Source organism: Colwellia psychrerythraea (assembly GCF_000764185.1).
Lineage (GTDB): Bacteria > Pseudomonadota > Gammaproteobacteria > Enterobacterales > Alteromonadaceae > Colwellia > Colwellia psychrerythraea_B.
In genome coordinates this window covers 173,015-214,865 of record NZ_JQEC01000044.1, presented here as the reverse complement: position 1 = coordinate 214,865, position 41,851 = coordinate 173,015, and the positions used below count along the sequence as shown (strand labels likewise).

Here is a 41,851-nt window from a genome sequence, read left to right as displayed (position 1 = left end):
CAGGGTTTTGCTCAGTTCAATTCGACTTTAAAATTTTGATGGTTAAGCCAGTTATACTTTCTTGATGGTAAGTATTACTGGTTTTTTTATGTCTGTAATATTAATAAGATTATTAATTAATAAAAACTATTAAAATAATGTTGACTATCTTAATGAGAATGATTATCGTTTAGTTGTTGCTTAGGCAGTGAATGCTCTCTCACTAAATAAGTAACAGTAAAGCATGGAACTTAATGGTTATGCTCCAGGACACATAACCATTAAGTGACCACTTTAGGATTTTACAGAGTTTTGCTCAGTTCAATTCGACTTTAAAATTTTGATGGTTAAGCCAGTTATACTTTCTTGATGGCAAGTATCACTGGCTTTTTTATGCCTGCAATATTCATTATATTATTGATTAAGAAAATTTTAAAATAGTGTTGACTACCTCAATGAGAATGATTATCATTTGTTTTGTTGCTTAGGCAGTGAATGCTCTCTCACTAAATAAGCAGCAGCAAAGCACGGAACTTAGTGGTTATGCTCCAGGACACATAACCATTAAGTGACCACTTTAGGATTTTACAGGGCTTTGCCTTAGTTCAATTCGACTTTAAAATTTTTGATGGTTTAGCCAGTTATACTTTCTTGATGGCAAGTATCACTGGCTTTTTTATGCCTGCAATATTCATTATATTATTGATTAAGAAAATTTTAAAATAGTGTTGACTATCTTAATGGGAATGATTATCATTTACCTTGTTGCTTAGGCAGTGAATGCTCTCTCACTAAATAAGCAGCAGCAAAGCACGGAACTTAGTGGTTATGCTCCAGGACACATAACCACTAAGTGACCACTTTGAAATCCTACAGAGTTCACTCGACATTTAAAATTTTTGATGGTTTAGCCAGTAATATTTTCTTGATGGAAATGTATTACTGGTTTTTTTATGTCTATATTCCTATGCTTTGAAGCTAAATTTTAAAGCGACCAACGACCTCAGACATGCTATTGCTACTTACTTCCAATTGCTGGCTAGTTTCGCTAAGTTGCTGGGTTGTTGCAAGTGATTCATCGGTCATTCCCGCTAAATCATTAATACGTAAATTAACCTCATCAGCAGCCTGGCTTTGTTGCTCGGTAGCTCTGGCTATTTGGGTATTCATATCAGAAATTACTTCCATCAATCGATCAATTTCAGAAAGTGAATCATCAGCTTTTGCGGTTTGCTCTACTGTTTTCAGGGAGATGTCTTGGCTGACTTTCACCGCGGCAACGGCTTCTTTGGCGCCAGTTTGCAGTTTTTGAATCATCTGCTGAATTTCATTGGTGCTTTGTTCAGTGCGATTAGCTAGGGTGCGTACTTCATCAGCTACAACAGCAAAACCTCGGCCTTGCTCACCAGCGCGTGCAGCCTCTATCGCAGCGTTTAGCGCTAATAAATTGGTTTGCTCAGCTATACCTCTAATAACATCAAGCACAGAGCCAATATTGTCACTTTCAGAAGCAAGGCTGGCGACTACTTGGCTAACATCATCAATATTGCTCGATAGTGATTGCATTTGTTTGATGGTGCTCGAGATAATTTCTTTGCCATCTGAAGTGTTATTCCTAGCGTCATTTGCGGCTTGTTCGGCAGAGTTAGCATTATCACTCACTTCTTTAATTTGTGAGGTCATTTCTTCCATGGCCGTGGCAACTTGTGCAGTAATATCATTTTGGTTTTGGATGAGAGATTGTGTGGTATCACTCGCACCAGAAACGGCTTCAGCATGATCTAAAACTTGGGTGGTATTATCGGCAACATCTTGTAATAACTGGCGCATTTTACCGGTAAACTCATTGAAGTAATTAGATAGTCGAGAAATTTCATCTTGACCACTAGCATCTAAAGAATTGGTAAGATCACCATCACCTTGGGCGATATCTTTCATTAGCTCTGCTGCGGAGCGGGTAGGCACTAAAATACTTTTACCAATGACATAACTTAAGCCAATGATAAAAATAGCAATAACTAGGCTATCAATAATAACCCTATTACGCTGCGTAGCAAAAACAGCATCAATATCATCTAAGTAAGTGCCTGAGCCTATAATCCATTGCCAAGCAGTAAAACCCTTAACAAAGCCTATTTTATTTACGGGGTCCTCAAAACCAGGTTTTGCCCACTTATAATAAACAAAGCCTTCGCCTTTTGACTTGACAATATTGACCATATCAACAAATAAGGCTTTACCATCAGGGTCTTTAACACCCGCTACACTTTTCCCATTGAGTTTAGGCTTGATGGGATGCATTATCATATTAGGAAAAAAATCATTAACCCAAAAGTAATTATTAGTATCGTAGCGCATGTTAGCAATAATGCTCAATGCTTGTGTTTGTGCCTCGCTTTCATTAAGTTTTCCACTTTGATATAACGCATGATGGTGCTCAATAATGCCATAAGCACTGTCTACTAATTCTTTATTGGTTTGCTTTTTCTGTTCTATTAAAGAGTGATATTCTTCAAACAAACTTACCGCATCTAGTAATGATAGGGCAATAACAATCAATCCCACTAACATGGCTAATCTTTGCTGTATGGTGAATTTTCTCAAAAAATTCATAAATATCTCTTTAAATTAGCAAGCTGTACACCTCAGTTTAGTTCAATTTTTATCATACTTAGGTAAAGTAAAATAAAAAAATACCGCTGAAAAAGTGGCAATTTGTAGACTTTAAAGTGGCTTGTAAAGCTATGGCATGATGGTGTGGGGGATTGATATTTTGAAGGTTTTTCCTTTTTCTTGCTCTGTGATTAGCTCTATAGTGCCTTTTAATTTTTGAGTCACTAAGTTAAAGACAATATGTGCTCCTAAACCTGAGCCTCCTTGACCTCTTTTAGTGGTGTAAAAGGGTTCAAATAACTGGGATTTTGTCTCTTCATTTAACTTACAGCCATTATCACCATAATATAACTCAATACTTTGTGCCGATCGCTTAACGTCAATGGTTATCTCACCACTACCATCGCTAACGTCAGCAAAAGCATGTGTTAGGCTATTGATAATTAAGTTGTTAGTGATTTGTACTATGGCGCCCGGGTAGGAGGTAATTAAAACTTCTTTAGCACAATTGAGTTTTATATTTATTTGGGCTTGTTTAGCTTTAGGTTGTAGTGACCGGATAACATCTTCTAAATAATCTCGCACATTTAAAGTGCGAGCATCATCAACTACGCTATCAACGGCAATCAACTTAAAACCTTCAATTAAATCAACAGCTCGGCTAATATTTCTTAACGAGAGTTCAAAACCTTGCTCAAGTTCGTCGGTAAATTTAGATAATTGTTTTGAACTCAGTGTTTGATCATCCATGGCGGTAATTATATTGTGACACCTTTCTTTCATAAAGCTAATTGAAGTGAGCACAATACCAATAGGTGTATTCACTTCGTGGGCAACTCCTGCAACTAGTCCTCCTAGAGAGGCCATTTTTTCATTTTCGAGCAGTTGAACTTGAGTGAGTTTTAATTCTTCTAAAGTCTGATTGAGCTCACTATTACTTTGACTTAATGCTTGGGTTCTTTCTTTTACTCTTAGCTCTAGATCTTCGTTCAATGAATTTGCGACTTGCTCTGCTTTTAAACGTTGTTTTATCTCAATTTCTAATTTGGCTATAGTATCGAGCTGCTGTTTCGCATGGCTCTCTAACAATTCACGCTTTTGCTGGTGAAAATTAACTTGTTCAAAAAGCTCTTTCGGAGATAGTTGTAATTGTGCAAAAAACTGGGAAAAATAACTGGCTAATTGCTGCTCTTCATTGGTATTGATTAAACTAACGTTATTGAAAGCTTTGTACGCTGAAGCCATACCAATAGCTCCCGCTAAACTGTTAAGAGCCGAGTTTTTTAATGATGATAATTCAACAATATTGATATTTTCTTGGTCGAGTATTTCCGATTTTACTAACGATTGTTGTAATTTTGACTCAGCTAAATCTTCAGGAAGATATTGTAGAAAAACGTGTTTAATTAAACTTTTCTTACCGAGCAGACTAATATTGGCTGTTGTGCCTTCAGCAAAATTATCTTTAAAATAGATGTTTTTAATATCAACAAATTGATGTGATATTTTTTGTTCTTCCTCGGACATTTTAGTAAATAAAGAAACACCAACATAACAAAGTATATTAGCGAGTAAGCTCCACATTAGCCCATTGGTTAATGGGCTAATTCCCTGAATGGCAAAGAGTTGCTCGGGGTTAAACCAATAAAAGAAACCATTGTCTTGCGATAATATTGACCAGTCTAACCAGCCAGAGCGAATTAAAGACGGTAATAAAGAACAATAAAACCATAAACAAGCACCTAGGGTAAGTCCGCTAAAGGCACCGGCTAAATTACCCTTACGCCAAATTAGGCCACCAATTAATATCGGCGCAAATTGTGCGGTGGCAACAAAACTTATACTGCCTATATTCACTATCAGCTGCGAGTCACCAATCGCGCGGTAATAGAATAAACTTAAAAAGAGCACCATCAACACCATCAACCAACGCAAAGGTAAAATCTGACGTTTTAGGGCGGATAGTTTAGGCGTTTGCATGATAACCGGCATTAAAATATGGTTGGTTAACATGGTTGAAAGGGTCATCGCACTAATCATTATCATGCCGGTCGCTGCGGCAAAACCGCCAAGAAAGGTAATGAGTGCAATAAAGGGGGCATGATTTGCTAACGGTTGAGTTAATAATAATATACCAGACGATTCAAGCGCTCCTGGCGTCATCAAACCAGCAAGTGCTACGGGAAAAGTGAAGATATTGATGAGTAATAAATACAGCGGAAAAAGCCATTTAGCTCTATCTAAAAATTTGGCATCGCTACATTCGACAATACCGACATGAAATTGTCTTGGCAGGGTAATAATGCCCAAAGCGCCAATTAACATGAAACTAAACCATTGTTGAGTCGAAATAGTTAGCACATTAGGGTTAAATTCTGCCTGATGAGCAACTTGTTCAAATATGCTAAACACTCCGGGATTGATGATATAACAAATCCACAAAGTGCCAATAAGCATAGCTAATAATTTTAGAATACTCTCTCCGGCCAGAGCCACCATCATACCCGGATGTTTTTCTGTTGGATCTATATGGCGGACACCAAAAATTATCGTGAAAAATGCCATCATCAAAACAATAAATACATCTAAGTAATCAATAAATGCTAGCGATTGTTCTGAGTTCGCTGTCAGTATTAGAAAGCTATCAATAACCGATTTTAGTTGGATGGTTAAATAGGGGGTGATACCGACTAAACAAAGTAAGCTAATTAATGCCGCTAACCTTTGTGATCTTTGATAACGAACCGAGATGAAATCGGCAATACTGGTTGAGTGAAACTCATTTTTTAATAACACCATTTTTTTTAATAGTGGCGTCATAAAAATGAAGGTAAGGGTAGTGCCCAGATACAAGGCAATAGGAAAAATCCCTTGTTTAGTCGATACGGCAATATTGCCAAAAAATGTCCACGAAGTACAAAAAACGGCCAAGCTTAAGGCATAGGTATTGGCGGAATTCCGTATTTTTTTGGCACTTTTACTTTCTGACTGCCCCCACTGAGCCAATAGAAATAGTGAGATCATATAAAGCGCGAGTAAGAACATTATTAGGCTAAATGAAATCACTTTGCGTTATTCCTTTGGCGCTAAATCAGTATGGCGGGCTGTGGTGTTTTTATCTTCGGCGGGTTGTAATGCCGCTAACAAAATAATAAGGGACCAGCTAATAAAAATATATAACCAGTTGGCGAATAAAGACACTTCATCGGCGAGCAGTAAGGGTACAATAAATGCAATAAAAGTCAGTACTGCGAGAAAGCCGCGTCTTGCGATATTATCAGACATCTTGTCAACCTTAGCAGGAACGTATTACTTCATTATAGAGGTAAAAATATTTATTAATCAATGCCTATTTTTCAATCAATAAGTTAATGTTTTGTCATAAAAAAAAGGGAAGCAAATGCTTCCCTATAAAATAACCTCAACGAGGTTAACTAACGCAAGATGTTATAAAAACTACAAGACAAATTTGGTTGAGAATTGAACATAATCTGAATCAGCATTTGATTCAGCCATCTCAAAGTTACCTACTTCTAAACCAAAAGATAATTGTTTAGTTACGTTTTTAAAGATATTCACACCCCAATGAGAGCGATCTGTATCTCGAAGATCAGTTGTAGTATTGCCATAAAATGCTGAACTACGCATATCATTAGTCCAGAAATGACGATAAGCAACCATGATAGAGGTGGTATCTTCTGCTTCCCAACTACCCGCACTATTTGGAGCTACGTCTGTAGAAGCGGTAACGCCCACGTAACGGCCGACATTACCACCGTGTACTTGAAAGCGAAAATCATCTTTACCAAAGGTATTTATACGACCGGCAATACCAAAACCTACAGCAGATTCAGAGCCATCAAGGGTCTGTAATTGACGAGCTAAACCAGAAACAGATACATTACCCCAGTCGCCTTTAAAGGTATATTTACCAATAAAATCAGGAATTGAATCATCGCCATGAACACCTTTGTATGTTTCCGGGTTTTCAATCGAAAGTTGTAAACCGCCATTGGTATATCGAACCTGACCTTGACGAATAAAGGCAGAGGCCACTAACGGACCACCAAAGTCAGCGGCTTCAGCCAATGAACTGGTGTTTTGGAAGGTAGTCCAAGTTTGACCAACTAAGACATTCTTATATTTAACAAAGGCATGACGTAAACGTGGCTTAGAAGAGTTGGATATTAGCTCGTTACCGCCACCCGCCACGGCATCACCATAAAAATCTATTTCAATAAAACCAGAAACATCACCATGCACATATTTAGTGTTAAAACGAGTTTCATTGACAGCAATACCAAAGTTAGATTGGCTTTCTGGTAATACGGTACCGCCGCCGTACCAGTAATCATTTGCAGCAATATTGCCACTTGTATAGCGAGCATCAACTTTAACGTAACCACCAAAAGTTAGGCTGTCACCATCATCTAATTTAATCGTATAACCGGCATTAGCGGCACTCGTCACAGCCAATAAACTGGTTGCCAGTACTACTTTTTTAACTGTAAATAATGAATTCTTAAACATGGTATTCCCCATTTTTTATTACTTATTATAGTGAGACTTATTTTTAGAGTGACTTAGTGTAATTTGTTTCAAGTGCTAATATTTTATGAGGTTTTAGTTGCCCCTTATTATTTTAAATCACTGTTACTTTTTGTTATTGAATAATAATTTAGTGGGTAAAGTGAACAAAAGGAATTAGACCTAAGTCTACATTGGTAGAAAATTTACTTAGACTTTAGTCGATTTTGACTAAATAAATTCCATCCTTTGAAATACCACTTTCCAGAAAATAGCTTTGAGAAACAGTTAACATATTGAATATAGTCTAAATTAATTATATTTCCTGCAACGAGGCCTATTTTTGGCATATAGCTGTTGTTATTTAGCTTTGAAGTAAGTTCTAAAGTCACGTCAGTGCTTTCTTTGAACATATATTGTTGCTGAAATACCATTGATAACATCAGTAGTGTTTAATAATTCGGGGCGAAAAAAAACCTAGGGAAAGCCGATGGTAATCGCTTAATCCTAGGAATTATTTTACTTTTTAAGTAACTGTATTTGAGGAAAGTTAAAAAGCAACCTGCATAGCTAAACGGTAGCTTCTGCCATCACCGACAGTAACATTAGAGGTGCCGCCACCCGCAAGGTAGTCGGTATCAAATAAGTTTTGCACATTAAAACGTAAATTAATATCTGTATTACTTACGTTGATTTTATACGTGGCGCCAACATCAATACGGGTATAAGCATCTTTAACTATGGTGTTTGCGTTATCCGCAAAACGCTCCCCTTCATAAAAGGCACCAGCGTTAATAGCAAGGTTTTCAGTTAGTTCATAACGTGACCAAATTGACGCGGACCACTCTGGCGCATCAACAGGTGTTTTACCGGTGTACTGTTCATCATTTTCATAAACAGCATCTAGGTTCATTACTGAGGTCATAACAAAAAGTTTATCAGTTACCGCACCTTGAGCGGCCATTTCAAAACCCTTATGGCGTTGTTCACCTACCTGAGAAGTGCGGTAGCTATCATCTTCATAATACTCGGTCACCAATACGCCAGACTTAGTTATGTCGAATATTGCAGAAGTCAGTAATAAACGGTCATCCAATAACTGCCACTTAGCACCAAGCTCATATTGTTTTGAGGTCATGGCATCTATTTCCATGCCGTAGTTTAAATCTTCATCATCATTGATGGTTTCACTGCTTTGTGGTTCAAAACCTTCGCTATAACTTGCATAAAAAGTGGTGCGATCACTTGGGTGATATAACAGCCCGCCTTTAGGCAATAGTGACTCATTGTCAGCGCCGGTTTTACTTTGTTTATCGTAACGACCACCTATCATTATTTGCCACTCTTGGTTAATGGTGATCAAGTCTTGAATATAGATACCATAGTAGTCATATTCACTGGTATAAAGACTGTCATCATCAGCATAACTAATGTCAGGGCGAGGCGGCTCTGCTTGACCAGCAGAATACTCAAATGATTCGCCATTTACTTTCAATTGACCGTAATAATAATCAAGATAATTGGCACCAATGAGCAAGTTATGATCTACACCAACAAGTTGAAATTCACCCGTAAAATCAATAAAGGCCGTTTTAAACTGCCAATCATCAAAGCGATCATAAGGTTTTGAAGTGTATGAATCACCCTCAGTGAAATCACTCGACTTTTTTGGTGAGGATTCAAAACGTTGACGTTCAAAAGTTTGTTCGTTATACCCAAACTTTACCTGCCAGGAGTCATTAATAATATAATTCGCATCAACACCATAATTTTCTACGGTAATGTCAGTAAAAGCCCATGACATATCGCGAATTGTTTTATCATCACCAATAATATTGCCTTCATCATCAAGCCAAGCACCAGTGTCTAAACCCGCTTTATCATTGGTTCTGTCATAGTGAACTCTTACTAATAAATCGTCATTAATATCGTAATCAACCACTAATGCACCTAGGAAACGTTCACGTTCTCTTTGTTCACCGTCTTGATATTCACGTTGGTAAGTAACATCTTGTTTAACTAAATTAGCTCTATAACGCAGTGATTCGTCTGTCGTAATTGCGCCGCCAGCATCAAGTGTTAATCGAGATGAACCTTCTTGGTCAAAATCCATACCTAGGTTAAATATACTGTTAGCCGTTGGTTTTTTAGTAACCATATTTACTAAACCACCAGGGCCAGACTGACCATATAAAATACTTGATGGCCCTTTAATTACTTCAATACTTTCTAAGGTTTCAATTGGTTGTTGATAATGAGACCAATGCTGATGGCCATCGCGTAAGTAACCATTTGAAGAGCTCAACTCAAAACCACGTAAATTAAATACTTCGCGGTTACGTTGCTTTGAACCTGCGGTTAAACTTGCATCATTAGCGAGTACTTCACCTAAGGTAGTGGCTAATTGCTCGTTAATAATGGTATCTGGAATAACAGTGACCGATTGTGCAGTTTCTAATAATGAAATATTCCCACGCATGGCACCATTAGCATTATCAACTTTATAACCATTAAAATAGCTACCTTTAACTTGAATCACTTCAATGTCTTTAAGTGACTTTGTCTCTGCCGAATTGTTTGTTGAACTTTCTGCAGTATTGGTAGTGTCAGCGGCAAAAGCTGCTGGTGAGGAAAGTACCGCAGTTACGGCTAAAAACAGGGGAGAAAACTTCATAAATAACTCAAACCTTAATTAATATAAGAGTAAAACAAATGTACAATAAATAATTGTGCGAATTCTAATGATAACTATTATCATTTGCAATCTTTGTTTTGTTATTATTTGACTTATTTGTCAGGAAATTGATTTAGCGCATGTTTTTTATTCAAATTGTTTTTAGGGCAATAAAAAAGGCCAGCTAAGCTGACCTTTATGTAGTGAAAGTGTAACAAAATCCAAGACGTTTATTTCTTATCAGCGGCTTTTTGTGCTGTTAAGTTAGCTGCATGAGGTAAGTCATGTGCTGGCATTGGTTTGTTGTCATGTTTTAAGTAGTTATCCATCCAGCGCATTAAACGTAAGCTGTAATCGTACTTCGCTGCTGCACGTTTATTACCGTGGCCTTCACCTGGGTAATATACTAAACGAACCGTTTTGCCATGAACCTTCATATAACGGTACATCTCCATAGATTGTGCTGGATGTACACGAGGGTCGGCTTTACCGTGCATAATAAGTAATGGTGTTTCAGATTGCTCAACCCAATAAATAGGGCTGCGCTCTAAATACCATTGCCATTTGTCCCAAGGATATGAACGAGCATGAACTAAGTTCATTTCGTTAGATATATCGGTAGTACCAAACTTAGATAATTGGTTAGAAATACCAACAAACATTACGCTAGCAGCAAAATGTTTAGTTAGCTTAGTTGCACCCCAAGCTGAAGCATAACCACCGTATGAACCACCAGTGATACCAACTTTTTTCTCGTTGACTAAACCAATATTCACTAAGTGATTTTTAAGGTCTACTAAATCATCAAACTCTTTACCTGCGTAATCGTTTTGACCTAATTTAGAGTAATCTACGCCTTTACCTGTGCTACCACGGTAGTTAGGGTGAAATACAGCATAACCCTGTGCTGCCGCTAATTGGCCCGGACGAGAGTAAGCTGTTATCCAGCCATCTTTATCATGACTTTCTGGACCGCCGTGCACTGACATAATTAATGGGTAACGTTGGCCTTTTTTGTAATCAAGCGGATAAACTAAAATACCACCAATTTCAACGCCGTCACGGGCTTTAATGGTAAGGCTTTCTTGTTTAGCTAACGCAACATCATTTAACCAAGTATTGGAGTCAGTTAAGCGAGTTTGTTTCTTACCGCGAAGCATAAATACTTCGTTAGGGTACTGAGCACTGTTAGCTTTAACGACAACAGTTTTGTCTGAATCTGAAATACTTAAGTTACCAGCGATGAATTTACCACCCGCAACAACAGTTGTGTACTTATTAGAACCAGGTTTGATTTTAGCAACAACCGATTGAGTACCAATATTGGCGATGAAAAATAACTCATCACGCTTATTAGACCATTCAAAATCGCTAACGTGTCCCTTAAAGTTTGGTAACCAGTTAGCTACTTTTCCTGAACTCACATTGGCAATAAATAAACGACCACTTGCGGGATCATGTTTGTCTTGAGCGCCAATTATCGCTACATATTTACCATCGTAAGAAAATTCAGCGCCGTTTAATTTACCTTCTGTAGCGAAAGATGTTTTAACTGACTTTTTAGCTATATCGACAATGTGCCACTGTGACTTCATGTATTTGTCATCAATTAAGGCAGTCGGTTGAGTTTTAACTAATAAGTCTTTACCTGTAGGGGAAAAATGTACATCAGATACATACCCTTTGATGTTCCATGCTTCAGGTGTGATTGCTTTATCAGACTGAGTAAGGTCAGTTACGTATAAAAGCTGATTAGTAAGTTGCTCTTCAAAAACTTCCGCTTTAAAACCTAAACCGGTTAGTGTTTTTACTGATTTGTCTTTGGCTTTTTTAGCTAAGATAGCAATTTTTTTGTTATCACTGCTTAATGCGTAGTTACTAATGCTAGTATTTTTCAATACTACGGTTTTTTGAGCTTGGCCGCCGTTTGCTGGAATTTGATAAAGGTTAGTGAATTTGTCATCGTTCATTTTTGCTAAGAAATAGACTAATGAACCATCAGCAGACCATTGGATGTTTCTAACATTCACTTTACCGGTGATAAAAGGGCGTTCTTCGCCTTTATCATTTACTAGATAAAGCTCACCCCAGTTTTTTCCATCTTTTTCAACATAGATCTCACGAGGCACTGAACGAGTGTAAGCAATATATTCACCACTTGGGCTGACTTGTGCTTGGCTAACCGATTGCAGTGTTGCAAGGTTTTCAGCGGTAATAATTTTGCTTGTTTGCCCAGCAGTTGCTACTGAGCAAGTAAGCAAGCCAAAGCTGATCGCTAAGGCTTGTTTTAACGAGTTTATTTTTAGTTTCATTTCTAGTCCTAGAGGTCTATTTGAAAGATTTTAACACCTTGAGTTTATGTTTTTTTGAGCGTGAAACCAATGAAAATTGTATAAAATTCGATGAAAAGACTAAGAATCGAGATTAAATAGATATTGCCTATATATCTTTTGTCAATTTTATCAATTAGCATTAATTATGACGAAAAATAACATAACAATTTGTAGGCGTCAGGCTAGATGACAATTATAAGAATAAAAATTATGACAACTGACACAGCACCGAACATGAAAAAAGCCTACACTTTTCATTAAGTGCAGGCTTTTTTGTTATCTCAAGTATTTGAGGCGCCAACTAGATTCAGGTTATTTAAATCTAGTTTCTAGGTAATCAAATACAGCGCGAATACCAAATGATTCACCACCTAATGGACGACCTGATAAATGACGCACATTGAAGGCCATTACATCAAAATGCACCCAATCAGTTTTTTCAACAAAACGTTGTAAGTATAATGCGGCAGTAATAGCACCGCCAAAAGGTTGTGTTGGGCAGTTAGTCATATCAGCTATAGTGCTGTTGAATAAGTCATCATAAGGTTTATGTAACGGCATACGCCACACCGGGTCGCTATTTTTCAGGCCGGCTGCGGTAATATCGGCAGCAACTTGATCATTAGTTGAAAAGAAGCCGGCTAATTCGGTTCCTAAAGCAACACGCATAGCACCAGTTAAAGTAGCAAAGTCTATAATTAATTCAGGCTCGTCATTTTCTGCTTCAGCTAAAGCATCACATAAAACTAGGCGACCTTCGGCATCAGTATTATGGATTTCTACGGTAAGACCTTTACGAGTAGTAACCACATCACCTGGGCGAAGTGCATTGCTTGATACTGCATTTTCTACCGCTGGAATTAATACACGTAAGTTAATAGGTAAGTTAAACGCCATGATTAATTGTGCTAACCCTAATACATGTGCAGCACCGCCCATATCTTTTTTCATATTACGCATGCCAGCAGCAGGTTTCATATCTAAGCCGCCACTATCAAAACAAACACCTTTACCGACTAATGTTACTTGTGGATTTTTGCTGTCACCCCAAGTTAAATCAACTAAACGAGGTGTGTGAATACTGGCGCGACCAACGGCATGAATAGTAGGGTAATTTTGAACAAGAAGATCATCACCAATGATTTGTTTAACTTCACCGCCAAATTGTTCAGCTAACGATAACGATGCTTGGGCTATATCTTCCGGCATCATATCGGCAGCAGGTGTATTGATTAAATCACGAGTAAGGGCGGTTGCTTGGGCAAATTTTATTGCATTGGCAACAATCTTAATATTACCTTTCACATTGTTAATCGCTAAAGTAGCTAATGCTTTTTCAGACTTGTCACTGATGTATCTATCAAATTGGTAAGCACCTACTAACCAACCAAAGCTAATTGCTTCAACGTGCTCAGATTCTGCCTGTAATAAATATTGACCTTGTGGTAACTGTTTGATTAGGTCGCCACAAGCGAAATAATCACTGGCATCTGCAACTACAAATAAAACTTGGCTGAGTTCACCTTGGTTGTTAGGGATAAGAGACAAACCGCGGCCTTTAAACTGGGTGTTTGATAACCATGTTTGGCTGTGTTTTTCTTGGCTTTCAAACCATTCTGGATAGGCAGATTTTTCAATAATGATTAATGGTGTACCGCTATTTTCTGCGTTCAATAAATTATTCATGAGCTTCCTTTCGAGGGAGTTAAACGAGCATGTCATGATTGTAACCTAAGCAGAGTAAAGCGGAAGTATTACCGGACAAAAGAGTAGACGAATTGATATAAAAAGATGTAAAAATGATATTTCTGGAGAAATATTACTAAGGGTATTACAGTAATACGTCTTTAAGTGTGGTCTTGCCATCTTTATTGGTTTTACTCATTTGTGCCATAAATAATTCAGCGGTGGCAATAGCATCGTTTAGTGCATTGTGGGCATGGTGTTCAGGCAATTTAAATTTATGACGTAAGTTAACCAGTCGTAACTCTGATGGATCATAGGCAACATCGCGTTTGTCTAGGCGCCGCTTAGCCAGTGCAAGGGTATCTATCATAGGAAAAGTAGGTGTCATGCCATATAGCTCATAACAAGCTTCAGTCAAAAATTGCCTTTCAATACGGGCAAAGTGTACCAGCATAACTTTTCCCGCTAAGGCCTTTAGTAGTGTTTCAACAACGGTTACTAGCGCTTGTCCTTGTTCCTTTTGACTATCAGTAATGTGATGAATAATCACATTACTTTCTTCAAGTTGTGCTTTGGTTTTGATAATTTGATGGTAGCTTGTTTTGAGTGACATCTGCTGTTGTTTAAGGGTGATAAAACCAACACTGAGTAATTTATCTTGTTTGGCATCCAGACCGGTGGTTTCGAAATCTACCGCCAAGATTTCAACTCTATCAATAGGAGTATCTATATCTGGTAAAGGCACGGATAAAAAATCTCGCAGTGCACCAGCGGGAGCTTTTTCTAACAGCTTTTTCCGCTTAGCCTCATAACCAAGCAGCCAACCGAATAGTGATGAATTTGTTAACTTTGTAGTCGGCATCAGTAGCTCGACTGCTTAACATCTTGTAAACTTTTTATTACCTTAAAAGCATCTTTAAGGTGCTCTCGTTCTAACTTAGATATTTCTTTAGGTGACAAGTAGTTATCAGGACTCTCACCGCGCATTAATTCTTTTGCTTGATGCTCAACTCTGAGCATGCCTAAAAATTCATAAGCATCAATTAAATTTTCAGCCGATTCTCTGGTGATTGATGGTGTACCGGCAGCTTGTTGAATACGCTCTATGGTATTCACTGCACTGATACCTTCTGATAACGCATATATTCTAGCTAAATCGACCACAGGCGCGATGCCATTATGTTTTAAATCAAGTGTTGCTCGATGTTTACCATTTTGTTTTAAAACAAAATCTCTGAAAAAACCCAGTGGTGGCCGTAAATTTAAGGCATTTTTCGATAAATGCGCGATAAACAGCGTACTGTTTTGAGTTTTTATCAGTAGTTGTTTTCTGACTTGGTTAAGCAAAGAAACATCGCCATAAATGGTCTCTAAATCGAAGAATACGCTACTGTTTAGTAAAGCTTTCGGGTTAGGTGTCTCGACCCAATCACTAAAATATCTATGCCACATTTTTTGCGGTTGTCGCCATTTTGGGTTGGTGGCCATAATATCGCCCGGGCAGTAGATAAAACCACACTCGGCTAAACCGTCACAAACATAGGTGGCGAGACCTTCGAACCAAGCATCATCATAAGGATTCATCGAATCACAGATAATAATGGCATTGTCTTGATCTGAGTGAGCAAGCTGCTCTTGCCGAGCTTGTGAACCTGCAGCAAGCCAGGCATAGGGTACCGGAGCTTGACCAAATTTATCTTCAGCCATTTCAACTAAACGCTTAGTAAAAGCCATGGTAATGGCGCTGATACTTTTACCAACATGATCGGCACTACTACCTAACTTTGCTAATCTAATTTGTAATTTAGGTAATAGCTGACTGATTTCTTTTAGCTCGCTGAGGGTGTTCGCTTTGTGGATAATGCTCGATAAGTTAATGGCATTATGACCTTCGTTATTAATCAAATCCGTGACGGTAACCATACCAACAAGGTTGTTCTGCTTGGTGACAGGTAGATGATGAATATGTTTGGCAGCCATCATCATTAACGCGTCATAAGCATTACTTTTTACGTCGATAGTGCACATGTCGCTCGTCATGATTTTACTAATAGCTTCACTAGTAGCTAGTCCTGCAGCGACACAACGGCGACGAATATCTTTATCAGTTACAATGCCAATTGGATTTTCATTTTCAATAACCACTAAGCAAGAGTAGCCTTGTTCATTCATTTGCATTGCTGCTTGCTGAATCGTTTGGTCGGCGTTAATTGAGGCGACAGGACTTTGATAGAAGTCACTAACAGAGGTATTCATTAAGGTAGAAGATAAAATAGCCTCTTCATTAACCTGACTCATTTTACTTTTCAATCGTTGAGCCGAATTTTGGCTGAAATAGTCGCTGATGCTAGGGAAACGTTCACCTATGTCTTGTAAAACACTGGCCTCAACACTGTAAACTAAACAGTCTTCATCTGAATGTACTTTAAGCTGATCTTCACTCCCAGCTTGGCTGTTACTGAGTGGACTGGTATCGCTATGATAAAAAGCATCACACAAGTCTCCTTCACCCAAACGACTGACTAATTCACCGTCGGCAGATCGGCAGCTAATAGCGCCTTTTCGTAATATATATAATCTTGGCTCGTTAATACCTTTTGGCGGAAAATAGTCACCTTTTCTCACATAATTGATCGTTAGTTCCCGCACAAGGTGGGCAAGCACTTGCTTGGGCAAGCTATCAAAAGGAGGGATGCTGTGAATAAAAGTGCTAATTTCTGACAGTTCAGTAGCCATATTTTCTCCACCATTTGGGAAGTCGAAATCTAATATCCAGTGATGATGTTAATTTAGAGATTTGTTGCCTTATAGACAAGTATTTTCATGCAAACCTAGACTAAAGTTGAGTGCTTCAAGACACTTTATAAAAGCCAAGCGTAGATCTTGAACTCATCTAATTCAATTTCATTGGTAATAACTACTGATATGCGCAGAGTGAAGGTACAACACGAACATTAGACTAATTACTCAGTTTTAATCATGCTTTCAGGCTTTTTCCACAATCTAGACTAAAGGCTAATACCCCGCTAAAAAAAAGATTGTTAGGGTAATTGACAGTAAAAGTTGCATATGGATTTTTGCCACTGCTTTCTAATTACCGGTAATATTGTTCGGTCAATGTTGATAGAAATCTATATATATACTTTTGCTAATTGATACATAAAATTATTACTAACTTTCTTTAAGTAAAAGCGTAAAGCGAAAAAAAAAAATTAAATCGCTAAAAAACGCTACGTCGCTAGGAGACTATTGTGGAAGAAAATAAAAAAGCATACTGGCAGGAAAATCTGCGCTTGATCTTTATCTGCCTTGCAATCTGGTTTGCGGTTTCATTTGGTTTAGGTTTACTTCTGGTAGAGCCGCTAAATGAATTTCGTCTGGGTGGGTACAAACTTGGTTTTTGGTTTGCACAGCAAGGTTCAATTTATTCATTTTTAGGTTTGATTTTTTGGTATGGCGCCAAAATGAACAAGCTTGATAAAAAATATCACGCGGAGGGCTAAGAGATGGATGAGTTAAAACTATATACTTACATCGCAGTATTTGGCACGTTTGCTTTATATTTTGCTATTGCTTGGTGGGCTCGTGCGGGTTCTACCAGTGATTTTTACGTAGCGGGTGGCGGCATTACCCCATTACAAAACGGTATGGCGATTGGCGCTGATTGGATGAGTGCAGCGTCATTTATTTCAATGGCAGGTATGATTGCCTTCATGGGTTACGGCGGTTCAGTCTTCTTAATGGGTTGGACAGGTGGTTATGTATTATTGGCTATGTTATTAGCGCCATACATGCGTAAACACGGTAAGTTCACTGTACCTGAGTTCATCTTCGACCGTTATTATTCAAAAACTGCACGTATTGTTGCGGTAATTTGTTTAATCATTGCTTCGTTAACTTACATCATCGGTCAAATGAAAGGTGTGGGTGTAGCTTTCTCTCGCTTCTTAGAAGTTGATTACGGTTTAGGCTTAGGCATCGGCATGTTCGTTGTTTGGGTATACGCTGTACTAGGTGGCATGAAAGGTATTACTTACACGCAAATCGCTCAGTATGTGGTAATGATTTTTGCTTACACTATTCCAGCGGTATTTATCTCATTACAACTTACCGGTAACCCAATTCCACAGCTAGGTTTAGGTAGTACGTTAGCAGATGGTAGCGGTGTGTACTTACTTGATAAATTAGATATGGTTGTTACTGACTTGGGCTTTAAAGAATACACTACAGCGAATTTAGGTGGTGGTTTAAATATGTTCGCCTATACCATGTCTCTAATGATTGGTACTGCGGGTCTTCCTCATGTAATTATGCGCTTCTTCACTGTACCTTCAGTACAAGCAGCACGACAATCAGCAGGTTATGCTTTAGTCTTTATTGGTCTTCTTTACACAGTTGCTCCGGCAGTTGGTGCAATGGCTCGCTTGAACCTAATGAATACTATTGAACCGACAGCAGGTCAAAACCTTGAGTATGCTGAACGTCCACAATGGTTCAAAGACTGGGAACAAACTGGCTTATTGAAGTATGAAGATAAAAATGGCGACGGAAAAATTCAGTACACTGCTGATAAAGCAACGAATGAAATGATTAAAGTTGACCGTGACATTATGGTACTAGCTAACCCTGCAATTGCTAACTTACCAAACTGGGTAATAGCGTTAGTAGCTGCTGGTGGCCTAGCCGCTGCACTATCAACAGCAGCCGGTTTGTTATTGGCGATATCATCCTCAATCTCTCATGATTTAATGAAAGGGGTATTAACACCAGACTTGTCAGAGAAAAATGAGTTGTTAGCTGGTCGAGTGGTGATGACGATTGCAATACTGATATCCGGTTATCTTGGTTTAAATCCGCCTGGTTTTGCCGCGGGTACTGTAGCACTGGCCTTTGGTCTAGCTGCATCAAGTATCTTCCCTGCATTAATGATGGGTATCTTCTCTAAGAAAATGAGTGGTAAAGCCGCGGTTACAGGTATGATTGCAGGTATTGGTGTAACTATGCTTTATGTATTCCAACATAAAGGCATTATGTTTATCCCTGGTACTTCTTTCCTAGGCGGCATGGGTAAAGATTGGTTCTTCGGTATCTCTCCTAACGCATTTGGTTCAGTAGGCGCCTTAGTTAACTTTGCAGTCGCTTTCGCTATGCTTAAGGTGACTGGTCCAGCACCAGCTCATATCCAAGAAATGGTACAAAACATGCGCATTCCTGGAAATGTGAGTGCAGCACACGATCACTAGAACATTAAGTGATTAGGCGTGGCTTAGGTCACGTCAAAATAAACTAAAAGGCTAGACGACTGTTGCTCCCAAAGTCGCTAGCCTTTCTTTCTCTACGGCTATTTGATTTAATGTTTTTTTAAAGAAAAACTATAAGAAGAACTCTATGAATAAACACACTAAACTTGCTTTTATGGTTGCTCCTTTTCTCGCTATTTTGGGTTTTATTGGCGCCGATTTTTATGAAGAAGCACAAGCAGATGATAATAAAATCATTCAATTAGCGCCGGAAGGACACTGTGATATTGTTAATCAAAATTGTGTGCTGAGTTCAGGCGAATTTAAAGTAAACATTGCTGATAACGCCGGTGTTACGGAGGTTAATTCAACTTTTCCGTTAGATAGTGCAACCCTATTTCTGGTCGATAAAAGCGATAATATGACGCCTTATCCACTAGGCATGCAAAAAAATCCTTATTATTGGCGCAGTAATACTCCAATAGGTGAGCTGGTAGCTAATAAAGGGGATAGTTATAAATTGCGTTTAATAGCCAATATTAAAGGCGGTCAGTACATTAGCGAGTTTTATACACAAACAGTTAAGTAACATGAGTTAATTTAGCAATAAAAAGCAGCTATACTTTAAAGTTGGTATTCATACCAACAGGTATAACAACGTCTAAAATCAATTAAAGGAATAATTTATGCAACATTTAGTCGATGACTTTATAAAGATGAACCAAGCTGGGCAAGTATTGGCGTTATGTGAAAAATATTATCATGATGATGTCACCATGCTGAGTAACGGTGATTTATTTGCTCAGTCTATGCGAGAAGCATATGAAATCCAAAAAGGTTTTGCTGAGTCCATAGCCTCATTTGATATTCAGCTTATTTCTCAGCAAGTTACTGATAATATAAGCGAACTTGTTTTTCAATATAAAATGATTGGTGTTGATGAGACACTGAATGAATTTACTGGCAAACATATTCAAACCTGGCAGGGTAATAAAATCATTCATGAAGAATATCTAAGTGTTGGCTAAATATATTTATTGTCGGTAATAACAAAAGTTAGCCCCCATTCTAACCATTTGTATTGGTGACTTCTTACCGCACTCTCTAAGTTCGCCCCATAAAGGCTGCATTCTTTACTTTAACCAAAACCTCCATCATCATAGCTAATAAGCATTTTCTCGTTAGCATCTCGCATCGCAGACAATATTACACAGCATTACGACCTATTGATATTCAGTTAAAATTACGCAAAAATAAATGATAACATTTATTGATTTTATCGATGAGTTAGACATAGATGATAATTATCAAGTTTCTGGTCGTTATGCTTTGATAAATAAAATAACTTAAACCACACTTATGCATTAATTTACCGCGCCATTCATTTATCCATTTTATAATTGCTAGCTTCTAGGAGAAGGGATGCCTTCTATTCGACCAAAGGTAAAACCGAAACATACCATTTTATTTAAGTTTTCTTTTGGTTTAAGTTTATTATTCTTAGTGATGATTGCAGCAACTTATATGGTGGTTGATCTCGTCGCTAAAGATTATCTGATCAGTAAAAATAAAGAATTAATCGACGAAACTGGTTCACATATAGTATCCGAGATATCACTACGTATTAGCATCGCTGAAAACTTAACTCGAAATCTGGCCGCCGCTGGGGAAACATTACCCAAGGATCCGCAGTTATTCTACAAAGTGATACCCCAAATCCTTAATGTGCAAGAAAACCAAGATTTTATTGCTGGCGGTGGTGTTTGGCCTGAGCCTGAAATGTTCACAGTTGGTCTAGCGAGGCGCAGTTTTTTTTGGGGGCGAGACAGTATTGGTAACTTGCAATACTTTGACCAATATAATGAGGTTGAGGGTACGGGTTATCATAATGAAGAGTGGTATGTAGCAGGTCGTTATAGCAAAAGAGGTGAATGCCTCTGGTCCAAATCTTACATGGACCCTTATACCTTAGCCCCGATGGTAACTTGCTCGGTGGCAATGTTCGAACAGCAAAGTTTTTTGGGAAATGCCACGGTTGATGTAAGTCTACAACAACTTAAAAGTATATTACGCCAAGGTAGCGCCAAACTTGGCGGTTACGCTTATGCCGTAGATCGTAATAATAAGTTTTTGTCCTTTCCTGACGATCAGTTAACTAAAGTCACTAATCGAGATAATGATAATTTAACCCAAGAGTACATTACGGTTAATCAACTAGCAGAAAAGCAGCATCTATTTCAGCCAATTGCCAGTATCTTAACTGAAATTAATAAATCATTTATTCAAGCGCTCTCCGATGAAAACATACTATTGGCAGAGAATATTGCTCAGCAGAGTGTGCAAATATCTATCGAAGACGCACAATTAATGGTCGCTAATATGTCGGTCCTACGTGCTCAGGGCTTACATCAAAACCCTGATACAATTTCAGTGATCTCCAAACAAGATTTTGTCTTAGGTGAGCCAGTAAACGTCTCGGTATTCATCATCCCCAAAACCCTGTGGAAGGTTATTGTGGTTACGCCGCAGCAAGTAGCAATAAATAGCGCCAGTAAAGTGGCAAACTTGATTTTAATATTGCTCATCGCAATCTTAATTATTGCGGCGTTTTTTGGTTTTATATATTGTCGACGTAGTTTAATTGTACCTATGTATCAAATGGTAAAACAACTGCAACACCCCTCGTCAGAAGAGGAGGCTGCTCAAGCAGAGTTGCTTGATGATCGCAGGCAGGATGAATTCGGTTTGTTGGCTTATCACTTTAACCAAGCAAAAATGGCGTTAGATAATAACAACCGAGATCTAAAACTGCAGATAAATGAACGTAAGCAGGCAGAGCAGCAATTAAAACATCTGGCACTGCATGACCCACTAACGGGTTTACCTAACCGGTTATTATTTCAAGAACGACTGCAGCAGGCGATAGCCCTGTCTAACCGTCAACATCATAAATTTGCCGTATTCTTCATGGATTTAGACAACTTTAAGATTATTAATGACACTATGGGCCATGAATCTGGTGATGAGCTACTTCGGCAGGTTGCGTTAAGGCTCTCCGGCATAGAACGCGATACAGATACGGTAGCACGATTAGGTGGTGATGAATTTGCTTTCATCATCAATAAGGTTGTCACAGCTGAAGATGCTGTTAGCTTTGCTCAGCGACTCAATAAATTATTAAAAACGCCGATAGAAGTGAATGGAAACAATATTAATATGGGTAGTAGCATCGGGGTTACTATTTATCCTGACGATGCCTCCAGCAGCGATGAACTGCTTCGTAATGCTGATATTGCTATGTATCAGGCGAAAGAAGATGGCCGTAATACCACCTGTTTTTTTACCCGCGAAATGAATGTTAAATTACAAAAAAACAAGGAGATTTTGACCGATTTAGCCGAGTCTTTGACTCAAGACCATTTTGAACTCCATTATCAACCGATTTTTACTATCGACCATAAGACACTCGTTGGCGCTGAGGCATTGATACGTTGGCATCACCCTGAGAAAGGCATGATCCCTCCGGATAAATTTATCACCCTTGCTGAGCAGAGTGGGCTGATTAATGAGTTGGGCGATTGGGTATTGGCACGGGCATGTCGTGAAATAAAAAACTTTATAAAGGCAGGTATTTTAGATATTAAGGTGGCCATTAATATTTCGCCAGTACAATTTAGGCGTAAAGATTTTTTAGCGCATATGCTGCTGATTTTAGAACAACATGATGTTAGCGCCAACTTTATCGAACTTGAAATAACAGAAGGTGCGGTAATGGACAATGTTGATCAGGCTATTGATATGATGCAAGCTTTGCATGATGCAGGCTTTCAGTTAGCAATGGATGATTTTGGTACTGGCTATTCCTCGTTGAGTTATCTAAAACGTTTTCCTATCCAAAAGGTGAAAATAGACCGCAGCTTTATTTCTGATCTTGAAAATGACGATGACAGTAAATCAATTACCACAGCCATTATTCAGATGAGCCACTCATTAGGGTTAAATGTACTTGCCGAAGGCGTAGAAACAGAAGCGCAATTGCACTATTTACAGGGCGAAAAATGTGATTATGTACAAGGTTATTATACCGGAAGACCTATGCCAGCCAGCAAATTTATCGAAAAATTCAAGGTGGAATTGGACAATCATCAGTCTGACGACCAGCCTAAATCAAGTGCCATAATGTAGCCAAGAACCACTGTTGATAGAGCTATAGCTGAAAATCATTCGACGGATAAAGCAGAGTTAACAAATGTAAGCTCTATCTCCGTGATGTATTCGGCATAAGCTTAAAGTCAGAGCTAATAGCTGCCCAAGTTATAGCGGCTAAATATAGACCCGTACTGCTAACCCCCCATTATTTAAATTCCTTCAGTATTTGCACCTTGTCAGTGCCTACTAATCATCAGCTTAGTGCAGAACACTTAACTTATGAAATAATAATAACACTAAGTAGCTGTTATTTATGTAAATATCATTATGGCACTTAGCTTGCTCTACTCATGTCATGTTGAATAAAACCTTAGTGGCAAGCCAAGTCTTTACTAAAGCGTTTTATTTTATCCGCGCACTATTTATTTGTGCACTAAGAGTAGGACTGTCCTTATGAATTCAGATAAACAGCTGATGAGCAAAGCTAAAATTGTTGTGGTTGGTAATGGCATGGTTGGCCATCACTTTGTTGAGGAAATGGCTAAAAATTCAGATTATCAAATAACAGTTTTATCTGCTGAATCACGATTAGCATACGATCGTGTTTATTTATCTTCATACTTTTCAGGTAAAACTGCAGATGATCTCGCTCTGACAACACCTGAGCATTATGATGATTTAGGGGTACTTTTCAAAACCAATGCCAAAGTAACCAATATTGATAAGTCAGCTAAAGTAGTGACTACTGAAGGCGGTGATTCTTTTGAATATGACAAACTTATTTTAGCTACGGGTTCCTATCCATTTGTGCCACCTATTCCTGGTGGTGATGTTGAGCATAGCTTAGTTTACCGGACCATTGATGATTTAGAAGCGATTCAAGCCAGTGCTAACGTTAGTAAAGTTGGTGTTGTTATTGGTGGTGGTCTGCTTGGTTTAGAAGCAGCAAAAGCGGTAAAAGAACTTGGTTTAGAAACACATGTTGTTGAATTTGCGCCGCAGTTAATGGCGGTGCAAGTTGATGGCGGCGGTGGTCGTTTATTAAAAACAAAAATCGAAGAATTAGGTGTGCAAGTACATACCTCAAAAGCCACCAATGAAATTGTAGCGGGTGATAAACACCGTTATAAATTATGTTTCAGCGACGGTACCGAACTTGAAACTGATTTAATTTTATTCTCAGCGGGCATTCGCCCTTATGACAACCTTGCCCGTGAATTTGACCTTGAAATAGGCACACGGGGCGGTATTGTTATTGATAACCAATGTAAAACCTCAGACGCTGATATTTATGCAATTGGTGAGTGTGCGTTATGGAATAACTTTATCTATGGTTTAGTTGCACCAGGTTACAACATGGCTAAAGTTGCAGTTAAAGACATCTGTGGCGAAGCAGCTGAGTTTACCGGTGCTGATATGAGTACTAAATTAAAACTTATGGGTGTTGAAGTTGGCTCAATTGGTGATGCCCACGGTAAAACAGCAGGTGCATTAACTTATACTTATGAAAATCAGCCTGAAGGCGTTTATAAGAAAATAGTTGTATCGAGTGACAAAACAAAAATGTTAGGTGCGGTATTGATTGGTGATACTGCTGAGTATGACTCACTATTGCAATATATGCTTAATGCAATTGACTTACCAGAAGCGCCGGAAGGTTTAATTTTACCTATGGCGGGTGATAAACCAACTTTAGGTGTTGATGCCTTACCTGATACTGCCACTATTTGTTCATGTCATAACGTGACTAAAGGCGACATTATTGCCTCTATTGATGCTGGTGCTATGACAGTAAGCGATGTGAAAAGCTGTACTAAAGCGGGTTCTGGTTGTGGTGGGTGTGCAGCCTTAGTTAAAAGTGTTGCCGATAACGAGTTTGAAAAACGCGGTGTTGAAGTTAAAAAAGACATTTGTGAACATTTTGCTTATTCACGTAAAGAGCTGTTTGACATTGTCAGTGTTGAAAAAATCAAAACCTTTGATGAGCTACTTAGCTCACACGGTCGTGGTTTAGGTTGTGAAATTTGTAAGCCGGTTGCAGGTTCTGTGCTGGCCTCTGTATGGAATGATTACATTCTTAAAAAACCACATTTATCTCTTCAAGATACCAATGATACCTACCTAGGAAACATGCAAAAAGATGGTACTTATTCAGTAGTTCCGCGTATTGCTGGCGGCGAAATCACCCCTGATAAATTGATTGTCTTAGGTGAAGTTGCTAAGAAATATAATTTATATACCAAAATTACCGGTGGTGCGCGGGTTGATTTATTCGGCGCACGTGTTGAACAGTTACCACCCATTTGGAAAGAGTTAGTTGATGCCGGTTTTGAAACTGGCCACGCTTACGGTAAGTCATTACGTACGGTGAAATCCTGTGTTGGCTCTACTTGGTGTCGTTATGGCGTGCAAGATAGCATGACTATGGCCATCGATTTAGAGCACAGATACAAAGGTTTACGTGCCCCGCATAAGATTAAATTTGGTGTCTCAGGTTGTACTCGCGAATGTGCTGAAGCACAAGGCAAAGACATCGGTATTATTGCCACTGAAAACGGTTGGAATCTTTTTGTAGGCGGTAACGGCGGCATGAAACCACGTCACGGTGATTTATTTGCAACCGACTTAGATGATGAAACCTTAGTAAAATATGTTGATCGCATTTTAATGTTCTATGTACAAACGGGTGACAGATTACAACGTACTTCGGTATGGATGGATAACTTAGAAGGCGGTCTAGCATACTTACAAGACGTTATCATGAAAGACAGTTTAGGCATTAACGCTGTGCTCGAAGAGCAAATGACGGCAATTGTTGGTTCTTATCAATGTGAATGGAAAACAACCATTGAAGACCCTGAAGCATTAAAGCGTTTTAAGCCTTTTGTTAACTCCGACAAGGTTGATAGCAATATCCAGTTTGTTACCGAACGTGAGCAAATTCGTCCTGCACGTGGCCAAGAAAAAATTGCTGTAAAACTTATTGAGATGACAAAAGTTGAAGCCGAAGAAGTAGAAGCATAGGAGTAAAAACATTATGAGCTTATCAAAAGAAACTCAAGTAACAACTGACAAATCATGGCGCACCATTTGTAATGCAAGTGACTTGGTTAAAGATTCTGGTATCAGCGCACTATTGTTAAAAGATGGTAGTGAGGCAAATTCGGCGGGTGAAGATGAACAGATCGCCATCTTTCATATCCCTAACAGCGAAGAAAAAATATATGCCGTTGGTAACTACGATCCCATTGGTAAAGCTAATGTATTGTATCGTGGTCTTGTTGGCTGTATTGACGATGAACCGGTAGTTGCTTCGCCGTTATACAAGCAGCATTTCTCTTTAAAAACGGGCGATTGTTTGCAAGAAGAGCAAAGTATTGCCGTTTACGATATTCGGATTGAGAATGAACAAGTACAAGTTTTTTACTAACTTTTCATTCTATAAATATTGTTTCAGGAGTTTAGTATGAGCGAATTAATGTCTACATCATCGCTATCTTTACCTGTTAGTCAGACAGATGAACCATCACTTATCCAAAGTACTTGCGCTTATTGTGGTGTAGGTTGTGGCGTTGATATTGGTGTGGCTGATGGTAAAGCGACGTCATTAATAGGCTCAGCTGATCATCCGGCAAACTATGGTAGATTGTGCGTAAAAGGCAGTAATTTGCTTAATACAATCGACTTAACTAACCGTTTATTAGTGCCTGAAATAGCCGGTGAACAAGTTAGTTGGTCACAAGCTACTGATTACGTGGCGCAGCAATTTAACGATATTATTAAGAAGCACGGTAAAAATGCCGTGGCTTTTTATGTTTCGGGGCAGTTATTGACTGAAGACTATTATCTCGCTAATAAATTGATGAAGGGTTATATCGGATCAGGCAATATTGATACTAACTCTAGGCTTTGCATGTCGTCAGCCGTATCGGCTTATAAACGCGCTTTTGGCGAAGACGTAGTGCCTTGTACTTATCAAGATCTTGAGCAAACTGACTTGTTATTACTTACGGGTTCAAACGCCGCATGGACACATCCGGTATTATATCAACGTATTGAGCGTGCTAAAAAAATCAATCCGGCAATGAAAGTTGTGGTGATTGACCCAAGAAAAACAGCCACCTGCGAAATTGCAGATAGCTTAATTCAATTAAAGCCAGGTACTGATGCGGCGTTTTTTAATGGTTTATTAAATTATTTAAATGATCATGATGGTTTAGATACTGATTATATCACCAAGTTTACCGAAGGCTTTCAACAGACGCTTAAGGAAGCTAAATCGTGGTCAGTAGATGCTGTGGCAGAATATTGTCAAGTTAACAGCCAAGAGTTAGTTGTAGTTTATCAATTGTTTTGTCAGAGCAAAAAGGCTGTTACCTTTTATTCTATGGGCATTAATCAGTCTTCCTCTGGCGTTGATAAGTGCCAAAGTATTATCAACTGTCATTTAGCCAGTGGCAAAATGGCAAAAGTAGGCTGTGGACCATTCTCTATTACCGGGCAACCAAATGCTATGGGCGGTAGAGAAGTTGGTGGTTTAGCAAATCAACTTGCTGCTCATATGGATATTGATAACCCTCTGCACCAAGAAAAAGTACAACGCTTTTGGCAATCACCTACTATCGCAACTGAACAAGGCACAAAGGCGGTTGAAATGTTCGATAAAATCGCCACAGGTGAAATAAAAGCTGTATGGATAATGGCAACTAATCCGATGGTTAGTTTGCCTGATAGAGCAAAAATTGCCGCGGCAATGAAACAATGCCAGTTAGTGGTAGTGTCAGATTGTGTTGAAGAGAACGATACCTTGGCCTTTGCTGATGTGAAATTACCAGCAACACCTTGGTTAGAAAAAAATGGCACAGTGACCAATTCGGAGCGACGCATATCTCGTCAACGCAATGCTGCTATGCCGGCAGGGCTAGCCAAACATGATTGGCAGATTATTCGTGATGTTGCCCAAGCAATGGACTTTGATGGCTTCGATTTCGAGGATGTTAGCGATGTTTTTAAAGAATATAGCCAATTAACTAGTTTTGAAAACAACGGTGAACGTTTACTTGATTTAAGCGGCTTAAGTCAGTTAACGGCACAACAATACCAACAACTAGCGCCAATTCAATGGCCTGTTAATAATGAATTTCCACAAGGTTGTGCTCGCGTTTATGCGGATGGAAAGTTCAATACAGATTCGAGCAAAGCACAATTTTACCCTGTGACGCCACAGTTGCCGATTCAACGAACTGATGCAGAATATCCGTTTGTATTAAATAGTGGTCGCATGCGTGATCAGTGGCACACTATGACTCGTACCGGAAAAGCCAGCAAACTTTCGGCGCACACTGACAAACCTTATCTTTATTTACACCCTAGTGATGCAAATAAATTGTCGGTACAAGATGACGATATGCTTAGCATTACAGCAAGTACAGGGCAGGCGATTACCCATGTAAAAGTTGATAATAAGCAGCGTGCAGGTGAATGCTTTATGCCAATACATTGGAATAAAAGTTTTGCTTCACACGGTAATGTTAGTGCCTTATATCAAGGTGTAGTTGACCCAATTTCAGGGCAAGCTGAGTGTAAGCAGGGCGCAGTTCAACTGACTAAAAAATCCTTTAAGCAGTATGTCAGCGTTCACCGCCTCACTAGTGAAAGTGAAGTAAACGAACTCAAGGCTTCAGCAGATTTCTGGTTAAAAAATACCACGGCTTACGGCGAGGCTTATCAAGCCGCCTTTGATGAACCTATTGTTGATGTTATGTTTTGGTGTCAACAAACGAGTGGGCTATCAGGGGAGTGGTTAACCTTTCAACAAGACCAACAATCTTATATCGTTTGTTTACAGGCAGGTAAGCTTTGTTATTTAGCTTATTCTTCAAATGCCTGGCCTAAAATAGAACCATCATGGCTTGAGCATGTATTTAGTGTATCAAGCTTAGAGTTTGCCACAGTACAATCACTGTTACTCGGTATTGCTAGTGAAGAGTTTAATCAAGGTAAACAAGTATGTAGTTGTTTTGCTGTCGGTGAGAAAACGATTAATCAAGCCATAACACAAGGTTGTACTAGTGTTGAAAAACTGGGCGAAAAACTACAATGTGGTACTAAATGTGGATCATGTAAGCCGGAGTTAGCCAGCTTAATTAATCAATATAAAACAGCTCCGATTGCCGTAATAACAGATCTAGCGGTAGGTTAAAAAGCGACTATAAAAAGGTAAAGAGCAACTATATTAAGCAAGTGCACTAGCAAAGTATGTTAAAACTTGGTTACAATACGCGCTCTTAAAAATGCTCAATGAATGGATTTATCATGTCACTTTCTGTCGTTATTCTTGCCGCGGGTAAAGGTACCCGTATGCGCTCTTCTTTACCAAAAGTACTGCACAGCATTGCTGACAAACCTATGGTTGCACATGTTATCGATAGTGCACGCCAGTTAGGCGCGAGTAATATTTATGTGGTTTATGGCTTTGGTGGTGAAGTATTGCAGCAGCGTATCACTGGCGATGATTTAACATTTGTTGAGCAAGTAGAGCAACTTGGTACCGGTCATGCAGTTGATCAAGCTTCACCATTTTTAACCGATGATGAAGATGTATTAGTACTTTATGGTGATGTGCCTTTAACCAAAGTATCTACCTTAGAAAGTTTATTAGCGGCAAAACCTAGCGATGGCATGGCGCTATTAACTGTACATTTAGCTAACCCTATGGGTTATGGCCGCATTGTCCGTGAAGAAATTGCTGGTCAGCAACAAGTTGTTGGCATTATCGAACAAAAAGATGCCAGCCCAGAGCAGTTAACAATTAATGAAGCAAATACCGGAATTTTATTAGCTAACGGTGGCGATTTAAAACGTTGGTTAAGCAATTTATCAAGCGATAACGCCCAAGGGGAATATTACCTTACCGATATCATTGCTTCAGCTCACGGTGAAGGTAAAACGATTAATACCGCTCATCCTGAAACTGAAATTGAAGTCGAAGGTGCTAATAACCGCGTACAACTAGCTACCCTAGAGCGTGCTTACCAAGCTCGCATAGCAGAAGAGCTAATGATAGCTGGTGCTAGTTTACGTGACCCTGCTCGTATTGATGTGCGTGGTAAGTTAACTACCGGCACTGAAGTTAGCATTGATGTTAACTGTATTTTTGAAGGTGAAGTAACCATAGCTGATAACGTACTTGTTGGTGCTAACTGTATTATTAAAAATAGTACTATTGGCGAAAACGTTGAAATTAAGCCAAATAGCATCATTGAAGATGCAGTTATCGAGGCTGATTGTTCGGTGGGACCCTTCGCCCGCATTCGTCCTGGTTCAGTAATGAAGCAAAACTCTCATATTGGCAATTTTGTAGAAATGAAAAATACTACTTTAGGTGAAGGCACTAAAGCGGGTCACTTATCGTATTTAGGTAATGCTGAAATTGGCCGTAAGGTAAATGTTGGTGCAGGCACAATTACTTGTAACTACGATGGTGTAAATAAATCAACGACAACCATTGGTGATAATGCTTTTATTGGCTCAAACAGCTCTCTGGTTGCTCCGGTAACTATTGGCGACTCGGCAACCATTGGTGCTGGCTCAGTAATAACTAAAGAAGTGGCGCAAAGTGATTTAGCACTTGGACGCGCTAAGCAGCGCAATCTCAGCGGCTGGCAACGACCAACGAAGAAAAGTTAATTCGTAGTTACTTTGCTTAGTTAACCTGAGCTCAGAATAATGAGCAAATGTTGCTTATCCAAAGTTCAGCTTAGCTAACAATATTTTAAAAAGCGCTATTTTTATAGCGCTTTTTTTGTGCCTTTCTTTGATCTAATAACAACTAAAAAATTGCATTATCTTTCGGTATGAAACATAATACGCCCAATAGCGAAACTAAGTTCCGCGATTCGAAACTTTTCGAAACAAAATTAATCATATAAGTTAAACATAAATCCTATGTCGAAACGAAATACTCAACAACGTCGTCATAATATAATTGCCGACTTAAATGCTCAGGGCGAAGTAAGCGTAGATAGCTTAGCCAAGCAATTTGATACCTCTGAAGTCACTATCAGAAAAGATCTTGCCGCACTAGAAAACAGTGGCTTGTTATTAAGACGTTATGGTGGCGCGGTGGCCTTGCCAAGTGAAATTACTGAAGTAAAGGCCGAACAACTGTCTCAGCAAAAGTTAAGGATTGCCAAACAAGCCGCAATGCTTATTCGTGATCATAACCGTATCATTATCGATAGCGGTCAAACCACCTCTGCTTTAGTCAGTGAACTAGCCCATAAAAAAGGTCTAGTGGTAATGACTAATGCGCTGAGTATTGCTAACGAAATTCATGCATTGGAAAACGAGCCAACATTATTGATGACCGGTGGCACTTGGGATGCAAACTCTGAAGCTTTTCAGGGACAAGTTGCCGAACAAGTTTTACGCTCATATGATTTTGACCAATTGTTCATCGGTGCAGATGGCATTGATATTAAGCGTGGTACTACTACCTTTAATGAATTAATCGGCTTAAGCCGGGTTATGGCTGAAGTGGCTCGCGAAGTTATCGTAATGGTTGAATCAGCAAAAATAACCAAAAAAATACCAAATTTAGAACTAAACTGGCAGCAAATTCATACAGTGATCACCGATGATGGTCTCTCTGAAGAAATGCGCACAGCCTTAACAGAGCAAGGCGTAAAGTTAATTATCGCCAAAGGCTAACTTAAATAAACTATTCAAGTTAGTTAAGCTCAAACAATTAAATACGTAAAAATTAAAAAGGAATCAATATTATGTGTGGCATAGTCGGCGCAGTCGCCCAACGAGATGTAGCAGATATTTTAGTAGAAGGTTTAAAGCGATTAGAGTATCGCGGTTATGATTCTGCAGGTGTTGCAGTAATCAATAAAAAGAACGAACTATTAAGTACTAAACGTTTAGGTAAAGTACAAGAACTTGACCAAGCACTAACAGAAGCCCCTTTAGCTGGTGGCACAGGTATAGCACACACACGCTGGGCTACACATGGCGCACCAAGCGAAGTGAACGCTCACCCACATATATCAAGCAATACTATCGCGGTAGTACATAATGGTATTATTGAAAACCATCAAGCCTTGCGTAGCCAGCTACAAGGTTTAGGTTATGAGTTTTTATCACAAACAGATACTGAAGTTATTACTCACTTAGTTCATCATGAATTAAAAACCAGTGATAGTTTATTATCAGCAGTACAAAAAACCGTTAAACAACTTGAAGGTGCTTACGGCACAGTTGTTATGGATAGTCGCGATCAAGACAACCTTATTGTTGCTCGCTCAGGCAGCCCATTAGTTATCGGTTACGGTTTAGGCGAAAACTTCATTGCTTCAGATATTATGGCGTTATTACCAGTAACTCGTAAATTTTCATACCTTGAAGAAGGTGATGTAGCACAAATTAGTCGTTTTGATGTCAATATTTTTGATATTGATGGTAAGCCAGTTATACGTGAAGCTAAAGAAGTAAGTGTATCGCACGACAGTGGTGATAAAGGTGAATACCGTCACTACATGTTAAAAGAAACTTATGAACAACCTACTGCTATTCGTAACTCATTAGAAGGTCGCTTAGTCGCAGGCAAGTTAGATATCAATACTTTTGGTGACGGCGCTGATGAGATATTTAAAAATGTAGAACATGTACAAATTATTGCCTGTGGTACTAGTTATCATTCGGGCATGGTAGCAAGATACTGGTTAGAAGAACTGGCCGGTGTTTCATGTAATATTGAAATTGCTAGTGAATTTAGATACCGCAAATCATTTGTTCCGAAAAATTCATTATTAGTGACTATTTCACAATCAGGTGAAACAGCGGATACCTTAGCGGCATTGCGTTTAGCAAAAGAAATAGGTTATCAATCAAGTTTAGTTATTTGTAACGTGCCTGGCTCATCATTAGTGCGTGAATCAGACCTAGCCTTTATGACTAAAGCTGGCGCTGAAATTGGCGTAGCATCAACCAAAGCGTTTACCACTCAGCTTGTTGGTTTACTGATGATGACTATGGCTATTGGCAAACATCACGGTATGTCTGCTGATAAACAAGCAGAAATTACCCAATCATTAATGTCATTACCAGCAAAGCTTGATGAAGTATTAGCACTTGCGTCTTCAATTGAAGACTTAGCAGAAGATTTTGCTGATAAAAACCATGCCTTATTTTTAGGTCGTGGCGATCAGTACCCAATCGCAATGGAAGGTGCATTGAAGCTGAAAGAAATTTCATATATTCATGCTGAAGCTTATGCTGCCGGTGAACTTAAACATGGTCCATTAGCGTTAATTGATGCTGAAATGCCAGTTATTGTCGTAGCGCCAAAAAATGATTTAATCGAAAAACTTAAATCAAACGTTGAAGAAGTACGTGCTCGTGGTGGTTTGATGTATGTCTTCGCTGATAGCGATGCTAACTTCTCAAGTGATGACACGTGTAAAGTAATCAATGTGCCTGTGTGTGATGGCATCATTGCGCCAATCGTCTATACCTTGCCATTACAGTTACTTTCTTACTACGTAGCAATAATCAAAGGTACTGATGTTGACCAACCACGTAACTTGGCTAAATCGGTTACTGTGGAATAAGACACTCACAATGATGTGGTGACCGGTTAGTTTCTTTATTGTAGAAACTAACTAAAGTACAAATAAAAACGACTTACTCTTTGAGTAGTCGTTTTTTTATATCTTATTATTTTTAATAAGCTTTCCTACAAAGAAGCTGAGCTGCTAATCCCTCTGAAAAGTGCTGGACAAAATATACGAGAGTTTCTAGGTAACATTCAATTACAATTGTTGATATAATGAGCATCGGATTTTCTGAGACGCTATAACTGCAAAGGTATAATGGCTGCCTGATGGCAATGCTATTTTTACTTTCAAAGCTCAGAAAATAACGAATACAAACTATTAAATCAATGTAGTAGCTAATACCTTGGAAGCTTGAAAAAGTAAAGTTCTGAGTTATTTTGTTATTGAGTATGGATCGCTCTAGGTAAATAATTGGCGAGTTAATCCATACAAAATGAAGTTTGTATTATAAAACTCCCTCTGTATATATCCCTTTTTGGTTATTTTGACATTTGTCTTCGTTTACTCGTGTTTGCTAATTTTCCTGAAAATAATATATTGATCATTTTCAGGCTAAATCAAGAGATAGGATTTTAAAATGAAAAGATGTTCAACTCAGCTATTAATCATGCTATTTATCACTCAGCTTGTAGCTTGTGGTGGTGGCGATGATGAAGCTCCAACGGTGACCCCTGTTAATCTCGCGCCAATTGTCAATGCAGGCAGTGAGCAAACGGTTATTGAAGAAGAAATAGTTTCTCTAACTGGCAGCGGAAATGATACCGATGGCACCATATCAAGTTATAGCTGGATACAAACAAAGGGATCCCCTGTAATAATTTCAGGTGCAGATACCGCGACAGCTTCATTTGCTGCACCCACTGCGCTTGAGCAAGTAACCCTTACTTTTCAATTAACGGTTACTGATAATGAAGGCGTAACTGCAACTGATATTATAACTATCACGGTAGAGCCTGTTAACGCTGCACCAACTGCAAATGCGGGTAGTGATCAAATTGTTAATGAAGAGACAAGTGTTGCCTTAACGGGTAGCGGGACTGACTCTGATGGAGTAATTTCAAGTTATAGCTGGAAACAAACTGAGGGAGACTCTGTAACAATTACTGATGCAGATATGGCGACAGCTTCATTTAATACAGCCACTGCACTTGAGCAAGTAATCCTTACTTTCCAATTGACGGTCACTGATAGTGATGGCGCTAGTGCAACGGACATTATCGATATCACGGTAGAGCCTGTTAACGCAGCACCTACTGTCAATGCTGGCAGTGATCAAACGGTTAATGAAGTGACAACTGTTTCTTTAACTGGTAACGGCACAGATGCTGATGGCACAATCGAAAGTTATAGTTGGACACAAACTGATGGCAACACTGTAACTATTATCGGTGCAGATACTGCTGCCGCATCGTTTGATGCACCAAGTACCCTTGAGCCATTAACCCTTACTTTTCAATTAACGGTTACCGATAATGAAGGTGAAATCGCTACAGATTCTGCCGTTATTACTGTTAACCATGCTGATTACTTAGTTGCTGTAGTATTCCCTAAAGTGACTTCGCTAACTGACAATGACTCGATAATCATTAGAGGCACCCAAGGCCAAGATGTAGCAAATCTAACTGTTAACGGTACTGCTGTTGATATAACTACCTACCAAACTGAAGGCTTCTGGATTGCCAAACTACCTTTAGTTATGGGTGAAAATGCTTTTAACGTTCAGTACTCAGCGGGTAATGAGACTAAAACTCTTGATGTTATCAATATTAAACGAGTAGGTATTGCTGTAGCAGGTACAAGACAAATTACTAAAAATAGCAGCGATGGCAGTTATTATATTTATGACGATGGCACTAAGAGTATTTTGCATCGCACAGCTGATGGCAAAAACACCACGGCGATTTATCAATTTAGAATTGAAGATTTTCCCAATGATGTTGAGTTTCGTGATGAATTAAAAGAAGAGCCACCTGAAGGTATGGTGCTTTCACAAGATGGTAGCTTATTGTATTACTGGAACGACTTTGAATATAACTTTAGACTGATGTCAATTACGCTTGCAACAGGTGCCTTAACTGAATTATATGGCCCTGAATCAGCGGGATACGTAGATTATGATATTGAAGATGATATCAATATGCACCTTGATACTACCCGAGGCTCAGCGGGACAAATATTATTACCTCGTAAAAAGCAAAATGAACCACCCCTTTTCTATGATATTGCCCTGAATAGTATAATTGCAATGGATTTGCCCGATTTACAAACTTTTACAGGCGAAAGCGCTGCTTACTACCGCTTAGTCGATTATAAAGATGCCAATACACTGATTTTATTAATTTCCAAAGACAAACGGGGTGGTGTGACTCATACTGCGGAAGTTGATTTAAATAGTTGTGATGTAGCACCTTGTGAATTTAGCAATTTATTAGCCGTGCAGATCCTCAATGATGGTTGTCAGGCCGTTGCAGAATCTACTGAAAAATATGGCTATCACCAAGTTAGTCATAGCATTGTGTATTATGATTCCCCGAAACTCTGTGTACTTGATATTGCCAATCAATCGGTTATCGATCTCGAGCCAAAGCTTAATGCATTAGGTGAAGTTTCAAATAGGATAAGTGATTTTACCGTACTCGATAATGAGCTTATTATTGACTCTGGCAGTGAAGCAAATCTTCAGCAATTACATTATCAGCTCGCAGCTAATTTTCCAGCGGTTAATATATCAGCAGAATTTAAAGGTCCAGACTTAATCATAGGGGATGCCACAATATCGCCTTCAACGCCAAGAGAAGTGGTTATTAACTCAGATGATAATTTGCTTTATTGGTTAGATAGATACAATTCAGTTGTGAGCCAAGCTCAAGTCCATAGCTTCGATCTAACAACTGAAATTTGGACAACTTTGGGCAGTTATCCATCAAGCTCTTTTGAAATAGCAGCCTTTAACGAAGCTAGTCGCTCACTGTTTGTCTATAACGATACCAGTAGCTCGGATGATGAAGTGTTAGAAATTGATGTTGATACCGGTGACTACACGGTACTTATCGGTGCAACTGAGAAGGCAACGGTTGCCTATCCTAACTTCAATGTTGATTCCATTGCACTGGATGAAGCTAATCAGATTCTTTATCTAGCCAGACAAGTTGATTACGGTGATGTACCAGCCAATTTTGGTCGTTTTAGCCTATTAGCTTGGGATATTGAGAAAAAAGTATTAACCGATGTATCGCCGATTGTTGATATTACACTGCCAGAAAATGTTGCGCAGAATAACTTTTATGCCAATTACGATATGACATTTGATCCAGTAAATAAACGAGTTATCTTTTATGGCACCTCGTATACATTGTGGGCTGTTGATGTAACTACTGGAGCTCGAAGTGTTTTTTCTGCACAAGATGTACAAGGTGGTCCTGATATTAGCAATACTAGAGGGCATGTGATTGATACTGCTAATAATCGATTACTGGCATCGTCCCAAGATCACGAATCGGTTTTTGCTTATGATTTAGATACGGGTGAACGTACTTTTGTCAGCCCCAAAAGCATTGCAATGGGCATTAATCTGCAGCAACCTATAGGTATTGATTTATTTAAAGAGGATCAAGTATCTGTTGTTACTGATGAAAGAATCGACGCACTTTATATGGTTGATAATCTCACTGGACACCGGGTGATGATTCAAAATCAATTGTAATAAAATCGGGTTGTTTAACTTATAAATTAAAAGGTTATATTTTATTCGTTATTTTAATTTATTGTTTATATGAGTTAAACCTAGCCAGGAATAGCAAAGTACAAATAAAAAAGCAGCCTCAATTTTGAGGCTGCTTTTGTGTTTATATACGTCAACAAGCTGAATAAGCTTAGCTACTTATTAAATGTAGAGGAGCAAGGCTCTTTTCTTCGTGATCAATTATTCTGTCAGATTATAATTTATCCATTTACTTATCCCAGTAAACACCATATATTCACGCTCACGAAACGGAATTAATATATGGATATTATTATGGATAATACAAACTTAGAAAGACGACACTCATCACCTTGTAAATCTGCTCTATTGAATCAGCTAACAATTCCGCAGCAGTTCGCATCAGGCATTTTAAATACTTTTGGCTATAATCTCGCCTATATTAGAGATGGCCATACAAATCCTCTGGCTATTTTACTATGTGACAGTAAAGTTGCTGTGATTGATGTTGACGGTGATATAAATACAGAATCTAATATTTTGATTCGATAAATGAAATAAAGGGCACCCATAGTTCACTGTTGAACTTATGTCTGCCCTATCCCCAGTTTTACCTCCGATAATTCGCCACCTTGGCACCATAGCTATAACTAATAATGTATTTGATTTTTATCATCCAAGCCGATTATTCAATGAGTCACCCCTATCCAAACGGTATTATTTAGACGTTCAGCCTAAAGCGTTATACACAGTTCAACATTCTTCTTACGCCTATGCGATACCCGATTAATAACGTTGGTAATAAGCTCATGCTTAAAAGCACAAAACGAAAATGAAATATTACTTTATTAAAAACAATAGCTTTGATATTTTAAGCTTGAGCAGGTTGGTGATATTTAGAAAGCACTCGTGCAGTATAAATACTTGAATACATCGTTGAAGTTTACTCTAAGAAGTAGTTAGTAAATTCCAAAAGCTACCTGGTCAAACTTAAATTGGCTACACACTTAAAATAAGCAGTAATAATAATTAAGGAAAATTATATGACTGAGCAAACTCAATCTAAAACTAAAACTAAAACTAAAACGACGCAACCAAATGTCCTAATGATCATCGTCGATCAGTTGCGCTTTCAACCCGAATACGGAGATAATGAGGGATTTGTCAAAGCACTTAAAAACGTTTTAAATTTTAAAGTGGTTGATGATTATACGCACAACAATATAGATTACGATAAACTCTTCCCTGGTTTCAGTAAATTACGCAAAAACTCGGTGATTTTCAATCAACACCGAATCGCTTCATCTGCCTGTGTAGCTAGCCGCTCTGCTATATTTACTGGTCAATACGGAACCATAACAGGTGTTACCCAAACCGATGGTATCTTTAAAGACGGTGCAGACGCCAGCTTCCCTTGGCTTAAAGAGACAGAGCACCCCACGATAGGAGATTGGATGATTGATAGTGGCTACAGTACCCACTATTTTGGTAAATGGCATATTAGTGGGGAGGATACCAAAGACTTAGAGGGCTTTGGCTTTTCTGACTGGGATCTAACTCGTCCTGATCCACATGGTTCATTAAAAAACAACCTAGGATATTACCGAGACTATCAGTTCAGAGATTTAACCACTACGTTCCTTCGTCGTCAGGGGTTGGGTTATCCTTATAGTGTTAATACCGCTGATGCGAATGTCTATAATGTCAACTCCAACTCTGATGTATCGGCTAAAGTGCCCAGTCCTTGGTTTACGGTATCTTCCTTTGCCAACCCCCATGATATAGCCTGTTATCCAGGTTTACCCAGCCTAGTTTGTGATCAAGTGGTCGAGGTAGTTAATGGACCGATAATGCTTAAAGTGCCTCACCGCCACACAGTAGCTTCGACACCAACTTTTGGCACGATGAAGATAAAACTCAATCAAGGCTATAAAGACGGTAGCAATAAAACCGTAGCTTTTCCACAAGACAATGCGGCATTGCCACCGGAGGAATTGAACAATGGATTGAGTCAAAACAACAAGCCCTCTTGCCAACAAGAATATGCCTATAAAATGGGTCTAGCTCTTGGTTCTTTGACAGGTTTGGCGGTCGCTGAAGCCAAACTTCGTAACGATCCTGATTATGTTTTGGCCAAGGCTGCTGAAATTACTGCCGATGCAAATTTAACCGGTATCCCCTTTGAATTAACTAGCGGTGACGATACGAGTAAGGATGATGCCAAACTCGCCTTTTTACAATACTATGGATACCTTATCTACGAAGTAGATAAACACATTGATGCAGTACTTACTGCTTTGGAAGAATCCGGTCAGGATGAAAATACTATTGTCATCTTTTGTGCCGATCATGGCGAATATGGTGCATCCCACGGTGGTATGATGGAAAAGTGGCATTCCGCTTATGAAGAGGTGGTGCATGTGCCTATGGTTGTACGCTTACCGGAGCAAATGAGAGATTCTAAAGAGGGAACATGGGAAATCAATGAACTTACCAGTCATATTGATTTGTTACCCACTATTCTGGGTCTCACCAAGCCGAATGATGATGTTTCTCTGAAAGATTATATGCAATCTTTACAGGATTCATTACCTAGTTCAGTTAGAGGGCATTCGGAGATACTTCATCCTGTAGGAGCGGATCTTAGTGGGCTAATAAAGGCCGTTATTCAAGAGACTTCACCATTACCTAAAATAAAAACATTCAATCATATCAGGTCTCGAGATGGCATATTATTTATGACCTACGATACCATCACAGAGCCGCTTGAAGAGGGAGGACCCAGAGAAGATGTACCGACCACTGAAGTTTCTACCTTTGATGTATATATGAAAGCGGTAGATAATTTAATTGCCGCTGGAAAGTTTGACGATGTGCCTATGACTCGCGGAGTTATTAAAGGCCCTAACCAAGTTCACTGTGTGGTAAGTAAGGACAATGATGAGAGAACGTGGAAATTTGTACGTTATCTGCACATAACTTTTGATTCTGTTAATGGCAGCACTACCTTTACTCCTCACAGTAAGAATAATGAATATGAACTCTATGAGCTCATCTCTGACCCTACGGAACAAGTTAACTTGCTGAAGGTCGATTGCGGTGTCTCGTACCAAGAATCTTTTTCATTACGGGATGTCATTGTAAATTCCGATTCGGAGTTTACTGATCGGCAAATTTTAGCGAAAGCTAACGAAATGGTTGAGCTATTGACCGAATTGGAAACCGATATGCTGCAAAATAATAAAACATTTAAGAAGAGAGTAGACAGGAGTAAAAAACAAGAACATGTAAGGTCTAAAACTCCTACTATGGTTTAGTTAGACTTAAACGGGGTTGTTACAAGCTATAACAAAAGGATTGAAAATTTACTTTTCTCACTTAAATTTTTTATTAAACGAGCAGCCCCACATGTAAATTGATTTTTTGAAATTAAAAGGTATTTAATTGATAAAAATCAATGGAATAACTAACTTTTAAATAGGTTTTTTATTATCGAAAGCCTATTTCTAAATTTGAAATGCTGATATAGTCAGCAACTCTTCGTTCACAACTTATACAAAGGAAGTAAAAATGAGTGCAAGAATTTTTGACAGTGGTAATAATGAGGTTGGTTTTTTTGCCGATTCAGGTAGAGTTTTTGACAGTGGCAATAATGAGATTGGGTTCGGTGCTACTTCAGGTAGAGTTTTTGACAGTGGTAATAATGAAATTGGGTTCGCGGCAGAATCTGGTCGAATTTTCGATGCTGGTAACAACGAAATAGGATTCGCGGCTGAATCAGGTCGGGTTTTTGATAGTGGCAACAATGAAGTTGGATTTATCACCGAAGGTCTTAGTATTGTATATAAAGGCTGTGCAGCTCGGTTATTACTGCTGAAAAGTATGTATTAAAGGCTGTTCCACTCGGTTATTATTACTACTGACGTAATACCTAAATAATAGTCCATTACATTGTGCTTTTTAATGGGCTTATTAATATCATCTCACACCCTATCCAAATAATAACCCTGATTATTTGTACCCTTGTACTCCTACAAGCCAGAGCAAACCAAACAATTAACAATGGATGAAGTGTTTATCCGTTAATACAAACTCTAAAAAGCTACCTTGGCGCCAATAGCTATAACTAACCTGAATTCTGGATAAGCAGCATTTTCTCAATATTCCTCTTTATCCAATTATCAGCGTTAAAACGTCGATAAATAACCCGTTATTCATAAACGTTTTGCCTTGATAATCGACTAAATTGAAACATTGATAGCGTATATCGCTATTTAATTCGGTAAAATTTATTGTTAATAACCCTAAGTTGTTGTTTTTATTTATAC

24 protein-coding genes are annotated in these 41,851 nt (G+C 38.7%); 15 read left to right on the top strand and 9 right to left on the bottom strand.

All coding sequences use genetic code 11. The annotated features are described in order from the left end of the window. Nucleotides 1-957 precede the first annotated feature (957 nt). From GAB14E_RS06750 to GAB14E_RS06790, 9 genes are all read right to left on the bottom strand, one after another. Complete coding sequence (locus GAB14E_RS06750) at nt 958-2,592, bottom strand: methyl-accepting chemotaxis protein (RefSeq protein ID WP_033083332.1); 1,635 nt, start codon at nt 2,590-2,592, stop codon at nt 958-960. A 129-nt stretch (nt 2,593-2,721) separates the two neighbouring features. After that, entirely contained in the window at nt 2,722-5,658 is a 2,937-nt protein-coding gene (locus tag GAB14E_RS06755; protein ID WP_156115758.1) for an ATP-binding protein, read from the bottom strand. 6 nt (nt 5,659-5,664) lie between these two features. Further along, entirely contained in the window at nt 5,665-5,877 is a 213-nt protein-coding gene (locus tag GAB14E_RS06760) for a hypothetical protein (RefSeq protein ID WP_033083330.1), read from the bottom strand. Between the two features lie 171 nt (nt 5,878-6,048). Next, nucleotides 6,049-7,122 carry a hypothetical protein gene (locus GAB14E_RS06765; protein WP_033083329.1) on the bottom strand — a complete coding sequence of 358 codons (1,074 nt, stop codon included), beginning with the start codon at nt 7,120-7,122 and terminating at the stop codon, nt 6,049-6,051. Between the two features lie 547 nt (nt 7,123-7,669). Further along, nucleotides 7,670-9,793 carry a TonB-dependent siderophore receptor gene (locus GAB14E_RS06770; RefSeq protein ID WP_033083327.1) on the bottom strand — a complete coding sequence of 708 codons (2,124 nt, stop codon included), beginning with the start codon at nt 9,791-9,793 and terminating at the stop codon, nt 7,670-7,672. 230 nt (nt 9,794-10,023) lie between these two features. Beyond that, entirely contained in the window at nt 10,024-12,105 is a 2,082-nt protein-coding gene (locus GAB14E_RS06775; RefSeq protein ID WP_033083326.1) for an alpha/beta hydrolase family protein, read from the bottom strand. A 333-nt stretch (nt 12,106-12,438) separates the two neighbouring features. Continuing rightward, nucleotides 12,439-13,812, bottom strand: a complete 1,374-nt coding sequence (locus tag GAB14E_RS06780) for a leucyl aminopeptidase family protein (RefSeq protein WP_033083325.1) — start codon at nt 13,810-13,812, stop codon at nt 12,439-12,441. Between the two features lie 145 nt (nt 13,813-13,957). Continuing rightward, complete coding sequence (locus GAB14E_RS06785; protein WP_052093867.1) at nt 13,958-14,674, bottom strand: exonuclease domain-containing protein; 717 nt, start codon at nt 14,672-14,674, stop codon at nt 13,958-13,960. Further along, nucleotides 14,674-16,548 carry a putative nucleotidyltransferase substrate binding domain-containing protein gene (locus GAB14E_RS06790; protein WP_033083324.1) on the bottom strand — a complete coding sequence of 625 codons (1,875 nt, stop codon included), beginning with the start codon at nt 16,546-16,548 and terminating at the stop codon, nt 14,674-14,676. Before GAB14E_RS06790 ends, GAB14E_RS06785 begins: the two co-directional genes overlap by 1 nt. 515 nt (nt 16,549-17,063) lie before the next feature. Here GAB14E_RS06790 and GAB14E_RS06795 point away from each other — a divergent pair. The 15 genes from GAB14E_RS06795 to GAB14E_RS06865 all read left to right on the top strand — a co-directional run bounded on the left by GAB14E_RS06795 (nt 17,064) and on the right by GAB14E_RS06865 (nt 41,414). Further along, the gene (locus tag GAB14E_RS06795) at nt 17,064-17,315 is read left to right on the top strand and encodes a DUF4212 domain-containing protein (protein ID WP_033083323.1); all 252 of its coding nucleotides are present in this window, start codon (nt 17,064-17,066) and stop codon (nt 17,313-17,315) included. Nucleotides 17,316-17,318: 3 nt separating this feature from the next. After that, nucleotides 17,319-19,055, top strand: coding sequence for a sodium:solute symporter family protein (locus tag GAB14E_RS06800; protein WP_033083322.1), 1,737 nt, complete (start codon nt 17,319-17,321; stop codon nt 19,053-19,055). 145 nt (nt 19,056-19,200) lie between these two features. Beyond that, a complete protein-coding gene (locus GAB14E_RS06805; protein WP_033083321.1) occupies nt 19,201-19,641 on the top strand; it encodes a hypothetical protein in 441 nt (146 codons plus the stop codon). Nucleotides 19,642-19,738: 97 nt separating this feature from the next. Next, nucleotides 19,739-20,080, top strand: coding sequence for a hypothetical protein (locus GAB14E_RS06810; RefSeq protein WP_033083320.1), 342 nt, complete (start codon nt 19,739-19,741; stop codon nt 20,078-20,080). Between the two features lie 394 nt (nt 20,081-20,474). Next, the gene (locus tag GAB14E_RS06815) at nt 20,475-23,237 is read left to right on the top strand and encodes a bifunctional diguanylate cyclase/phosphodiesterase (protein ID WP_033083319.1); all 2,763 of its coding nucleotides are present in this window, start codon (nt 20,475-20,477) and stop codon (nt 23,235-23,237) included. Between the two features lie 417 nt (nt 23,238-23,654). Then, nucleotides 23,655-26,225, top strand: coding sequence for a nitrite reductase large subunit NirB (gene nirB / locus GAB14E_RS06820; protein ID WP_052093865.1), 2,571 nt, complete (start codon nt 23,655-23,657; stop codon nt 26,223-26,225). 13 nt (nt 26,226-26,238) lie between these two features. Next, nucleotides 26,239-26,631, top strand: coding sequence for a nitrite reductase small subunit NirD (gene nirD, locus GAB14E_RS06825; RefSeq protein ID WP_033083318.1), 393 nt, complete (start codon nt 26,239-26,241; stop codon nt 26,629-26,631). A gap of 36 nt (nt 26,632-26,667) precedes the next feature. Then, nucleotides 26,668-29,403, top strand: a complete 2,736-nt coding sequence (locus tag GAB14E_RS06830; RefSeq protein ID WP_033083317.1) for a nitrate reductase — start codon at nt 26,668-26,670, stop codon at nt 29,401-29,403. A 113-nt stretch (nt 29,404-29,516) separates the two neighbouring features. Beyond that, nucleotides 29,517-30,890 carry a bifunctional UDP-N-acetylglucosamine diphosphorylase/glucosamine-1-phosphate N-acetyltransferase GlmU gene (glmU, locus tag GAB14E_RS06835; protein WP_033083316.1) on the top strand — a complete coding sequence of 458 codons (1,374 nt, stop codon included), beginning with the start codon at nt 29,517-29,519 and terminating at the stop codon, nt 30,888-30,890. Nucleotides 30,891-31,148: 258 nt separating this feature from the next. Continuing rightward, a complete protein-coding gene (locus GAB14E_RS06840; RefSeq protein ID WP_033083315.1) occupies nt 31,149-31,913 on the top strand; it encodes a DeoR/GlpR family DNA-binding transcription regulator in 765 nt (254 codons plus the stop codon). A gap of 71 nt (nt 31,914-31,984) precedes the next feature. Then, nucleotides 31,985-33,817 (top strand): glutamine--fructose-6-phosphate transaminase (isomerizing), encoded by a 1,833-nt coding sequence (glmS, locus tag GAB14E_RS06845; protein ID WP_033083314.1) that lies wholly within the window; start codon nt 31,985-31,987, stop codon nt 33,815-33,817. Between the two features lie 583 nt (nt 33,818-34,400). Further along, the gene (locus GAB14E_RS06850) at nt 34,401-37,526 is read left to right on the top strand and encodes a PKD domain-containing protein (protein ID WP_033083313.1); all 3,126 of its coding nucleotides are present in this window, start codon (nt 34,401-34,403) and stop codon (nt 37,524-37,526) included. A 312-nt stretch (nt 37,527-37,838) separates the two neighbouring features. Next, nucleotides 37,839-38,075: a hypothetical protein gene (locus GAB14E_RS06855; RefSeq protein ID WP_156115757.1), complete on the top strand. Its 237-nt coding sequence runs from the start codon at nt 37,839-37,841 to the stop codon at nt 38,073-38,075. A 491-nt stretch (nt 38,076-38,566) separates the two neighbouring features. Beyond that, complete coding sequence (locus GAB14E_RS06860; RefSeq protein ID WP_052093862.1) at nt 38,567-40,840, top strand: sulfatase-like hydrolase/transferase; 2,274 nt, start codon at nt 38,567-38,569, stop codon at nt 40,838-40,840. 253 nt (nt 40,841-41,093) lie between these two features. Next, on the top strand, nt 41,094-41,414 hold the full coding sequence (locus GAB14E_RS06865; protein ID WP_033083311.1) for a hypothetical protein: 321 nt from the start codon (nt 41,094-41,096) through the stop codon (nt 41,412-41,414). The last annotated feature ends 437 nt before the right edge of the window (nt 41,415-41,851 follow it).

Coding starts and splice junctions, on each gene's coding strand:
- GAB14E_RS06750 (WP_033083332.1), bottom strand. CDS start 2,592: ATGAATTTTTTGAGAAAATTCACCATACAGCAAAGATTAGCCATGTTA.
- GAB14E_RS06760 (WP_033083330.1), bottom strand. CDS start 5,877: ATGTCTGATAATATCGCAAGACGCGGCTTTCTCGCAGTACTGACTTTT.
- GAB14E_RS06765 (WP_033083329.1), bottom strand. CDS start 7,122: ATGTTTAAGAATTCATTATTTACAGTTAAAAAAGTAGTACTGGCAACC.
- GAB14E_RS06770 (WP_033083327.1), bottom strand. CDS start 9,793: ATGAAGTTTTCTCCCCTGTTTTTAGCCGTAACTGCGGTACTTTCCTCA.
- GAB14E_RS06775 (WP_033083326.1), bottom strand. CDS start 12,105: ATGAAACTAAAAATAAACTCGTTAAAACAAGCCTTAGCGATCAGCTTT.
- GAB14E_RS06780 (WP_033083325.1), bottom strand. CDS start 13,812: ATGAATAATTTATTGAACGCAGAAAATAGCGGTACACCATTAATCATT.
- GAB14E_RS06785 (WP_052093867.1), bottom strand. CDS start 14,674: ATGCCGACTACAAAGTTAACAAATTCATCACTATTCGGTTGGCTGCTT.
- GAB14E_RS06790 (WP_033083324.1), bottom strand. CDS start 16,548: ATGGCTACTGAACTGTCAGAAATTAGCACTTTTATTCACAGCATCCCT.
- GAB14E_RS06800 (WP_033083322.1), top strand. CDS start 17,319: ATGGATGAGTTAAAACTATATACTTACATCGCAGTATTTGGCACGTTT.
- GAB14E_RS06805 (WP_033083321.1), top strand. CDS start 19,201: ATGAATAAACACACTAAACTTGCTTTTATGGTTGCTCCTTTTCTCGCT.
- GAB14E_RS06810 (WP_033083320.1), top strand. CDS start 19,739: ATGCAACATTTAGTCGATGACTTTATAAAGATGAACCAAGCTGGGCAA.
- GAB14E_RS06815 (WP_033083319.1), top strand. CDS start 20,475: ATGCCTTCTATTCGACCAAAGGTAAAACCGAAACATACCATTTTATTT.
- nirB (WP_052093865.1), top strand. CDS start 23,655: ATGAATTCAGATAAACAGCTGATGAGCAAAGCTAAAATTGTTGTGGTT.
- nirD (WP_033083318.1), top strand. CDS start 26,239: ATGAGCTTATCAAAAGAAACTCAAGTAACAACTGACAAATCATGGCGC.
- GAB14E_RS06830 (WP_033083317.1), top strand. CDS start 26,668: ATGAGCGAATTAATGTCTACATCATCGCTATCTTTACCTGTTAGTCAG.
- glmU (WP_033083316.1), top strand. CDS start 29,517: ATGTCACTTTCTGTCGTTATTCTTGCCGCGGGTAAAGGTACCCGTATG.
- GAB14E_RS06840 (WP_033083315.1), top strand. CDS start 31,149: ATGTCGAAACGAAATACTCAACAACGTCGTCATAATATAATTGCCGAC.
- glmS (WP_033083314.1), top strand. CDS start 31,985: ATGTGTGGCATAGTCGGCGCAGTCGCCCAACGAGATGTAGCAGATATT.
- GAB14E_RS06850 (WP_033083313.1), top strand. CDS start 34,401: ATGAAAAGATGTTCAACTCAGCTATTAATCATGCTATTTATCACTCAG.
- GAB14E_RS06855 (WP_156115757.1), top strand. CDS start 37,839: ATGGATAATACAAACTTAGAAAGACGACACTCATCACCTTGTAAATCT.
- GAB14E_RS06860 (WP_052093862.1), top strand. CDS start 38,567: ATGACTGAGCAAACTCAATCTAAAACTAAAACTAAAACTAAAACGACG.
- GAB14E_RS06865 (WP_033083311.1), top strand. CDS start 41,094: ATGAGTGCAAGAATTTTTGACAGTGGTAATAATGAGGTTGGTTTTTTT.